This window comes from Sphingopyxis sp. SCN 67-31, from assembly GCF_001725095.1.
Genome location: NZ_MEFH01000065.1, coordinates 1 through 48,328 on the forward strand (window position 1 = coordinate 1; position 48,328 = coordinate 48,328).

At 65.7% G+C, this 48,328-nt stretch carries 52 protein-coding genes, 2 tRNA genes and 2 pseudogenes; 18 read left to right on the forward strand and 38 right to left on the reverse strand.

Annotated elements, in window-relative coordinates:
• The 3 genes from rpoB to ABS88_RS13340 form a co-directional block, all read right to left on the reverse strand.
• Nucleotides 1-2,771: DNA-directed RNA polymerase subunit beta (rpoB, locus tag ABS88_RS13330; protein WP_286749983.1), on the reverse strand; the 2,771-nt coding region annotated here is incomplete at its 3' end.
• 310 nt (nucleotides 2,772-3,081) lie between these two features.
• Complete coding sequence (locus tag ABS88_RS13335; protein ID WP_199775003.1) at nucleotides 3,082-3,615, reverse strand: redoxin domain-containing protein; 534 nt, start codon at nucleotides 3,613-3,615, stop codon at nucleotides 3,082-3,084.
• Nucleotides 3,612-3,848, reverse strand: coding sequence for a hexameric tyrosine-coordinated heme protein (locus tag ABS88_RS13340; RefSeq protein ID WP_076076248.1), 237 nt, complete (start codon nucleotides 3,846-3,848; stop codon nucleotides 3,612-3,614). Before ABS88_RS13340 ends, ABS88_RS13335 begins: the two co-directional genes overlap by 4 nt.
• A gap of 242 nt (nucleotides 3,849-4,090) precedes the next feature.
• Here ABS88_RS13340 and ABS88_RS13345 point away from each other — a divergent pair, with 242 nt between their 5' ends.
• Entirely contained in the window at nucleotides 4,091-4,675 is a 585-nt protein-coding gene (locus ABS88_RS13345; RefSeq protein ID WP_286749984.1) for a hypothetical protein, read from the forward strand.
• An 85-nt stretch (nucleotides 4,676-4,760) separates the two neighbouring features.
• On the opposite strand, the gene ABS88_RS13350 is transcribed toward ABS88_RS13345, so the two are convergent.
• Nucleotides 4,761-5,408, reverse strand: a complete 648-nt coding sequence (locus tag ABS88_RS13350) for a TetR/AcrR family transcriptional regulator (protein ID WP_104959778.1) — start codon at nucleotides 5,406-5,408, stop codon at nucleotides 4,761-4,763.
• A gap of 72 nt (nucleotides 5,409-5,480) precedes the next feature.
• Here ABS88_RS13350 and ABS88_RS13355 point away from each other — a divergent pair, with 72 nt between their 5' ends.
• The gene (locus ABS88_RS13355) at nucleotides 5,481-6,923 is read left to right on the forward strand and encodes an 8'-apo-carotenoid 13,14-cleaving dioxygenase (RefSeq protein ID WP_076076251.1); all 1,443 of its coding nucleotides are present in this window, start codon (nucleotides 5,481-5,483) and stop codon (nucleotides 6,921-6,923) included.
• Nucleotides 6,924-7,206: 283 nt separating this feature from the next.
• Entirely contained in the window at nucleotides 7,207-8,100 is an 894-nt protein-coding gene (locus tag ABS88_RS13360; protein WP_076076253.1) for a hypothetical protein, read from the forward strand.
• An 89-nt stretch (nucleotides 8,101-8,189) separates the two neighbouring features.
• Here ABS88_RS13360 and rplL read toward each other — a convergent pair whose 3' ends face one another.
• Together rplL and rplJ are read right to left on the reverse strand one after the other, a co-directional pair.
• Nucleotides 8,190-8,564 carry a 50S ribosomal protein L7/L12 gene (gene rplL / locus ABS88_RS13365; protein ID WP_067109294.1) on the reverse strand — a complete coding sequence of 125 codons (375 nt, stop codon included), beginning with the start codon at nucleotides 8,562-8,564 and terminating at the stop codon, nucleotides 8,190-8,192.
• 67 nt (nucleotides 8,565-8,631) lie between these two features.
• Entirely contained in the window at nucleotides 8,632-9,147 is a 516-nt protein-coding gene (gene rplJ, locus ABS88_RS13370; RefSeq protein WP_076076256.1) for a 50S ribosomal protein L10, read from the reverse strand.
• A gap of 492 nt (nucleotides 9,148-9,639) precedes the next feature.
• Here rplJ and ABS88_RS13375 point away from each other — a divergent pair, with 492 nt between their 5' ends.
• A complete protein-coding gene (locus ABS88_RS13375) occupies nucleotides 9,640-10,233 on the forward strand; it encodes a PadR family transcriptional regulator (RefSeq protein WP_420894022.1) in 594 nt (197 codons plus the stop codon).
• An 11-nt stretch (nucleotides 10,234-10,244) separates the two neighbouring features.
• Nucleotides 10,245-10,592, forward strand: coding sequence for a DUF2218 domain-containing protein (locus ABS88_RS13380; protein WP_286749985.1), 348 nt, complete (start codon nucleotides 10,245-10,247; stop codon nucleotides 10,590-10,592).
• Here ABS88_RS13380 and ABS88_RS13385 read toward each other — a convergent pair.
• The 4 genes from ABS88_RS13385 to ABS88_RS13400 all read right to left on the reverse strand — a co-directional run bounded on the left by ABS88_RS13385 (nucleotide 10,565) and on the right by ABS88_RS13400 (nucleotide 15,837).
• Nucleotides 10,565-13,363 (reverse strand): DUF3857 domain-containing protein, encoded by a 2,799-nt coding sequence (locus tag ABS88_RS13385; RefSeq protein WP_234002451.1) that lies wholly within the window; start codon nucleotides 13,361-13,363, stop codon nucleotides 10,565-10,567. The genes ABS88_RS13380 and ABS88_RS13385 overlap by 28 nt on opposite strands.
• 69 nt (nucleotides 13,364-13,432) lie before the next feature.
• A complete protein-coding gene (locus ABS88_RS13390; protein ID WP_076076264.1) occupies nucleotides 13,433-14,836 on the reverse strand; it encodes an amino acid permease in 1,404 nt (467 codons plus the stop codon).
• 64 nt (nucleotides 14,837-14,900) lie between these two features.
• On the reverse strand, nucleotides 14,901-15,542 hold the full coding sequence (locus tag ABS88_RS13395) for a YoaK family protein (protein ID WP_076076267.1): 642 nt from the start codon (nucleotides 15,540-15,542) through the stop codon (nucleotides 14,901-14,903).
• Between the two features lie 7 nt (nucleotides 15,543-15,549).
• Nucleotides 15,550-15,837, reverse strand: a complete 288-nt coding sequence (locus ABS88_RS13400) for a 4a-hydroxytetrahydrobiopterin dehydratase (protein ID WP_076076270.1) — start codon at nucleotides 15,835-15,837, stop codon at nucleotides 15,550-15,552.
• Nucleotides 15,838-15,889: 52 nt separating this feature from the next.
• Here ABS88_RS13400 and ABS88_RS13405 point away from each other — a divergent pair, with 52 nt between their 5' ends.
• The 3 genes from ABS88_RS13405 to ABS88_RS13415 all read left to right on the forward strand — a co-directional run bounded on the left by ABS88_RS13405 (nucleotide 15,890) and on the right by ABS88_RS13415 (nucleotide 17,695).
• Complete coding sequence (locus ABS88_RS13405; RefSeq protein ID WP_067109316.1) at nucleotides 15,890-16,318, forward strand: metallopeptidase family protein; 429 nt, start codon at nucleotides 15,890-15,892, stop codon at nucleotides 16,316-16,318.
• The gene (ccmA, locus tag ABS88_RS13410) at nucleotides 16,315-16,902 is read left to right on the forward strand and encodes a heme ABC exporter ATP-binding protein CcmA (protein ID WP_076076272.1); all 588 of its coding nucleotides are present in this window, start codon (nucleotides 16,315-16,317) and stop codon (nucleotides 16,900-16,902) included. The genes ABS88_RS13405 and ccmA overlap by 4 nt, the downstream gene beginning before the upstream one ends.
• A gap of 145 nt (nucleotides 16,903-17,047) precedes the next feature.
• Nucleotides 17,048-17,695, forward strand: coding sequence for a heme exporter protein CcmB (locus ABS88_RS13415; RefSeq protein ID WP_076076275.1), 648 nt, complete (start codon nucleotides 17,048-17,050; stop codon nucleotides 17,693-17,695).
• Between the two features lie 148 nt (nucleotides 17,696-17,843).
• Here ABS88_RS13415 and rplA read toward each other — a convergent pair whose 3' ends face one another.
• The 5 genes from rplA to secE all read right to left on the reverse strand — a co-directional run bounded on the left by rplA (nucleotide 17,844) and on the right by secE (nucleotide 20,931).
• Nucleotides 17,844-18,539, reverse strand: coding sequence for a 50S ribosomal protein L1 (gene rplA / locus ABS88_RS13420; protein WP_067109326.1), 696 nt, complete (start codon nucleotides 18,537-18,539; stop codon nucleotides 17,844-17,846).
• A gap of 4 nt (nucleotides 18,540-18,543) precedes the next feature.
• Nucleotides 18,544-18,975 (reverse strand): 50S ribosomal protein L11, encoded by a 432-nt coding sequence (gene rplK, locus ABS88_RS13425; RefSeq protein ID WP_067109329.1) that lies wholly within the window; start codon nucleotides 18,973-18,975, stop codon nucleotides 18,544-18,546.
• Between the two features lie 160 nt (nucleotides 18,976-19,135).
• Complete coding sequence (locus ABS88_RS13430; RefSeq protein ID WP_104959780.1) at nucleotides 19,136-20,074, reverse strand: acyl-CoA thioesterase; 939 nt, start codon at nucleotides 20,072-20,074, stop codon at nucleotides 19,136-19,138.
• A gap of 84 nt (nucleotides 20,075-20,158) precedes the next feature.
• Nucleotides 20,159-20,695 carry a transcription termination/antitermination protein NusG gene (nusG, locus tag ABS88_RS13435; protein WP_067109332.1) on the reverse strand — a complete coding sequence of 179 codons (537 nt, stop codon included), beginning with the start codon at nucleotides 20,693-20,695 and terminating at the stop codon, nucleotides 20,159-20,161.
• Between the two features lie 38 nt (nucleotides 20,696-20,733).
• Nucleotides 20,734-20,931: a preprotein translocase subunit SecE gene (gene secE / locus ABS88_RS13440; RefSeq protein WP_067109334.1), complete on the reverse strand. Its 198-nt coding sequence runs from the start codon at nucleotides 20,929-20,931 to the stop codon at nucleotides 20,734-20,736.
• Nucleotides 20,932-21,300: 369 nt separating this feature from the next.
• Here secE and ABS88_RS13445 point away from each other — a divergent pair, with 369 nt between their 5' ends.
• Nucleotides 21,301-21,921, forward strand: coding sequence for a PilZ domain-containing protein (locus ABS88_RS13445; RefSeq protein ID WP_076076277.1), 621 nt, complete (start codon nucleotides 21,301-21,303; stop codon nucleotides 21,919-21,921).
• Between the two features lie 64 nt (nucleotides 21,922-21,985).
• On the opposite strand, the gene ABS88_RS13450 is transcribed toward ABS88_RS13445, so the two are convergent.
• Together ABS88_RS13450 and ABS88_RS13455 are read right to left on the reverse strand one after the other, a co-directional pair.
• Nucleotides 21,986-22,306, reverse strand: a complete 321-nt coding sequence (locus ABS88_RS13450) for a DMT family transporter (RefSeq protein ID WP_067109341.1) — start codon at nucleotides 22,304-22,306, stop codon at nucleotides 21,986-21,988.
• Between the two features lie 86 nt (nucleotides 22,307-22,392).
• Nucleotides 22,393-22,468 (reverse strand) — tRNA-Trp (locus ABS88_RS13455).
• Between the two features lie 286 nt (nucleotides 22,469-22,754).
• On the opposite strand from ABS88_RS13455, the gene ABS88_RS13460 reads away from it, so the two are divergent.
• On the forward strand, nucleotides 22,755-23,687 hold the full coding sequence (locus ABS88_RS13460; protein WP_076076280.1) for a DMT family transporter: 933 nt from the start codon (nucleotides 22,755-22,757) through the stop codon (nucleotides 23,685-23,687).
• Nucleotides 23,684-24,301, forward strand: coding sequence for a glutathione S-transferase family protein (locus ABS88_RS13465; protein ID WP_067109348.1), 618 nt, complete (start codon nucleotides 23,684-23,686; stop codon nucleotides 24,299-24,301). The genes ABS88_RS13460 and ABS88_RS13465 overlap by 4 nt, the downstream gene beginning before the upstream one ends.
• A 289-nt stretch (nucleotides 24,302-24,590) precedes the next feature.
• On the opposite strand, the gene ABS88_RS13470 is transcribed toward ABS88_RS13465, so the two are convergent.
• Together ABS88_RS13470 and ABS88_RS13475 are read right to left on the reverse strand one after the other, a co-directional pair.
• Entirely contained in the window at nucleotides 24,591-25,463 is an 873-nt protein-coding gene (locus ABS88_RS13470; RefSeq protein ID WP_067105384.1) for a sigma-70 family RNA polymerase sigma factor, read from the reverse strand.
• Nucleotides 25,463-25,921, reverse strand: a complete 459-nt coding sequence (locus ABS88_RS13475) for a carboxymuconolactone decarboxylase family protein (protein WP_076076282.1) — start codon at nucleotides 25,919-25,921, stop codon at nucleotides 25,463-25,465. Before ABS88_RS13475 ends, ABS88_RS13470 begins: the two co-directional genes overlap by 1 nt.
• A 267-nt stretch (nucleotides 25,922-26,188) precedes the next feature.
• Here ABS88_RS13475 and ABS88_RS13480 point away from each other — a divergent pair, with 267 nt between their 5' ends.
• The gene (locus tag ABS88_RS13480; protein WP_067105386.1) at nucleotides 26,189-26,566 is read left to right on the forward strand and encodes a DoxX family protein; all 378 of its coding nucleotides are present in this window, start codon (nucleotides 26,189-26,191) and stop codon (nucleotides 26,564-26,566) included.
• Between the two features lie 75 nt (nucleotides 26,567-26,641).
• On the opposite strand, the gene ABS88_RS13485 is transcribed toward ABS88_RS13480, so the two are convergent.
• The 12 genes from ABS88_RS13485 to ABS88_RS13535 all read right to left on the reverse strand — a co-directional run bounded on the left by ABS88_RS13485 (nucleotide 26,642) and on the right by ABS88_RS13535 (nucleotide 37,063).
• A complete protein-coding gene (locus ABS88_RS13485) occupies nucleotides 26,642-27,616 on the reverse strand; it encodes a DUF6607 family protein (RefSeq protein ID WP_076076285.1) in 975 nt (324 codons plus the stop codon).
• A 26-nt stretch (nucleotides 27,617-27,642) separates the two neighbouring features.
• Nucleotides 27,643-28,824, reverse strand: coding sequence for a TonB-dependent receptor domain-containing protein (locus tag ABS88_RS25045; protein ID WP_502686151.1), 1,182 nt, complete (start codon nucleotides 28,822-28,824; stop codon nucleotides 27,643-27,645).
• Nucleotides 28,825-28,908: 84 nt separating this feature from the next.
• Nucleotides 28,909-29,913 (reverse strand): TonB-dependent receptor plug domain-containing protein, encoded by a 1,005-nt coding sequence (locus tag ABS88_RS25050; RefSeq protein ID WP_353745083.1) that lies wholly within the window; start codon nucleotides 29,911-29,913, stop codon nucleotides 28,909-28,911.
• A gap of 477 nt (nucleotides 29,914-30,390) precedes the next feature.
• Nucleotides 30,391-31,398: a PhoH family protein gene (locus ABS88_RS13495; RefSeq protein ID WP_067105388.1), complete on the reverse strand. Its 1,008-nt coding sequence runs from the start codon at nucleotides 31,396-31,398 to the stop codon at nucleotides 30,391-30,393.
• A gap of 132 nt (nucleotides 31,399-31,530) precedes the next feature.
• Nucleotides 31,531-32,895, reverse strand: a complete 1,365-nt coding sequence (miaB, locus tag ABS88_RS13500; protein WP_286749986.1) for a tRNA (N6-isopentenyl adenosine(37)-C2)-methylthiotransferase MiaB — start codon at nucleotides 32,893-32,895, stop codon at nucleotides 31,531-31,533.
• Nucleotides 32,896-32,902: 7 nt separating this feature from the next.
• Entirely contained in the window at nucleotides 32,903-33,697 is a 795-nt protein-coding gene (locus tag ABS88_RS13505) for a lysophospholipid acyltransferase family protein (protein ID WP_076076294.1), read from the reverse strand.
• Nucleotides 33,666-34,091, reverse strand: coding sequence for a Fur family transcriptional regulator (locus tag ABS88_RS13510; protein ID WP_067105391.1), 426 nt, complete (start codon nucleotides 34,089-34,091; stop codon nucleotides 33,666-33,668). Before ABS88_RS13510 ends, ABS88_RS13505 begins: the two co-directional genes overlap by 32 nt.
• Nucleotides 34,092-34,217: 126 nt before the next feature.
• Entirely contained in the window at nucleotides 34,218-34,649 is a 432-nt protein-coding gene (locus ABS88_RS13515; RefSeq protein ID WP_067105392.1) for a Ros/MucR family transcriptional regulator, read from the reverse strand.
• A 110-nt stretch (nucleotides 34,650-34,759) separates the two neighbouring features.
• The gene (locus ABS88_RS13520) at nucleotides 34,760-35,236 is read right to left on the reverse strand and encodes a GNAT family N-acetyltransferase (protein WP_076076297.1); all 477 of its coding nucleotides are present in this window, start codon (nucleotides 35,234-35,236) and stop codon (nucleotides 34,760-34,762) included.
• Nucleotides 35,233-35,850 carry a tRNA (adenosine(37)-N6)-threonylcarbamoyltransferase complex dimerization subunit type 1 TsaB gene (tsaB, locus tag ABS88_RS13525; protein WP_076076300.1) on the reverse strand — a complete coding sequence of 206 codons (618 nt, stop codon included), beginning with the start codon at nucleotides 35,848-35,850 and terminating at the stop codon, nucleotides 35,233-35,235. Before tsaB ends, ABS88_RS13520 begins: the two co-directional genes overlap by 4 nt.
• A 15-nt stretch (nucleotides 35,851-35,865) precedes the next feature.
• The gene (locus ABS88_RS13530) at nucleotides 35,866-36,459 is read right to left on the reverse strand and encodes a malonic semialdehyde reductase (protein ID WP_076076303.1); all 594 of its coding nucleotides are present in this window, start codon (nucleotides 36,457-36,459) and stop codon (nucleotides 35,866-35,868) included.
• A gap of 22 nt (nucleotides 36,460-36,481) precedes the next feature.
• On the reverse strand, nucleotides 36,482-37,063 hold the full coding sequence (locus ABS88_RS13535) for a NifU family protein (protein WP_067105461.1): 582 nt from the start codon (nucleotides 37,061-37,063) through the stop codon (nucleotides 36,482-36,484).
• Nucleotides 37,064-37,124: 61 nt separating this feature from the next.
• Between ABS88_RS13535 and ABS88_RS13540 the strand changes: the two genes are divergently transcribed.
• Nucleotides 37,125-37,997 (forward strand): hypothetical protein, encoded by an 873-nt coding sequence (locus ABS88_RS13540; protein WP_286749987.1) that lies wholly within the window; start codon nucleotides 37,125-37,127, stop codon nucleotides 37,995-37,997.
• Between the two features lie 22 nt (nucleotides 37,998-38,019).
• Nucleotides 38,020-38,095: transfer RNA gene (locus tag ABS88_RS13545), tRNA-Thr, on the forward strand.
• Between the two features lie 801 nt (nucleotides 38,096-38,896).
• On the opposite strand, the gene ABS88_RS13550 is transcribed toward ABS88_RS13545, so the two are convergent.
• From ABS88_RS13550 to ABS88_RS13560, 3 genes are read right to left on the reverse strand one after another with little or no spacing between them, the layout of a single operon-like run.
• Nucleotides 38,897-40,525, reverse strand: a complete 1,629-nt coding sequence (locus tag ABS88_RS13550) for a recombinase family protein (protein WP_286749988.1) — start codon at nucleotides 40,523-40,525, stop codon at nucleotides 38,897-38,899.
• Nucleotides 40,518-40,988, reverse strand: a complete 471-nt coding sequence (locus ABS88_RS13555; RefSeq protein WP_286749989.1) for a DUF2924 domain-containing protein — start codon at nucleotides 40,986-40,988, stop codon at nucleotides 40,518-40,520. The genes ABS88_RS13550 and ABS88_RS13555 overlap by 8 nt, the downstream gene beginning before the upstream one ends.
• A gap of 2 nt (nucleotides 40,989-40,990) precedes the next feature.
• The gene (locus ABS88_RS13560) at nucleotides 40,991-41,266 is read right to left on the reverse strand and encodes a DUF3489 domain-containing protein (RefSeq protein ID WP_286749990.1); all 276 of its coding nucleotides are present in this window, start codon (nucleotides 41,264-41,266) and stop codon (nucleotides 40,991-40,993) included.
• 626 nt (nucleotides 41,267-41,892) lie between these two features.
• On the opposite strand from ABS88_RS13560, the pseudogene ABS88_RS13565 reads away from it, so the two are divergent.
• Nucleotides 41,893-42,057: pseudogene (locus ABS88_RS13565) on the forward strand (transposase zinc-binding domain-containing protein); the annotation flags it as partial.
• Nucleotides 42,058-42,135: 78 nt separating this feature from the next.
• Here ABS88_RS13565 and ABS88_RS13570 read toward each other — a convergent pair.
• Both ABS88_RS13570 and ABS88_RS13575 read right to left on the reverse strand, forming a co-directional pair.
• Nucleotides 42,136-43,110 (reverse strand): NAD(P)H-dependent flavin oxidoreductase, encoded by a 975-nt coding sequence (locus tag ABS88_RS13570; RefSeq protein ID WP_286749991.1) that lies wholly within the window; start codon nucleotides 43,108-43,110, stop codon nucleotides 42,136-42,138.
• The gene (locus ABS88_RS13575; RefSeq protein WP_286749992.1) at nucleotides 43,107-44,420 is read right to left on the reverse strand and encodes an MFS transporter; all 1,314 of its coding nucleotides are present in this window, start codon (nucleotides 44,418-44,420) and stop codon (nucleotides 43,107-43,109) included. Before ABS88_RS13575 ends, ABS88_RS13570 begins: the two co-directional genes overlap by 4 nt.
• A 130-nt stretch (nucleotides 44,421-44,550) precedes the next feature.
• Between ABS88_RS13575 and ABS88_RS13580 the strand changes: the two genes are divergently transcribed.
• From ABS88_RS13580 to ABS88_RS13590, 3 genes are all read left to right on the forward strand, one after another.
• Nucleotides 44,551-45,204, forward strand: a complete 654-nt coding sequence (locus tag ABS88_RS13580) for a TetR/AcrR family transcriptional regulator (protein ID WP_286749993.1) — start codon at nucleotides 44,551-44,553, stop codon at nucleotides 45,202-45,204.
• An 82-nt stretch (nucleotides 45,205-45,286) separates the two neighbouring features.
• Nucleotides 45,287-46,057 carry an enoyl-CoA hydratase/isomerase family protein gene (locus ABS88_RS13585; protein WP_286749994.1) on the forward strand — a complete coding sequence of 257 codons (771 nt, stop codon included), beginning with the start codon at nucleotides 45,287-45,289 and terminating at the stop codon, nucleotides 46,055-46,057.
• Between the two features lie 41 nt (nucleotides 46,058-46,098).
• Nucleotides 46,099-46,872 carry an SDR family oxidoreductase gene (locus tag ABS88_RS13590; protein WP_286749995.1) on the forward strand — a complete coding sequence of 258 codons (774 nt, stop codon included), beginning with the start codon at nucleotides 46,099-46,101 and terminating at the stop codon, nucleotides 46,870-46,872.
• Nucleotides 46,873-46,884: 12 nt separating this feature from the next.
• Here ABS88_RS13590 and ABS88_RS13595 read toward each other — a convergent pair.
• Together ABS88_RS13595 and ABS88_RS13600 are read right to left on the reverse strand one after the other, a co-directional pair.
• Nucleotides 46,885-47,597, reverse strand: a protein-coding gene (locus tag ABS88_RS13595; RefSeq protein ID WP_286749997.1) for an IS5 family transposase whose coding sequence is annotated in 2 segments (ribosomal slippage) — nucleotides 46,885-47,306 and nucleotides 47,306-47,597 — 714 coding nt in all. Because the reading frame shifts where the segments join, the coding sequence is not laid out codon by codon here.
• Nucleotides 47,598-48,119: 522 nt separating this feature from the next.
• Nucleotides 48,120-48,227, reverse strand: a pseudogene (locus ABS88_RS13600) (ATP-binding protein); the annotation flags it as partial.
• Nucleotides 48,228-48,328: the final 101 nt, after the last annotated feature.

The following is a 48,328-nucleotide window of genomic DNA, read 5'->3' on the forward strand; positions in this document are numbered from 1 at the left end:
GCCTTTTCGCCGAAGATGGCGCGCAGCAGCTTTTCTTCCGGCGTCATCGGGCTTTCGCCCTTCGGCGTGATCTTGCCGACCAGGATGTCGCCCGGGCCGACCTCGGCGCCGATATAGACGATGCCCGCCTCGTCGAGGTTGCGCAGCGCTTCCTCGCCGACGTTCGGAATGTCGCGGGTGATGTCTTCCGGCCCAAGGCGCGTGTCGCGCGCGGTGACCTCGAACTCCTCGATATGGATCGAGGTGAAGACGTCGTCCTTCACGATGCGCTCGGAAATGAGGATCGAGTCCTCATAATTATAGCCGTTCCACGGCATGAAGGCGACGAGCACATTCTTGCCGAGCGCCAGTTCGCCCAGTTCGGTCGACGGACCGTCGGCGATGATGTCGCCGGTGCGGATCACCTCACCCACCTTCACCAGCGGGCGCTGGTTGATGCAGGTGTTCTGGTTCGAGCGCTGGAACTTCTGCAGGCGATAGATGTCGACGCCCGACTTGCCCGGTTCGACCATGTCGGTCGCGCGGATGACGATGCGGGTCGCGTCGACCTGGTCAACGATGCCGCCGCGGCGCGCCGCGATAGCCGCGCCCGAATCGCGCGCGACGGTGCCTTCCATGCCGGTGCCGACCACGGGCGCCTCGGCCCGCAGCAGCGGCACCGCCTGACGCTGCATGTTCGATCCCATCAGCGCGCGGTTGGCGTCGTCGTTCTCGAGGAAGGGGATCAGCGACGCCGCGACCGAAACGAGCTGCTTCGGCGACACGTCCATCAGCGTGATCTGGCCCTTCGGCGCCATCAGGAATTCGCCCGCCTCGCGCGCCGAAATCAGTTCCTCGGCGAAGCTGCCGTCGGGGTTGAGATCGGCGTTCGCCTGCGCGACGGTGTGCTTCGATTCCTCCATCGCCGACAGATAGACGACCTCGTTGGTCACCTTGCCGTCGACGATGCGGCGATACGGCGTCTCGATGAAGCCGTATTTATTGACGCGCGCAAAGGTCGCGAGGCTGTTGATCAGACCGATGTTCGGACCTTCCGGCGTTTCGATCGGACAGATGCGGCCATAGTGGGTCGGGTGAACGTCGCGGACCTCGAAGCCCGCGCGCTCACGCGTCAGACCGCCCGGCCCGAGCGCCGACACGCGGCGCTTGTGCGTCACTTCGGACAGCGGGTTGGTCTGGTCCATGAACTGCGAGAGCTGCGACGAGCCGAAGAATTCGCGCACCGCGGCGACCGCGGGCTTCGCGTTGATCAGGTCGTTCGGCATGACGGTCGACACGTCGACCGACGACATGCGCTCCTTCACCGCGCGCTCCATGCGCAGCAAGCCGACGCGATACTGATTTTCCAGCAGTTCTCCGACCGAACGGACGCGGCGGTTGCCGAGATTGTCGATATCGTCGATCTCGCCCTTGCCGTCCTTCAGGTTCACCAATTCCTTAACCACGGCGAGGATGTCCTCGCTGCGCAGCGTCGTCACCGTGTCCTCGGCATCGAGGCCGAGGCGCATGTTGAGCTTGACGCGGCCGACCGCCGACAGGTCGTAACGCTCGGGGTCGAAGAAGAGGCCGCCGAACAGCGCTTCCGCCGTCTCGCGCGTCGGCGGTTCGCCGGGGCGCATGACGCGATAGATGTCGCTCAGCGCCTGGTCGCGGTCCTCGGCCTTATCGGCCTTCAGCGTATTGCGGATCCACGGGCCGGTGTTGTTGTGGTCGATGTCGAGCAGCACCAGCTTGTCGATGCCCGCCGCGTCCATCTTTTCGAGATTCTCGGCCGTCACTTCGTCGCCGGCCTCGATATAGATTTCGCCGGTCGCGTCGTTGATCAGGTCATACGCCGAATAACGGCCGAAGATTTCCTCGGTCGGGATCAGCAGCGTGTCGAGCCCGTCCTTGGCCGCCTTGTTGGCGAGACGCGGGCTGATCTTGTGGCCCGCCGCAAAGACGACTTCGCCCGTCTTGGCGTCGACGACGTCGAACGCGGGCTTGGCACCGCGCCAGTTCTCGACGACGAAGGGCACCTTCCAGCCATTCTCGGCGCGTTCGAAGACGAGGCGGTCGTAGAAGAAATTGAGGATGTCCTCGCCCGACATGCCCAGCGCATAAAGCAGAGTCGTGACCGGCAGCTTGCGCTTGCGGTCGATGCGGACGTTGACGATGTCCTTGGCGTCGAACTCGAAATCGAGCCACGAGCCGCGATAGGGAATGACGCGCGCGGCAAACAGATATTTGCCCGACGAGTGCGTCTTGCCGCGGTCGTGGTCGAAGAGCACGCCCGGCGAGCGGTGCATCTGCGACACGATGACGCGCTCGGTGCCGTTGATGAAGAAGGTGCCGTTCTCGGTCATGAGCGGCATGTCGCCCATGTAGACGTCCTGCTCCTTGATATCGAGGACCGAGCGGGTGTCCGTTTCGCTGTCGACCTCGAACACGATCAGGCGCAGCGTGACCTTCATCGGCGCCGCATAGGTGATGCCGCGCTGACGGCATTCCTCGACGTCGTATTTCGGATCTTCGAGTTCGTAGTGGACGAAGTCGAGTTCGGCGGTGCCGGCGAAATCGCGGATCGGGAAAACGCTGCGCAGCGTCTTTTCGAGGCCCGAGACATAACCGACCGAGGGGTCGGACCGCAGAAACTGTTCATAGGATTCGCGCTGCACCTCGATGAGGTTGGGCATCTCCACCGCTTCGTGGATGTTGCCGAACAGCTTGCGGATTCGCTTGCTTGCGGTTGCTTCGAGGGCCTTGCCCACCGACGTCGCCTTGGTCGCCATATGTGATTGTCTCGCCTGCAAAAAATCAAGTCGCGAGCGCGATAGTGACGCAAAAAGGCCGCAGGCAACCGTTGCCGGTTTACCGCAGCTTCTCAACGCATCCCGAAATCCCCGACGCCCTATTCCTGTGGCCCGCTGCGCAAGGTCGGACCCGTCCCGGACGTAAGGAGGTGTGGGCGCGATATAGGATCGGAGGCGCGCGCTGTCAACGTGGGGAGGTTGCCACGATGCCCCGCGCACTCACCCCCATGTCATGCTGAACTTGTTTCAGCATGACGAAGCATGTTGAAGCGGGCTCGGACCCGCACCCTCAGCCGCAATCGCCTCCGACGGCGCAGACGTCGCCCTCCTGCCCGACCGGCGGAATCGCGCCCTCCCCCTCGTCGAGCAGTTGTTGGATCGCGGCGCCGACGGCAAGGTCGGGGACATGGCCGAAGCGATGCAGGCGAAGGCGGCCCTGCCGGTCTATCAGCAGCAGGCTCGGCGTGCCGCGCAGGCCATAGCGCGCCATGGTGACCGGCATGCCCGCCGGATCGTCGTGGCGATCGACCGCCACCGGAAAGGCAATGCGATATTCGTGGAGAAAGGGCTCGAGCGACACCGGGGTCATCGCGGCATGATGTTCGAACACGCTGTGCAGGCCGATGACGGCGACCGCTTCCTTCGGGAACAGCTCATATATCCGCTGGAGCTGCGGCAGGCCGTTGGCGACGCAGCCGGGGCACAGCATCTGGAAGGCGCCGATCGCCACGACGCGGCCGCGCAGCGCCGCGAGCGACAGCGGCGCGCTGTTGAACCAGCGCGCAATGTCGAGTTCGGGGGCCGCGCCCACTCCGGCCGTCACCGGCCCTTCCAGTAATCGTTCGCCGCGGCAACGGTCGCGAAATGGGTCGCGACGACCTGCGACGCGGCGATCAGCGAATCGGCGTTGCCGCCATAGGCCACCCGCCCCGCATCACGGACCGCGGCGTCGGGCTGCGTCAGCTTGACCGCGACACGCGCCATCTTGACCGCGAGCAAGAAGCCCTCTTCGGGCGTTTCGGTCGTCAGGCTCGGCAGCCAGCTTGCGTCACTCATCCTTTTTCTCCTTTGCGGGCCCCCGGACTCGGACAGCCGCGGCGAGCCTAGGCCTTTGCGGCCGAAAATGCACATCGGCGCCGAGCGCCGTCGCCGCCCCGTCGCGGCCGATTACACGACTCGTCCCGCCGAACGCACGGTTCGGCAGCATCGCGTTGGCCATATCGCGCGCTGGCGGGTTCAGCGTGCATGTCTGTTGATCACCAAGGAGAATGAACGCGATGCGAAAGATCGCCTGTTTGATGACGTCTCTTTCCCTCGGCATGGCCCTCGCCGCTGCTGCCCCGGCGGCAGCGCAGGAGGCGGCCCAGGCCGCGGCCGGCCCCAATCTTGCGCCCGGAACGGTCGTCTATGATTCCGAAGGCGCCGAAATCGGTCCGGTTTCCAGCGAGGTCGGCGACAATATCGTCGTGATGCTGGGCGACAAGCCGGTCACCCTGCCCAAGAATGCATTCGGCCAGTCCGACAAGGGCCCCGCGATCACCATCACCCGCGCGCAGTTGACCGCCGCGGTCGATCAGGCGGCCGCCCAGACCGCCGCCGCACTCGACGCCGCGATCCAGCCGGGTGCCGACATCCTTGGCGCGAATGGCAGCGCCGTGGTTGGCAAGGTCAAGCTGGTCGAAGCCGACGGCATCGTCGTCGCGACGTCGAGCGGCGACGTCAAGCTGCCGCGCCATGCCTTCTTCCTCTCGCCCAAGGGCCTCGCCACCAGCTTCACCGCCGAGCAGTTCGCCGCGGCGGTCGCCGAAGCGACCGCTCCCGCTGCCGCGAGCGAAGCGGTTGCCGATGCCGATACCGAGACGCCGGATCGCTCTGCGAACTGACGCGTCGAAGATCGCAAACAGGAAGGGCGCGGAACCATCGCGGTTCCGCGCCCTTCTTCGTATGGTGCATCCGGAAGGAGGGTTCCTATTCGGCGACGCCGAAGGTCAGGCCGACGACCTTCTCTACCATCGTCTCGTCCCATTCGACCCGGTGATCGAGGATCAGCATGGCGAGGCCATGGACCACTGCCCAGGCGTGGAGTGACGCGGGTTCGGGATCGTCGAGATGGGGCAGCGCCTGCGCCACCCCGGCGCGCAGCAGATGATAGGCGGTCTCTCCCCCGTCGGCGCCGCCGTCGCGATAACGCTCCGGCATCTGCCGCGTGAAGCTCAACCGGAAGATCGCGGGCTCGTCATGCGCGAAGCGGACATAGGCGATGCCGGTCGCAAGGAAGCCCGCCTTGCCGCCCCCCGCCTTCAGCCACGCCTGCGCCTGAAGCGCGCCCAGTCGCCGCAGCCCTTCGTCGGCAAGCGCGTCGAGCAAGGCCTCTTTGTCGGGGAAATGGCGATAAAGGGCGGTGGCGCTCACCCCCACGTCGCGCGCCAATGCGCGCAGGCCCAGGTCGCCCCCGTCGCCCTCCGCCAGCCGCTTCATCCCCGCCGCGATCACCGCCGCGCGCAGGTCGCCATGGTGATAGGAGCCGCCCCGCGGCGCGGCTCCCTCCCCGTGCGGCGCCGGCGCTGGCGCGGCCAGGCCGCTTTCCAAGTTGACACTGTTATCATCGTCTGTCATGTTGCCACCGTAAACATAGCGACTCGATCGCGCAAGCGCAGAGTCCGGACCGAGGAGCGGAGGAGCACTGCCATGGCCAGCAACGTCGAAAATCTGATCCGCAGCGCGGTGACCAAGAGTATCACCAAGGTGGCGGACTATAATCGCAGGCGCCTGCCCCGTCCGACCGACGCGCACCCCTATCTGACCGGCATCCACACGCCGATGACCGAGGAACTGACGCTGGAGGCGCTGCGCGTCGAGGGCGATATTCCCGCCGCGCTATCCGGCCGCTACCTGCGCAACGGCCCCAATCCGGCTCTCCCCCCCGATCCCGCGAGCTACCACTGGTTCACGGGCGCCGGAATGGTCCATGGCATCCGCATCGCGGACGGCCGGGCGCACTGGTACCGCAACCGCTGGGTGCGCGGGGCCGAGGCGTGCGAGGCGCTCGGCGAACCGTTGCCGCCCGGACCGCGCGGCGACCGCAACGATGCGCCGAACACCAATGTCGTCGGGCTGGCGGGGCGGACCTTTGCGATCGTCGAGGCGGGCGGCAAGCCGGTCGAACTGTCCGACACGCTGGACAGCATCGCGCACAATCCGTTCGACGGCACGCTCGCCGGTCCCTACAGCGCGCACCCGCACCACGACTCCTTCGCCAACGAGACGCATGCGGTCACCTATGCCGGGGGCGAGCCGAACCGCGTGTGGCACGTCGTCCTCGACGCCGACGCGCATGTGATCCGCGAAGAACCGGTCGCGGTCAGCGACGGGCCGTCGATCCACGACTGCGCGATCACCGAACATTATGCGCTGGTCTTCGACCTGCCCGTCACCTTCTCGATGAAATCGCTGCTCGCCGGACACAGCTTTCCCTATGCGTGGAACGAGCGTCATCCAGCGCGGATCGGCCTGCTGCCCCGCACCGGGCGCGGCGACGACATCGTCTGGGTGCCGGTCGATCCCTGCTATGTTTTTCACCCTGCCAATGCGTTCGAGACGGCGGACGGCAAGGTGATCGTCGATGTCGTCGCGCACGATACGATGTTCGCGCGCTCGAAACGCGGCCCCGACAGCGAGCGGTCGCGCCTCGAACGCTGGACGATCGATCCCGCGGCGCGGACGACGCTGCGCACGGTCATCGACGACCAGCCGCAGGAATTCCCGCGTTACGACGAGCGGCTGACGACGCGCCCCTATCGCTATATCTACAGCGTCGCGCTGCCCGAAAGCGCCGGCGCAGAGATGGCGATCGCCGAGACACGGCTGCTGCGCCACGATCTGGAGAAAGGCACGACCGAAGCGCGCGACTTCGGCCCCGGACGCCATCCCGGCGAATTCGTCTTCGTGCCGCGCGCGGCGGCGGGCGCAGAGGACGACGGCTGGCTGATCGGGCTGGTCGTCGACATGAACGACCAGACGACCGAACTGACGATCCTGAACGCCGACGACTTCAGCGGACCGCCGCAAGCCGTCGTGCATCTGCCGCACCGGGTGCCGCCGGGATTCCACGGCAACTGGGTCGCCGACTGACGCCTTCGGGCGGACGCAGCAGCGCCTCGGTCACGCGCAGCGAGCGCTTGCCGCAGCGCCCAATCTTCGCCCAGCCGCCTCAGGACAACGGCTCATCGTGGAAATCGGCTATTTTGGGCAGCGCTTTGCGCGCGCCATCCGTTCGATTGTCACGATGACAAGACATATTGCCCTCTCCCGCCCCGCCACGAGCGCGATTGCCGCGCTCTTGGTCCTGTCCGCCCCTGCCGCTTTCGCGCAGGAAGCGCCGACGGCGCCTCCCACAATATCCCCCACGATGCCGATGAGCCCGCCGGTCGCCGCACCGACCGTTCCGGCACCCGGCCCGGCCGCTTCCACGGCCCCCGTCGCCACGCCGCCCGCGCCGCAGCCGGTGATCCGCGTTCCCCTCGATATCGCGCCGCCCGACGAGGCGGACACGCCCAAGGCCGAACCGAAGGCGGCAGCCGCAGCGGCCCCGACACAGGCGCAGCGTGCCCCGGCACGGCCGCGCGCGGCAGAGTCCGCTCGGGCCGCCGCCGCGCCGGCGCCCGTCGAAACAGCCCCCGCCGAAACAGCCGAAGCGGCGCCAGCCACCGAGATGACGGCGGCCGCTCCGCTTGCCGCAGCCCCCGCGACCGTTGCGCCGCCGGCCGAGACCATGGCCGAACCAGTTGCGCAGCGCGCGACGGGCAATGACTCCTTTCCCTGGGAGATCGTCGGCGGCGCCGCGGCCTTGCTGGTGATCGGCGGCGCCGGCCTCGCCTTCGCACGCCGCCGCCGCACGGCGGATGAGGAAGAAGCGTTCGACACCGTCTTCATCGACGATGCCCGTGCAGCCGATCCGGTCCCGGCGGTTCCCGCACCCTCGCCGACGCCGCCGAGCGCGCCCGCCTTTGCCGCAACCCCTGCTGCAGGCATGGGTCGTCACGAAGCGATGGCGATGGCCGGCCCTACCCCGGACAACCCCTTCGTCACGCTCCGCAAGCGCCTCGTGCGCGCACGCTTCCTCGATCGACAGGACCGCGCCCGGTACGACGCCATGCTCGCGGGCCAGAAGGACCTGCGCCGCAAGCCGGTGAGCGCGTGGGAAGTTTCGCAGCGCCCCGCCCCGGCCCCGGCGGCCGAGCAGGAGGTACGCCGGCCGGCGCCGGGTCGTCTGGGCGAGACGCGCCGTCCCGGCCTGACCCGCGGCTGACCAACAGAAAAAGGGCGGCGCCATACGGCACCGCCCTTTTTCTTTTAGCGGAAGCGGCGGGACAGGCCCGCCGCGGCCCGCACGACCGATTACTTGAGTTCGACGGTCGCGCCGGCAGCTTCCAGCTTCTTCTTGATTTCTTCGGCTTCCGCCTTGTTGGCGCCTTCCTTGACGGCCTTCGGCGCGCCTTCGACAAGCGCCTTGGCTTCGCCCAGGCCCAGGCCGGTGATCGCGCGAACTTCCTTGATGACGTTGATCTTCTGACCACCGTCGCCCGTCAGGATGACGTCGAATTCGGTCTGCTCTTCGGCAGCCGGAGCGGCGCCACCAGCGGCGGGAGCGGCAACCGCAACCGCGGCGGCGGCCGAAACGCCCCACTTTTCTTCGAGCAGCTTCGAAAGCTCGGCGGCTTCCAGAACGGTCAGCGCCGACAGGTCTTCAACGATCTTGGCAAGATCAGCCATGTTCATTCTCCATATGGGACCGGGAAAACCCGGTGAATTGTTGCAGATAGATAATCAGATAAAAGACTTATGCCGCTTCCTTGGCACCATAGGCGCCAAACACCCGCGCAAGCTGACCCGCCGGGGCTGCCGCGATCTGGGCAACCTTGGTGGCCGGGGCCTGAACCAGGCCGACCAGCGTGGCGCGCAGTTGGTCGAGCGATGGCAGCGCCGCCAGCGCCTTCACGCCTTCCACGTCGAGGATCACGTCCCCCATGCCGCCGCCAACGATCTCGAGCTTGTCGTTGGTCTTGGCAAATTCCACCGCGACCTTCGCAGCAGCCACCGGGTCGGCGGATGAAGCAATGGCCGTGGGGCCGGTCAGCAGATCGCCGATACCGGTATAGGGCGTGCCGTCGAGCGCGATACGGGCGAGGCGGTTCTTCGAGACCTTGAAGCTCGCGCCGGCGTCACGCATCTGCTGGCGAAGCACCGTCGACTGGGCGACGGTGAGGCCCAGGTTGCGAACAATCACAACCGAGGCTGCATTCGACAGCGTGGCGTTCAGCGCGGATACGGCTTCGGCCTTTTGAGCACGATCCATGCCTTGTTTCTCCACTCATGCCCGAAAGCCCGCGCACCGGAATGCGCGCGCCGCCGGGCGGCTGACACACGCACGGACAGACACGGGACGCATCCCGCCGATCCGCGCGCAACGATGTCCGATGGGGTCGGTCAAGCCGCGAACGCCGGGCGGGGCCAGGCGGGCGACCGATAAAGACTGTTCCCCGTCTAGGCTGGAAATTAAGCGGGGCAAATCCCCCGCACCAACGGTCTCGGACGGAATTGCCGGGGCCAGGGCCCTGACAACACGGGGGCGCTCATAGCGGCGCGACGCGCAAAGTCAAGGCGTGGGGGGGCATTAGGATGTCGTGCGCCTACCTGATCTCCCCTCCCCGCCTGCGGGAGGGGAGTCAGATCTCAGCGGCCGCATTCAAAATGACCCGGCGCCACATGAAACTCATCATTCGCCCTTGCCAAAATCTATTTAAGATATATCTTAGAAACATCTTGAAACACATAAAGGAAAGATATCATGCATTTTCATCGACATAAGGACGGCTGCGGCAAACGGCACGGCATGCATCGCGGCGGACGCGGCTTCGGCCATGGGTTCGGTCCGGGCTTCGGCGGCCGGCGCGGCCATGACGACGGCGCGCGCGGTCCGCGTCGCCGCATGTTCGACAGCGGCGAACTGCGGCTCGTGCTGTTGAAGCTGATCGCCGACGAACCGCGCCACGGTTACGACTTGATCCGCCGGATCGAGGAACTGACCGGCGGCACCTATGCGCCGAGCCCGGGCGTCGTCTATCCCACCCTTACCCTGCTCGACGACATGGGGCAGATCGAGGCGCAGCAGAGCGAAGGCGCGAAGAAGCTGTTCGCGATCACCGCCGCCGGCGAAGAGGAACTGGCGGCGAACCGCGAGCTCGTCGAAGCGCTGATCGCGCGCCTTGCCGCGATCGGCGAGGAGCAGCAGCGCACCGACAGCGCGTCGGTCCGCCGCGCGATGGGCAACCTGCGCGCGGTGCTCGTCAACCGGCTGCGTTCGCGCGACCTCGACGAGGCGACGGTGCACCAGGTCGTCGCGCTGATCGACGAGGCGGCGCAGAAGATCGAGCGGCTGTGACGGAGGAAGCGATGAGCGCCGCCACCGCCACGGTGCCGACCGGCCACGCCAGCCGATACCTCCAGCAGTTATGCAAGCATTGGCAGCATAATCTGGCGGTCGAGTTCACCCCCGATCGCGGAACGGTCGTGTTCCCGCGCGATGTGCGCGGGGCCGACTGGCCCGGCGACGCGCGCGTCACCTTCGACGCCACCGCCGCCGCGCTGACCGTCCGCATCGACGCCAGCAGCGCCGAGCATCTCGAAGCGCTGAAAGAGGTGGTCGCCCGCCACCTCGACCGCTTCGCCTTTCGCGAGGCGCCGCTGGCCTTCGACTGGCGCGCGCCCGAAGATCAGGGTTTCAGGCCGAACCGCGCGTAATCGCGTTCGAGCGCGGGGGACAGCTGGCGGGCAACCGCCAGGTCGGCCGCCGCTCGCTCGCCATGGCCCAGCCGCTTGTTGACGATCGCACGCAGCAGGCGGCTGGAGGCGAGCGCCGGAATTTGCGACAGCGCCGCATCGAGGTCGCGCAGCGCATCCTCGTCGCGGCCGAGCCGCATCCACACGAGCGCGCGGCTGTCGAGGATGTTCGCCGTGCTCTCGCTCAGCTCGATCGCCGAGGTGCAGTCCTTGAGCGCAGTGTCGATCGCGACGTTGCGCGTCGCCTTCACCCAGCAGCGCGCGTTGAGCAGCGCCGGCGAGCCCGGCTTCTCCCCGATCAGCGCGTCGAACGCGTCGATGGCGGCCTGCGCTTCACCGAACTCGCCGACCATCGCCGCCTTGGCGAAGCGGAAATCGTCGCGCGCCTTGCCGCCCAGCGCGATACGCTCGTCGAGCAGCCGCGCCGCCCGGTCGACATCGCCCTGCGCGGCGACCAGCCACGCCAGCGACGATATCGCGGACGCCGACGATGGGTCGAGCTTGCGCGCCTCCTCAGCGTCGGCGATCGCGCCCGTGCTGTTGCCCAGCTCCTTGCGGACCGCCGACCGCTCCAGATAGGCATCGACCGAAGGAAGCAGCGCGATCTGCCGCGTGAGCATCGCCTCGGCCGCCTTGAAATCGCCGATGCCGCGCTGGAACGACGTGGCGCTGGTCAGCGCGGTGATATTCTCCTCGTCCGCCTTGGCGGCATTGGCCGCATAGATCGCCTTGATCGCGTCGAGCTGCGACGTCGAAGCCGCCCCGGCGAGGTTCCAGCGACGGCGCGCGTCCTCGGGCGCGATCATCCGCGGCGCCTGCCCCAGCATCGTCGCGACCCGGTCGCGCTCTCCCGCGACCTGCGCCGCCGGAATCTCGATGCCGGAGGTCGCCAGCGTCTCGTCGACGGTGACGATGCCGTCGGCCAGCGTCACCGATCGCTGCACCTCATATCCGCCATAGCGGCCGTCGAGCGCCCCTTCGCCTTCGATCCGATACCCGCGCCCACCGTCGGGCAGACGGATGCGAAGGCGGTAACGGGCGCGATCGGGACCCGGCGTCGCCACGGGAATCTCGGCCCAGGCGGCGCGCGCGCGGTCGGGCGCGAACGCCACGATATCGGGAATGCGCGCCAGCCAGCGCTCGGTGCGCTTGTCGACGCGATCCCAGGCGCTGCCGAACACGCCGCGGGCGCGGATCGAGACGCTGCCGTCCTCGACCGCCGGCGTTACGGTCACATCTTCGAACTGGGCTTCGCCGACATATTCCTGCAGCAGGCGCTGGGTCAGGTCGCGGCTCTCCTTCGCGCCGAGTTGCGACGAGGCCAGCGTGAGCAGGCTCGCAAGCTGGCCGCGCAGCGTCATGTCGACCGTCATCACCGACGGCAGGTCAACGCTGGTACTTTCGTCGGCGTCGAGGGCGAGATCGACGATCGGCCGCGCCGGCGGGCGCGCGTCGATCCGCTCCAGTTCCGCGCCGGCCGCCCGCACCGGCAGCACATGACCGAAAGGCGGCGGGTCGCCGAGGTCGGGCAGCCTGGTGCCGAGCGCCGTGCCGTCCAGCCACAGCGCCCTACCCCCGACATGCGCCCGCACGAGGATATGGTTGAACGCGAGCACGCTCGGAATCCGCGAAGGGATCGCGTCGCCGAGCTGGGCATGCGCCATCACCGGCTCCGCGTCGATCTCCATCGCGTGCAGCATGGCGAGCAACAGCAGGGTCTTGGCCTTGCAGTCGCCATAGCGCGCATCCCACGTTTTCGCGGGGGTCTGCGGTACATAATTGCCACCGTCCATGCCGACCGCCAGATAGCGGACCTTGTCCTGCACCAGTTGCAGCGCCATCGCCGTCCGGCGCAGCGGATCGTCGGTCGCCGCCATGATCCGTTCCACCTCGGCCGCGATCGGGCTGCCGTCGGCGATCGTCCCCTCGGTCGCATAGAGCGGCGCCATCACCTTCGACACATCGTCCCAGCCGGTAAAGGTCGAGGCCTCGACCATCGGCGGCCGGCGATAGCGGATCGGCGCATCGTCGGGCATCTCGGGCTGCTTCGCCAGCGGCAGCGCGATCGGCAACTCCATGAAATCGCCGTTGCGCCGCGGCGCGGCGTCGACGCCGCCGGTCAGCGCCTGCCACTTGAGCGGCTCGTCCTTGCGCCACGACAGGCGATAGGACGCCGACGCGACGCGAACCGGTTCGGCGAGCAGCGGGACGGCGAGCTGGCTGCGCCCGCCGAGCGCCGCATCCTTGCTCGTCGTCGACATGCGCAGCCGCAGCGTGTCGCCGACGCGCAGCCCCTCGACCGCCAGCGCCGCCGACAGGATGCCGGTCAGTTCGCGCTGCTCGAGCGCCTGTTCGCGGCGCAGCACGGTGAATTTCTGCCCGTTGGCGAGCGCGTCGATCTCTGTCCCGTCGCGGAGGATGACGAGCTGGTGGATGATCAGGTCGCCCTTGTCGGGCGACCAGGGCAGCACGATGTTGCTGCTTTGCGACAGTTCCTCGGGCGTGCCGATCTTCACCGCCGTGTCGCTGAATGCCCAGACGGTGGGCCCGTCGACGCGCTGCTGGATGTCGAGGACAAGCAACCCGTTCGGCGCGCTCGCCATATCGGGCAGCTTGACGGGCGTCACCCACTCGGGCGCCGGCCGGTAAAGCGGTTCCTCGCCCGCCGATGCCGCGCCCGCCGGCAGCGCCGCCGCCGCCACGACCAGCATCCGCCCCCAACACCGCATCATTACCTCCCCCCGTGTGGATACCATGCCCTCGACCGCATGGGCGCCCCGCCCGATGCGGCCGGACCGACCTCAGCCTGCTGTCGCCGCCAGCGCGCGCTTGCGCGCATAGAGGAAATAGACGGCGAGACCCGCCGCATTCCACACGCAGAACCAGATCTGCGTATTCACCGGCAGGCTGAAGAAGAGATAGACGCAGCCGAGCATCGCGACGATGCCGACCACCCACGGCATCGGCGCGCGGAAGGTGCGCGGCGCATCGGGCGCGCGGCGGCGCATGATGAGCATGCACAGCGAGACGGCGGTGAAAGCGGCGAGCGTCCCCGCGTTGGCGAGCGCGGCCAGTTCGCCGAGCGGGATGAAGCCCGCCAGCACCGCGACGACGAGCGCAGTGAAGATGGTGATGCGCACCGGCGTCCCGCGTCCCGACAGCTTCGCCAGCCCTTCGGGAAGCAGGCCGTCGCGCGCCATGGTGAAGAAGATGCGGCTCTGGCCATAGAAAAAGGCCAGGATCACCGTCGGCAGCGCGATCACCGCCGAAATAGCGAGATAATGCGCGGCGAGCGGCTGCCCGAGCTCGCGCAGGATCAGCGCCAGCGGTTCGGGGCTGTTCGCGAAGCGGCCATAGGCGACCGCACCCACCGCGGCGACGGCCACGGCGATATAGATGGCGACGCAGGCGATCATCGACCCGACGATCCCGATCTTCAGGTCGCGGTCGGGGTTCTTGGTCTCCTCGGCCGCCGTCGCGATGGCGTCGAAGCCGTAGAAGGCGAAGAAGATGATCGCCGCGGCCGCCATCACCCCGCGCTCGACGCCGTCGGGGCCCATGTGCTTGGCGAAGCCATAGGGGCTGAACGGCTCCAGGTTCGCGGCATCGAAGGCAGGCAGCGCGACCGCGACGAACACGGCGAGCGCCGCGATCTTGACGAGCACGAGGATCGCGTTGACCGTTGCGCTTTCGCGCGTGCCGTACAGCAGCATCCCGGCGACGAGGGCGATGATCGCGATCGCCGGCAGGTTGACGATGCCGCCCAGTTCGGGGCCCTGCATCAACGCCATCGGCATGCCCGCCCAGGATTGCAGCAGCGGCGCGGCATAGCCCGACCAGCCGACCGCGACCGCGCTGACCACCAGCGAATATTCGAGGATCAGGCTCCACCCGACGATCCAGGCGATCAATTCGCCGATCACGACATAGCTGTAGGTATAGGCGCTTCCCGATGCCGGGATCATCGTCGCCATCTCGGCATAGGCGAGCGCGGCGCAGGCGCAGATGATGCCCGCGACAGCAAAGGACAGGATCACCGCCGGTCCGGCCTTGTCGGCGCCGACCCCGATCAGCGTCAATATGCCCGTGCCGACGATCGCCCCGACGCCCAGCGCCACCAGGTGCGGCCAGCTCAGCGTGCGCACCAGTTGATCGCCCCGCCCCTCCGTCTCGATTACTTTGCGGCGCAGCAGGCTGTCGGACATGCGTTGTTCCCCTCTCTGGTTTGCGGTCTTGTGGAGCGGCGGCGCGGCGAAGGCAAGCGCCGCTTCACCGCGCCTGGCGATCGATCGCCGCGGCGCGCAGCGTCAGCGCGGCGGCAAGTCCGATCGCGGCGCCATAGGCGAGCACGCCCCACTGGATGACCGCGACCGCGCCCAGGATCGCGCCGCCGGTCAGCCCGGCCCACAGCGCCAGATGCGGCCACCAGCGCGCGTCGCCTTCGCCGCGCAGCCGGTTGGCGAGCTTGTAGCCGGTCTGGACGAGCGTGCCGGTCATATAGGTGACGCCGACCACCGCGCCGTCGCGCCCGCGGAACGCCGCGTTGACCACTCCCATGGCGAGCGTCAGGCACAGGACCGCGGGCCAGACCGCATCGACCGCGCGCAGCCCCGCGGCGGCGCACAGCAGCAGCGTCGCGCACGACAGCACCGCGGGCGTCCGAACGCGGCGATACTGTTCGGCGACGAGCGAACCGGCGACGACGCCGGCCACGAAGGTCGCGATCAGGCCGCCGGCGATCGCCGCGCCGCGCGTCCCCTCCGCGACCCCGACCGCGAAGCGCGTCGAGTTGCCCGTCATGAAGGAGACGAAGAAGCCGGCGGTCTCGACGAAGCCGATGGCGTCGACGAAGCCCGCCAGCGCCGCCACCCCGATTGCCAGTGTCTGATAAGCGCGGTCGAAGCGGATCATCGGCGCGTCAAAGCAAGGCCTCGATCGCCTCGGCCAGCCGGGCGTCGCGCTCCGACAGGCCGTTCGCGTCGTGCGTCGTCAGCAATATGTCGACGCGGTTGTAGACGTTCGACCATTCGGGATGATGATCCATCTTCTCCGCGACGATCGCGACGCTGGTCATGAAGCCGAATGCCTGCGCGAAATCGACGAACAGGAACCGCCGCACGATCGCATCGCGGTCGGGTTCATGCCGCCAGTCGGGAAAGCGGGCGAGCAGCGCGGCGCGCGCCGCATCGTCGAGTTTCTGGACCACCTGTTCTTCTCCCGCTGGTCAAGGCCGCGCGCCCGCCATAAGGAAGGGCGCGATGACCGACAAGACCGTCCTTTCCGACCTGCCCGCTGGCTGGACCGGCGGCGCGCCCGACGCCGACGCCTTTCATGCGATGGCGCAGGCGGCGCTGGCGACGCTGCCCGACGTTTTTCTGCAGCACATCCGCGACGTGGTGATCGCGATCGAGGAATTCGCCGACGATGCGACGCTCGCCTCGCTCGACATCGAGCATCCCTATGATCTGACCGGCCTGTACGAAGGCCGCCCGCTCACCGAACGCAGCATCGACCACAGCGGCGGCATGCCCGACCGCGTGACGCTCTATCGTATCCCGATCCTCGTCGAATGGATCGAGGGGGGCGAACGGCTCGACTGGCTGGTGCGCCATGTGCTGATCCACGAGATCGGCCATCATTTCGGCTTTTCAGACGACGATATGCACGCGCTGGAAGACATGGCGTGACAGACGCGCTGCTGCGCCTCGACGGCGTCGCCTGCATCCGCGGCGACCGGCTGCTGTTCGAGGGGCTGTCGCTGACGCTGGCACGCGGCGAGGCGCTGTGGCTGCGCGGTCCGAACGGCGCGGGCAAGTCCAGCCTGATCCGCCTCGCCGCCGGGCTGCTGCGCCCCGCCGCCGGAACCGTGGAGCGCCATGAACGCATCGCGCTGATCGATGAGGCGACGGCGCTCGACGCCGAACTGCCGCTGCGCCGCACGCTCGACGTCTGGGCGCGGATCGACGGCATCGACGGACCGATGGTGGCGCGCGCGATGGAGGCGATGGCGCTCGCCCCGCTCGCCGAAGTGCCGGTGGCGATGCTGTCGACCGGCCAGCGCAAGCGCGCCGCGATGGCGCGCGTGATCATGAGCGCGGCGCCGGTCTGGCTGCTCGACGAACCTGCGAACGGCATGGACGACACGGCGCGGGCGCGGCTCGTCGCGGCCATCGCCGCGCACCGCGCGAACGGCGGCGCGGTGCTGCTGGCGTCGCATTTCGCGCTTGGGATCGAAGGCATGGCGGAACTCGACTTGGGAGCGCTGGCATGATCCCCGATCAACCCCACCCCCGTTCCGTTCGCCCTGAGCTTGTCGAAGGGCCGTTCTTTCCTTTACCCTCGAAAGAAGGAAGAACGGTGCTTCGACAAGCTCAGCACAAGCGGATTTGGGGCGGCAATGCCACGGGAAAGGACCGATGACCGCCCTCCTCACCCTGTTCTGGCGCGACCTGCGCCGCGCGTGGGGCAGCGGCGCGCTGTGGCTGCCGGTGATCTTCTTCCTGCTCGTCGCGACCGCCTTTCCCTTCGCGGTCGGTCCCGATGCGCCGCTGCTCGCGCGCACCGGCGGCGGCATGGTCTGGGTCGCGGCGCTGCTCGCCGCGCTGCTCCCCATCGACCGCCTCGTCCGTCCCGACCGCGAGGCGGGCGTGCTCGACCAGCTTGCGGTGCGCGGCTTCGCCGACGAGATCATCGCTGCGATCAAGATCGCCGCCCACGCCATCGGCTTCGGCCTGCCGCTGCTGATCGCGCTGCTCCCCGCGGCGGCGCTGCTGGCGCAGGACGGCGCGCGCGTCGAGACACTGGCGACCGGCCTCGCCATCGCTATCCCCGCCCTCGCCTCGCTCGCGGTACTGAGCGCGGCGCTCACGGCGGGGCTGAAAGGCGGCAATGCGATCGGCGGCCTGCTGGTGCTGCCGCTGGCGGTGCCGCTGCTGATCTTCGGCGCCGGGATGCTCGACCCCGCCGGGCGCGGCGCCGTGAAACTGCTCGCCGCGTCGAGCTTGCTGCTGACGGTGATCGGCCCGTTTGCGGCAGGGGCGGCGCTGAGGGGGCTCCGGGAATAAGGGGAGGTCCAGAAGCGGGACCGGGCCTATCCTTCATCGTCATCCCGGATCAAATCCGGGATGACGAGAGGAAGATCGACATACGCATTTCCCAAAAGAAAAGGGCCGGAGTTTCCCCCGGCCCTTCCCCAAATCTTGGTGGTGCGGATCAGGCGCCGATTTCGGCGACGTCGATCTTCACGCCCGGACCCATCGACGACGACAGCGCGATCTTACGGACATATTTGCCCTTCGCGCCGGCCGGCTTCGCCTTGACGATCGCATCGACGAAGGCGTCGAAGTTCTGGCGCAGCTTGTCCTCGCCGAACGACAGCTTGCCGAGGCCGGCGTGGATGATCCCCGCCTTTTCGACGCGGAACTCGATCTGACCGCCCTTGGCCGCCTTCACGGCTTCGGCGACGTTCGGGGTGACGGTGCCCAGCTTCGGATTCGGCATCAGGCCCTTCGGACCCAGCGTCTTGCCGAGACGGCCGACGATGCCCATCATGTCCGGCGTCGCGATGACGCGGCCATAGTCGAGGTTACCCGCGAGCATGTCTTCCATCAGGTCCTCTGCCCCGACCTTGTCGGCGCCGGCGGCGAGCGCCTTTTCGGCATTGTCGCCGCGCGCGAAGACCGCGACCTTGACGTCCTTGCCGGTACCGGCGGGCAGCGTGACGACGCCGCGCACCATCTGGTCGGCGTGACGCGGGTCGACGCCCAGGTTCATCGCGATCTCGAGCGTTTCGTCGAACTTCGCCGAGGCGAGCTCGCGCACCGTCTTCAGCGCGTCATCGACGCTGTGCAGCTTCGTCGCGTCGACCTTGCCCTCGAGCGCCTTCTGCTTCTTGGTCAGCTTTGCCATCGGTTCAGCCCTCCGTCACTTCGAGGCCCATCGAGCGGGCGCTGCCTTCGATGATCTTCGTCGCCTGTTCAATGTCGTTGGCGTTCAGATCCTTCATCTTCAGCTCGGCGATCTCGGCGAGCTTCGAGCGGGCGATCTTGCCGGCGACGAGCTTGCCGGGTTCCTTCGAGCCCGACTTGAGGTTCGCGGCCTTCTTGATGAGGTAGGTCGCCGGGGGCGTCTTGGTGACGAAGGTGAAGCTCTTGTCGGCGAAGACGGTGATGATCGTCGGGGTCGGCTGACCCTTTTCGAGCCCGTCGGTCGCGGCGTTGAACGCCTTGCAGAACTCCATGATGTTGACGCCGCGCTGACCCAGCGCCGGCCCGAGCGGCGGCGAGGGGTTCGCGGTCCCCGCCGGAACCTGCAGCTTGATATAGCCGCTGATCTTCTTGGCCATGATGGCCTCCTTTCTTTCTGTCGGCGCGCCGCGGACGGCGAACCTCAAAATAAGCGGTCGAACGGAAGGGCATCACCCCTCCTCCCGCGCGGATTCGCGCCCGTATCTGACACGAAGCGGCGCGCTTAGGCGCAAATGCCGCCGAAAACAAGCCCGATCGTCACCCCTGCGGGCGGTAGCGAACCAGTCCTTCCTGCGCCGCGTGCGCGATCAGCGTGCCGTCCTGACGATAGATCGCCCCGCGGCACAGCCCACGGTCACCGCCCGTCCACGGACTGTCCATCACGAAGACGAACCATTCGTCGACCCGGATGTCGCCGTGGAACCACATCGCGTGGTCGAGGCTGGTCGACACCATCCCCGGCGTCCAGAAGCTCACGCCGTGCGGCAGCATCGCGGTGGACAACAGCCCCATGTCGGAGGCGAAAGCGAGGAAGCCGCGATGGACGAGCGGATCGTCACCGATCGGCGCGGCAACGCGAAACCACTGATAATGCTGCGTCGCCTGCGCCGAGGCAGGCGGACGATAGCTGCGGATCTCGAACGGCCGGCGCCGCGACATGTGGGCGAGGTGGCGTTCCGAGATGTCGGGATCGGCGGCGACGAAATCGGTGAAGTCCCAGCACTGCTCGGGCGGCAGCAGATCGGGCATCGGCACCTGGTGCGCCAGCCCCTCGGCGGGGAACTGGAAGGAGGCGGTCAGGTTGAAGATGACCCTGCCGTCCTGCCGCACGACGACGCGGCGGTTCGAGAAGCTGCGCCCGTCGAAATCGCGGTGGATGCGGAAATGCAGCGGCTTCGTCTCATCGCCGCCGCGCAGGAAATAGGCGTGGAGCGAATGGATCTGCTTGCCCGTTTCGACCGTGCGCGCCGCCGCGACCATCGCCTGCGCGATCACCTGCCCGCCGAAGATGCGGTCGCGCGCGGTGGTGGGCAGTGCCGGAAAGGTGAACTCGTCCTCGACCCCAGGAACGGGATCGAGGTCGAACAGGCGCATGACGGCACCGACGACCGTCTCGGCCGAAACGCCGGCGTTGATCTCGCGCGCGCGGGCGATGCGCGCCTGAAGCTCGGAAGGAGAGAGGGATGTCACGGTCATGCCCCTTTTCGTCATCCCGGCGAAAGCCGGGATCGCTTGCGTTGCCGCAATCGCCAACGGCCCCGGCCTCGGCCGGGACGACGCTTACTTCATCCGTTCGACCTGCTCGAAATCGAGCTCGACCGGGGTCGCGCGGCCAAAGATCGACACGCTGACCTTGACCCGCGCCTTGTCGAAATCGAGCTCCTCGACGACGCCGTTGAAGCTCGCGAACGGGCCTTCGAGCACCTTGACCTGATCGCCGATCTCGTAATCGACGCGCACCTCGGTCTTGGGCCGCGCCGCGGCTTCTTCCTTGCTGTTCAGGATGCGCGCCGCCTCGGCCTCGCTGATCGGCTGCGGCTTGCCCGACGAGCCGAGGAAGCCGGTGACCTTCGGCGTGTTCTTGACGAGGTGATAGACGTCGTCGGTCATCGTCAGCTTGGCGAGCACATAGCCGGGAAAGAATTTGCGCTCGGCCTGCACCTTCTTGCCGCGTTTCACCTCGGTGACGGTCTCGACGGGCACCTCGACCGCCTCGACGAAATCGCCGAGCCCCATGCGCTCGGCTTCCGCGAGCACCGAATCGCGGACCTTGTTCTCAAAGCCCGAATAGGCGTGAATGATGTACCAGCGCGCCATGATGCGTGTCCTGTCCCCGAAATCCGAAAAAGCGCGGCTCAGCGCGCGAGCGACGTCAGCCAGCTAACGATGAACTGAAAAACTGAATCGATGCCCAGAAAGAAGAAGCACAGGATCACCGTCATGATCAGCACCATGATCGTCGTCCGCACCGTCTCGCTGCCGGTCGGCCACACGATCTTGCGGGCTTCGGCGCGCACCTGATTGAGGAATTCGGCCGGGCTGTTCTTGGCCATGTCGATCGTCCTGTCCTTCAAATTCCGTGGTCCGGGTCAGATGGGTTGCCGCCCGCTACGCGTCAAGCGCGCTTTCGGGCACCACTCCGCCCACCCTCCCCGACAGGTCGGCGAAAGGCGGATGGAAAACGGCGCATCTGTCCGAATGGGCGGCCTTTACCCGCGCGCCCCGTCCTTGGCAAGTGTGCCCGTGACCGCCGAAGATTACGGCCGGCCCGTCGGACAAAATACACAATCCCTAATAATATATTAATAAATATTTTTCAGGAACAATATATATCGACTGAACTGCCTTAATATTCTATGGTTTCTCCGTAAACGCATAGGTCCCCAAGCGCTCTTTCGGGTCGCCATGAAGAGGAAAAGCCTATGACCATGTCTCGCGCTCCCACGCCGCGGCCTGCGGATGCGAGTGCCCCCATCGAGGACCGCCGCGGCGGAAATCGTCATTGTACCGTGTTCCGCATCGCGAAGATCGCGCGCGAAGGCGACGCGGGCTTGTGGCGCGTGCGCAATATCTCCGACAGCGGCATGATGCTGGCGACCGGCGTCGCCGTGGAAACTGGCGAGCGGCTGGAAATCGCGCTATCCGAAGAGGTGGTGCTGACCGGCGAGGTCGTCTGGGCGCGCGAGGGGCGCTGCGGCGTCGCCTTCGACGCGCCCGTCAATGCGCTCGACATCCTGCGCCAGCTGGCCGCAGAGCGGCAGTCGGGCGAATATCGCCCGCCGCGCCTGCCCGTCCAGGGCCGCGCGCTCGCGGTGACCGACGATGGCGAGTTTCCGGTCGAGATCGAGAATCTGTCACAGAACGGCGCCGGCATCATCCACGACGGCCGGCTCGAAGCCGGCACCGAACTGACGCTGGCGCTGGGCGAGGACGTCCGCCGGCGCGGCATCGTCCGCTGGTCGCGCAAGAATCGCGCCGGCATCTGGTTCGCCTCGCCGCTCGGCGGCGCCGACCTCGAAAGCATCCGCCGCTTCGAATCCTGAAGCGCCTACCGCCTGGCCGGACCATAGGGGCCAGGCGCCTTCGCTTTCCACGTCACCAACGCCTTCAGACGGGGGACGCCAGCTTCATCAGCAGCAGGCCGCAGACGATCAGCACCGCGGCCGCAATCCGCATCGCGCTCATCGCCTCGCCGAGCACGACAACGCCAACCACGAACGCGCCGACGGCACCGATTCCCGTCCAGATCATATAGGCGGTTCCCAGCGGCAGCGCCTTCATCGACAACGACAGCAGGCCGAAACTGGCCGTCATCGCGACCAGCGTGACGAGCGACGGACCCAATCGGGTGAAACCGTCGGATTGCTTCATCGAAAAAGCCCAGACGATTTCGAGTATGCCGGCAATCGCAAGATAGACCCAGGCCATGGGGCAGCCTCCTTCAACAGGCTGCCGGGCCGTCCCGGACATGAAACCCGCACGGGGCGGGCGAGGACGTGGCCTCTTTGGCGGCCTGGCAGGGGCAGCAGGATTCGAACCCGCGACCCTCGGTTTTGGAGACCGATGCTCTACCAGCTGAGCTATACCCCTAGGCCGGACAGCGCCCTTAGCCGCAACGGGCAGGAGTGCGCAAGGGGATTGCGAGTGCAGGTTGCGCATCCCATTTGAAACGGCTGCCCCTCCCGCAGGTGGGCGGGCAATGAGGCTTACTGATTAGCCGCAGCGAGATGCGCAAAAGCGCAACGCCGCCGGCCCACCCCCGGCCCTTCCTGCCTGCGGGATGGGGAAAATGATAATCGCGTGCAATTGCCCGAGGGCGCGGCCATGCCGATGCATAGCTTGCAAAGCACCCCCGGGCTGATATGCGCGGACCCGCATGACCGCCGCCCACCCCTTCGACGTTCCGCAGCATTATCTCGGCGGCATCGCGCTCCGCCTTCTCGCCATGCTCAGCCTGTCGCTGATGTTCGTGCTGGTGAAGCTGATCGACGCGGCGGGCATCCATATCGTCGAAAGCCTGTTCTGGCGGCAGGCGATCGTCCTGCCGATGCTCGTCGCCTGGGCGATGACGCACGGCGGGCTGTCGCTCTATCGCACCAGCCGGCTGGGCACCCACGCCCGCCGCGCGATGATGGGGCTGACGGGGATGGCGCTCAATTTCGGGGGCATGATCTTCCTGCCGATGGCGGAGGCGACGACGATCAACCTGTCGGTGCCGATCTTCGCGGTGATCTTTGCCGCGATCTTCCTGGGCGAACGCACCGGCTGGCAGCGGGGAAGCGCGGTGATCATCGGCTTCCTCGGCGTCCTCGTCGTGCTCAACCCGACCACCGTCGTGTCGAGCGGCTTTGCCGGCGAGCATGGCATGGGCACGCTGATCGCGCTGGCGGGCGCGATCATGACCGCGCTCATCACGATCCAGGTCCGCGACCTAGCGCGCACCGAAAGCCCGATGGCGATCGTCTTCTGGTTCAGCCTGATCTCGCTGGTGCCGCTGGGGCTCGCCCTGCCCTTCGTGATGACCGCGCACAGCCCCGCCGAATGGGCGCTGCTCGCGGGGCTCGGCGTGCTCGGCGCGGTGGTGCAGATGGCGCTGACCGGCGCGTTGCGGCTCGCCCCCGTCGCGGTGGTGATGCCGATGGATTATTCGAGCCTGCTCTGGTCGATCGCCTGCGGCTGGTATTTCTTCGGTACGCTGCCCGCCGACACGACCTGGGTCGGCGCACCGCTGATCATCGCGAGCGGCCTGTTCATCGCCTGGCGCGAGCATCGCCTCCATATCGAGCGGCAGAAGGATATCACCGCATGACGCGACCGATCCTCTATCACTGCGCCGACGCGCGGTCACTGCGCTGCCTGTGGGCGGCCGAGGAAGCGGGGATGGCCATCGATCTTCGCCTGCTGCCCTTCCCGCCGCGCGCCTTCGCGCCCGACTATCGCGCGGTGAACCCGCTGATGACGGTGCCGGGCTGGGTCGAGGACGGGCGGCTGATGACCGAATCGGCCGCGATCTGCGAGCGCATCGCCGAAGGCACGCCGCTGGAGGTGCGCCGCGAAGAGGGGGATTACTGGGCGTGGCGCAACTGGCTGCACCGCAGCGACGCGACGCTGACCTTTCCGCTTGCGATTATGATCCGCTACACGCGCGTCGAGCCGCCCGAGCGGCGGCTGGCGCAGGCAGTCGCCGACTACAAGGCCTTCTTCGGAGGGCGCGCGCGGAGCATCGAGGCGGCGCTGTCCGACGGCCGCGACTGGCTGGTCGCCGGACGTTTCACCATCGCCGACATCGCGATCGGCTATGCCGCCTTCCTCGCCACCACGCTGGGCGCCGACGACGTGCTGGGCGAAGCGACGACCGCCTGGCTCGCACGCTGCACGGCGCGCGACGGGTTCCGGCGCGCACGCGAACGCCAGAAGGGGTAAGCGCGTCCGTCGCGGGGGGCGATCGGGCGTCATCCTGCGCTTATCCAATTCGTCATTGCGAGCGGAGCGAAGCAATCCAGAGCGGTTTGCGCACACTCTGGATTGCCGCGTCGCTTCGCTCCTCGCGGGTGACGATTTCAACTCATGTTATCATGCTCTAAATCTGAACCGTTTGCCCTGAGCTTGTCGAAGGGCCGTTCTTTCTTTCCATCCATGCAGAGAAGGACGGTGCTTCGACAAGCTCAGCACGAACGGATGAAAGAGCGGTTCAGATTTAACGCCCGCTGCCCTAATGCATATGCTTCAGCTTGTCGGGGTTGCGCATCACATAGATGGCAACGACCTTCCCCGCCTCGACCTCCAGCGCCGTGGTCTGATATTCGCCGTCGGCTTCGCGGGTGACGAAGCCGGGCAATCCGTTGATCGTCCCGACATGGACCAGCGTCGAGGCATGTTTGGCGAACAGCACGGCGAGGCTGCGATGCACCCGCATCACATGCGCGAAGCCGAGCACCGGCACCATCGCCGCGGGACGCTTGCCGCCGCCGTCGGACCACAGCCCGACATCCGCCGCAAGCAGCGTGCCCAACGCCTCCATGTCGCCGCCGCGCGACGCGGCGAAGAAGGCGTTGGCGATCGCGAGCCCCTGCTCGCTTTCGAGCCTGTAGCGCGGGCGCGCCTCGCGGACGTGCCTGCGCGCCCGCGCGGCGAGCTGGCGCGTCGCGGCGGCGTCGCGGCCGATCGTCGCCGCGACCTCGTCGAAGCCGACGCCAAAGACGTCGTGCAGCAGGAAGGCCGCGCGTTCGAGGGGGGAGAGCCGTTCGAGCGCGAGCATCAGCGGCAGCGTGACATCGTCGTCGGCCGCTTCCTCGACGAGCGGATCGGGCAGCCACGGTCCGATATAGGTCTCGCGCTGGCGCCGCGCCGACTTAAGCTGGTCGAGGCACAGCCGCGTCACGGTGCGGCGCAGCCACGCCGCCGGCGCCTCGACCGCCGCGCGGTCGGTGCCGAGCCAGCGGAGGAAGGCATCCTGCACCACATCCTCGGCATCGGCGACCGAACCGAGCATGCGATAGGCGACGCGGGTCAGCAGCGGCCGCAGCGGGTCGAAACTTGCTGCCGCATCCGCCGCCGCCACACCGGAGATGCCCGCGTCCGGCATCAGGCGGCCTTTACGGCCTTGCCGCCTTCGTACCACAGGCCGAAACCGACGACGAGGCGGTTCCAGCCGTTGATGACGTTGATCATCAGGGTCAGCTTCACCTGTTCCTCGGGCGTGAAATGCGCCTCCAGCGCCTCCCGCGCGGGTTCGTGCGCATGGTCCTGCGACAGGCGGGTCAGGGCATCGGTCCACGCGAGCGCGGCGCGTTCACGGTCGGTGTAGACCGGCGCCTCCCGCCATGCCGCGAGCAGATAGAGGCGCTGCTCGCTTTCGCCCTTCTCGCGCGCTTCCGCCGTATGCATGTTGATGCAGCTCGCGCAGCCATTGACGATCGACGAGCGGATCTTCACCAGTTCGATCAGGCTCGGCTCGAGGCTGTCCTGCGTCGCAAGCGACAGGCTCATCCATTGCTTCATCAGGGCCGGGGCGGCGGCAAAGGGGTCGGTCACAGAGGTCATCGCATGTCTCCTTGGCTTGAACATACGAACATGACGAGCGACGCGCGGGCATTGTGACATGCCGGCGGAAAATAATCGCATTCGCACCGTCATGGTCCCCCTCCCGGTAAAGCCGCTCCCCGGCGAAAGCCCGGGTCCATGTTCGGTCGCGCTGCGCCACGTGGCCTGGCAAGCTCAAGGTCGTCTTCGAGGCTGCGCGCGCGGCGCTATGCAACGGGCCGCGCTTGACCTAACACATGCCATCGACAGCGAAGGAGGGATTTGGTCATGAAATTTCTCGATGGTTACGCCGAACAGGCCTATGCGCTGCTGCGCATCGTCGCGGGGCTGATGTTCCTCGCGCACGGGGTGCAGAAATTCTTCAATTTTCCGACGGCCTTCCCGATGCCACTCAACCCGATGCTGAGCGCGGCGGGAGCGATCGAACTGGTCGCGGGCGGGCTGATCGTCATCGGCCTGTTCACGCGCCCCGCCGCCTTCGTCGCCAGCGGCATGGCGGCGGTCGGATACTGGATGGTCCACGGCAGCAAGGATATCTTCCCGATCGTCAACGGCGGCGAGACGATCGCGCTCTATTGCTTCCTCTTCCTGTTCGTCGCGACCCGCGGCGCGGGCATCTGGAGCGTCGACGCGGCGCGCGGATAACCGAGCCGGCAAAGATCGGGGGCAGCCCTTGCGGGCCGCCCCCAGTTGCGGGCTTCACATGCGTGAAGGGAGAGATCAAAGCGTCTTCGTGTTGGTCTCGATCAGCTTCTTCGCCTCGGCGATCGCCTTGGCGGTGGTCAGCTTCCTTTCCTGAACCTCGTCGGCGATCTCGAGCAGGCGGCCGCTGACGACGGTGCCGGTATCGGCCTGTTCCTTGATGGCGATGCCGCCTTTCTCACGCGCGACCCGGTCCCATTCGGCGCGCACGGCGGCCCAGTAATCCCTGGTCGCGGCCCAATAATCGTCGGCCGCCTTCACATCGTAATCGTCATATTTGATATAGGTGTTGAGGACATATTCCTGGACGATCGGGACGAGCTTGCCGCCCTTGATCCCCATCTTCGTATTATCCTGCCAGTGGATCCAGCCATCAGGCGACAGTTGGTGGCGGTTGATCGAGTAATAGCGGTCATAGGCGGGATTGCGGACCGCGTCGCGGCGCGCGAGCGGGCGCCACGTCCAGTTGGAGCGCCAGCGGCGGATGCCGGCCTGCGTCTCCAACTGGCCCCAGCCGCCATAGCGCGGGCTGTCGTCGACCTGCCACACCGTCTGCGACCAGCGGCCGGTGCGCATCTTCTCGGGAACATCCTCCCATTGCCAGCGGTTGCAGTCGGCATAGACGAGCACCCGCGCCGGTTCATATTCCCAATCCTGCCGCCAATGCTTGATGACGAAGGTCTTGTCGTTGTCGTCGGTGATGACGAGCATGTGCTGGAGCACGATCCGGCGCCCCGTGTCCTCGATCACCCGGACGACCTCGTTGCCCCCCGACCGCTTCGGTTCCAGCACCTCGTAGGTGGGGTCCCAGCGCGTCGATTCCTGCATGTTGAAGCCGACGTGATAATTGCCCGCCATCGCCAGGATGTCGGCCCGGTCGCGCTCGAAATTCGCGGCGGCTTCCTCGGCCGCGATCGGCGGATGCGCCGAAGCGGCGACGGGCAGCACGGCGGCGAGGATCAGCGCGGCGGCGAACGGGCGAAATCGGGTCATGGTGCAGTCTTCTTCCGGTTTGACGATCAGAAACGATAGCTCAGCGACACGCTCGCGTTGCGGCCGGGCTGGGTATAGGCATCGGCGCTGGCGGGCGCGACGAAGGTCGGCGGCGTCCCCGGCGGCGATCCCGCCGGCGGCGGAACCGCGGTCATCGCCAGGCTGCGCACATCGCTCCACCAGCTGTATTTCCTGTCGAGGATGTTGAAGATGCCGCCGCGCAGCGTCAGCCCGTCGGTGATCCGCACGAAGGCGGTCGCGTCAAGGATGGTGAAATCGTCGGGGCGGAAACATTCGGTGGAACAGACACCCGCGGCGCGCGATGCTTCCTTGCGGGCGCTGTGCGTCATGATGATCTGGCCGCCGAAGCGCCCCTGCCCCGGCTCGCGCCAGCCGACGCCGGCGACGAGCTTGAGCGGATCGACGCTCGACAGCGGCGAGCGGGCGCCAGACGGGTCGATCACGTCGCCCTTGGCATAGGATAGGGCGAGCGTCGTATATAGGCCGGACGACGCCCGCCCCTCGAACCGCGCCTCGGCCCCCTTGACCCTGACGCGATCGAGATTGACGAACTGGAATATGGTCGGGTCGGCCGCGGTGCCGCTGCCCCCCACATCTTCCTGACTGATGAAATCCTTGTAGCGCGCCGAAAAGGCGGTGACGTCGAGGCTGACATGGTCGCTTGAGAAACGCACGCCGCCTTCGAAGCTCTCGCTGCGCTCGGGTCCCAGGTCGGGGTTCGGCGCCGAGGTGTAGCCGAAAGCCAGATTCTCGAAGAACTGGTTCACTTCGCCCGGCTCCGGTGCCTTGAAGCCGGTCGCATAGTTGGCGAACAGCCGCACCTCGTCGGTGATCTTCCACACCGCCCCGAACTTGGGCGACAGGCGCGATCCGTCCTGCCCGGCGCCGGTGAAGCCCGGAAGCAACGGGTCGTTGCGCGGCGACAGGTCGTACCAGTCGAAGCGCAACGCCGGATAGAGTATCAGCCGTCCGTCGGCGATCGAAATCTCGTCGCCGACGAACAGGCCCGCGCGCGTGAAGTCGGTGGTCGGAAAGGCACGGGTCGGAAAGACCTCGCCCATCGGCGGGACGGTCCCGTCGCGCACGCCGCGCTGACGCGTCTTGCTGATGTCGCCGCCGAACACCAGCCGGTGCGTGATCGCACCGGTGGCAAAGTCGGCGCGGGCGTCGGCCGATGCGCCGAACACGCGGTTTTCGAAGGTGTTCAGGCGTTCGCGGTCGACCGCCGGGGTGCGATCCTCGTCGGTGAACTGCCGATCCTCGCCGTCCTGCTAATAGAGGGCGACCCGCGCGAAATCGATCGCACCCTCGCCCTGCCAGCTCCAGTCGAGCGACACGCGCTTGCGCTGCCCCGTGTCGCGCGCCTCGAGCAGCTCGACCGTCGGGCTGAGCCCGGTCAGCCCCTCGGTGAACAGGCGCGTGTCGAGATATTCGCCGGTCAGCCGCAGCTTGTGGCCGTTCGCGGGATCATAGACGATGCGGCCGAGCAGCGCGTCGGAGCGGCCGTCCTGCGGATTGGGTTCGGTGCGCGCCGTGCCGGTGCCGCCGACCGTCCCCTTGTTGTCGAGTTCCTTGTAGTCGCGCCGCGTATAGGCCGCCATCGCCGACCAGTCGCCGCTACGCCCGGCGAGGATCAGCGTTTCGCTGAACTCCTCGTCGGCGCTGCTGTAGGCGGCGCGAGCGAGGCCGCCGACGCTCTTGCCACCATCCAGGAAATCGGCCGGATCGGCGGTGATGAAGCTGACCGCGCCGGCGAGGCCGTCGCTGCCGTAGAGCGCCGACGAGGGCCCGCGCAATATCTCGACCGACTTGACGAGGCCCAGGTCGACATAGTCGCCGCGCCCCGCCGCCTGCGCGCCGAAACTGAAGCCGTCGGGAACGCGGACGCCGTCGACCTGGATCAGGACGCGGTTGCCGCCGATGCCGCGGATGTTGAAGCTGTCGTTGCCCGAGCGCCCCGTAGCGCTGAGCGCCGCGTTGAACCGCGCGGGCTGGCGCTGGACGCTGACGCCGGGTTCGAAGCGGACGAGGTCGCGGATGTCGGTGACGAGTTCGTCGGCCATCTGCTCGTCGGTCTTGACGGTGACGGTGGCCGGAACATCCTCCGCCTTCGTCGCGATGCGCGTTGCAGTGACGACGATATGATTCTTGCGCGCGAGCCAATAGGCGCCGTCATTGTCCTGCGCGACCGCGGGCGCCGCCGTGACGGCGAGCGCGAGACCGAGCGCCGCGCCGGCGGCGAGACGGGCAGCGGATGACGGGCGGTGGCTGATCAATTCTCTTCCCCTGAATGATTGCGATTGATTCGCAATAGTGTTGCCCTAGAGGCGGCCGATCACAGGGTCAAGAATGATATTGAGAATCGTTTGCGTAATATTGTGGGGAGCAGGCGGAAAGACCCGCGGCCGTCTCCGCGGTTCGGGGCGATCTGAAAGGACTTTCCTAAAATATCGCGGCGTGCCAGCCTTCGCATGGCTCTTTCGCTTTTCGGATATGCGCGGCTTTCGTTGAAAGCCATGCGGCAGGCCGCGCCGCCATGCCGAGAAAGGGAGCAAGCTCGCCAAGGCAGCGAGGACGAATTCCGCAATCATTGAAAAGACGAATCGCCTTTGCGTGAAAATCCACGTGCTCCCGCGAAGGAGGGAGCCCAGAGCGGCGAAACGGCTGCGCCGGTGTCAGAATGCCCCCCCGCCTGCGCGGGGACACCCAGCCGCGAGCACCGGAAGACCGTCAGAGCGGAATGCTGATCGGCCCTAAGCCCCCGGTCCCTCATAGGCCTCGACGATCCGCCCGACGATCGGGTGGCGGACGACGTCGGCGGCGGTGAAGCGGCTGACGTTGATCCCCTCGATCCCTTCGAGCCGCGCGACCGCGTCGGCCAGCCCGGACGTCGCGGGTGCGGGCAGGTCGACCTGCTTGGGGTCGCCGCAAATCACCATGCGGCTGTTCATGCCGAAGCGCGTCAGGAACATCTTCATCTGCGGGATGGTGGTGTTCTGCGCCTCGTCGAGGATGATGAAGGCGTCGGCGAGCGTGCGGCCGCGCATGAAGGCGAGCGGCGCGATCTCGATCTCGCCGCTCGCGATCCGGCGCTCGACCTGCTCGGCGGGCAGGCAGTCGTGGAGCGCGTCGTAGAGCGGGCGCAGATAGGGATCGACCTTTTCCTTCATGTCGCCGGGCAGGAAGCCGAGCTTCTCGCCCGCCTCGACCGCGGGGCGCGACAGGATCAGGCGCTGGACGCTGCCGGTGATGAGCTGCGCGACCGCCTGCGCGACCGCGAGATAGGTCTTGCCGGTGCCCGCCGGACCAAGCGCGAAGATCACGTCGTCGCGCGCCAGCGCCTGCATATAGGGGACCTGCGACGGCGCGCGCGGGACGATCGTCTTCTTGCGCGTGCGGATCATCACCGCCGGCGCCTCCGCCGCTTCGTGGCGGATGATGCCGTCGAGCGTCGGCTGCGCGGTCATCGCGATCACCGCGTCGACCAGCCCGACGTCGATCTCCTCGCCACGCTCGATCCGGCCATAGAGTTCAGTGAGCACGTCGCGCGCCCGCGCCGCGGCCTCGGCCTCCCCCTCGATCTGCACCCGGTTGCCGCGCGCCGAGATATAGACGCCGAGCCGGTTCTCGATCGCGACGAGATTGCGGTCGAACTCGCCGAAGAGGATGCCCAACAATTGTGTCCGCTCGAACTCCGCCGTCAATCGGACGCGGTCGCCGGGTTCGGCGGGCGTTGCGGCGGTCAGCGGGCGTTTGGACACGTGGGCAGGACTCCTTGGTTTAATGCGACTTGTGTCCCCGCGAAGGCGGGGACCCGGCGAAGAAACGCGCAAGGCCGCTCTGGGTCCCCGCCTTCGCGGGGACCCATACAGAAAACGGCCACAGCGCCGCCACTAGGCGACGGCTTCCATCAAAGGTTCGGCCCCCAGGCTGTTGGGACCGGCGGACGTGATCCGCACCTCGACCATGTCGCCGATCGCGAGCCCCGGCGCGGTGACGTGCACCGACTGGAGCCAGGGCGACTTGCCGATGAGCTGGCCGTCATGCTTGCCGCGACGTTCGAGGAGCAGGCGCGTCGCCCGCCCCACCGTCCGCTCGTTGAACGCCTGCTGCTGTTCGTTGAGCAGCGCCTGAAGCCGCTGGAGCCGGTCGTTCATCACCCCCTCTTCGACCTGTCCGTCCATCGTCGCGGCGGGGGTGCCGGGACGGCGCGAATATTTGAAGCTGTAGGCCATCGCATATTGCGTGGAGCGGACGATGGCGAGTGTCGCCTCGAAATCCGCTTCGCTCTCGCCCGGAAAGCCGACGATGAAGTCGCCGGAGATCGCGATGTCGGGCCGCGCGGCGCGGACGCGCTCGATGACCCGCAAATAGGATTCGACGCTATGGCTGCGGTTCATCGCCGCGAGGATGCGATCGCTGCCCGCCTGCACCGGCAGGTGGAGAAAGGGCATCAGCTTGTCGACCTCGCCATGCGCGGCGATCAGCCCGTCGGTCATGTCGTTCGGATGGCTGGTCGTATAGCGGATGCGTTCGAGCCCGTCCTCCTTCGCCAGTTCGCGGATCAGCCCGTCGAGCCCGATCGCGCGCCCCCGCTCGTCCTCGCCGTCCCACGCGTTGACATTCTGGCCAAGCAGCGTGATCTCCCGCACCCCGCCCGCGACCAGCGCGCGCGCTTCGGCGATCAGGTCCGCGAAGGGCCGGCTCGTCTCGGCGCCGCGCGTGTAGGGCACGACGCAATAGGTGCAGAATTTGTCGCAACCCTCCTGCACGGTCAGGAAAGCGGTCGGGCGCTGGCCGCCGGCGCGCTTCGGCAGCGCGCCGAACTTGCTGTCGAGCGGCATGTCGAGGTCGATCGCCTTCTCGCCCCGTTGGGCGCGGGCGATCAGGTCGGGCAGGCGGTGATAGGCTTGCGGACCGACGACGACATCGACGCTCGGCGCGCGGCGCGCGGTCTCCGCCCCTTCGGCCTGCGCGACGCAGCCCGCGACCGCGATCGTCGGACGGCTGCCGTCCTCGCGCTTCAGCCGGCCGATGTCCGAATAAACCTTCTCGGCCGCCTTTTCGCGGATGTGGCAGGTGTTGAGGACGACGAGGTCGGCGTCGGCACCCTCGGCGGCGGCGGCATAGCCCCCGGCCTCCAGCATCTCGGCCATGCGTTCGCCGTCATAGACGTTCATCTGGCAACCGAAGGATTTGACGCGAAAGGTCTTGCCGGGACCCGGGACAGGCTTGCGGGCGGGAGAGTCGAATGTCATCGGCGCGCTATAGGCGATGCCGTGCCGTCGCGGAAGGGCGCGCCGTTTCCATGCACGCGACGATCGCGCTGCGCGCCGCCTCGGCCAGCAGCTTGCGGTCGCTCTCCATCTCGTCGGGCAGCGGATCGAGATAGTGGATGGTCAGCGCAACCTGGCGCCGCCGCGCGAGCATCCGCTTGAAATTGTCGAGCCCCGATTCGGGGTCCAGCCACGCGATGTCGGGCGCTTCCTCGCCATAATCGAGGAACACCGGCTGGACCTGAAGCCGCGGCGGCGTCGGGATGACGGCCTGGAGCAGCGAGGGACGGAAGGGCAGCAGGCCATCGCCCGGCCCCGTCGTCCCCTCGGGAAACAGCGTCACCGGCCTTCCCTGCGCCAATGCGCTGCGCAGCGCGTTCGTCTGGTTGTGGATCTCGCGCTTCGCCTCGCGCTGGATATAGACGGTGTGATTCTGGTCGGCGAGCCAGCCGACCAGCGGCGTCGTCTCCACCTCCGCCTTCGACACGAAGGCCGACCGCGCGGCGCCGCCCAGCGCCAATATGTCGAGCCAGCTCACATGGTTCGACACGAACAGCACGTCGCGGCGCAGGCGGGTGCCGGTGGTGCGGATGCGCAGCCCCGCGATCCAGCCCGCGGTGTTCAGGAAGGCCATGACCATCGGCGACGGCCGCCCCACCGCGCGATAGCAAAGATGCGGAACGATCAGGAACAGCAGCACTACCACCATCAGCGCCAGCCGGCAGACCGTGCGCCAGGTGACCGGAGCGCGATCAGTCGCGCTTGCGATCGATGGCGACGCCATAAAGCTCCATCCGGTGATCGACGAGGCGATAGCCGAGCCGCTCGGCGATCACCTTCTGCAACGCCTCCAGCTCGGGATCGACGAACTCGATGACCCGGCCGGTCTCGACATCGATCAGATGGTCGTGATGCGCCTCGGGCGCCGCCTCGTAGCGCGACCGGCCGTCGCCGAAATCGTGGCGGTCGAGAATCCCGGCCTCCTCGAACAGGCGGACGGTGCGATAGACGGTGGCGATCGAGATGCCGCTGTCGATCTTCGACGCGCGCTCGTACAGCGTTTCGACGTCGGGATGATCCTCCGAATCCGAAATCACGCGGGCGATGATCCGGCGCTGCTCGGTGATGCGCAGACCCTTTTCGTGGCACAGGGCCTCAAGATCGATCGTACCGGACATGGGAGCCTTTCCTGCAAGAAGCAGCCGTGCCTGTTCTTATGCCGACTGTATAGGGTCGCCCGGCCGATAGGACAAGGGCGGCGGCCTTGCGGTCGTCGCCCCCTTCCTTTCCGCCGGCGCTAAAATTCAGGCTTTCTTGCGCTTGCGACCGCCGCCGCGCCCCTTGGTGCCGAGGCCGATCTCCTTCGCGAGCGCGCGCCGCTTCTCGGCATAGCTGGGGGCGACCATCGGATAGTCGGCGGGCAGGCCCCACTTGGCGCGATAATCGTCGGGGGTCATGCCGTAATGCGTCATCAGGTGGCGGCGCAGCATCTTCAGCTTCCGGCCGTCCTCCAGGCAGACGATATGGTCGGGCTTCACCGACGCGCGGATCGACACCGCCGGGACCGGCTTTTCCTCGGGCTCCGGTTGGGTGCCGAGCCCCGACAACGCGGCGTGGACATTATTGATCAGCATCGCAAGGTCCGAAATCGCGACGCTGTTGTTGCTGACATGTGCCGCGACGATGTCGGCGGTCAGCGTCACGAGCATTTCATTGGTATCGGCCTGATCCGACATGAGCTTGTTCCTTATCGTATGAACCGGAGGCAGGAATGCCTCATAGTATATCTCTGCGTCCCGATGCCTATAGTGGCATCGGGATCGTTCCGTCGCAAGACGAATCGTATCTATTCTTCGGCTATGTCCGATCGCCGCATGGTAATCGCATCGCGGACCAATCCATCGCCGCCTCTATAATAGGCATTTCGCCTGCCACATTCAGAAAAGCCGGCGCGGGTGTAAAGATGAACAGCGTCATTGTCGGCACGCATTTCGAGGAAATAGTCGGACACGCCCTGATCCGACGCCCATTGCCGCCAGTCGTCGATCAGGCGTGCGCCGATTCCGCGCCCGCGCCGGTCGGGCACGACGGCGAGCAGCAGCAATTCGCTTTCGGGGCCCGCGACGCGCGCGGCATAGAAGCCGCAGGGCACCTCCCCGTCCCAGGCGAGCGCGACGCGCGCCGACGGCAGCGCGAACAGCGTGAGCATCTGCGCGCTGCTCCATGCTTCGCCATAGGCCGGATCGAACGCCGCCTCCATCACACGCATCACCGCGCCGATGTCGGCGATTTTAGCCGGCGCGAGGCGCAGACCCCCCATCATCGCGTCACCATCGGTTTCGCATCGGGGTCGCGGCCATAGATCGGGCTGGGATCGGCGAAAAAGGCGGCGGGGGGTAACGCGGCGGCATGGCGGGCGTCGGGCAGCATCGGCAGCGCCCGGCCCGACCCGCGCCGCGCGACAAAGGCTTCGGCGCGGTTACCGACCGCCAGCGCCGCATCGAACGTGGCCGCCTCGTCGGGCAGCAGCGAGCGCACCGGAGCGCGGGGCGTGAGATCGGCGCCGAAGGGCTGCACGAACCATTGGCCGTGCCCGCCTTCCATCACCACCAGCGCGCCGTCCGCCACCGCGACCGCTTCCGCCGCCCCTGCCGCGACCAGCGCCAATGTCGAAAAGCCCTGCACCGGGATGCGCCAGCCGAGCGCCAGCGCGCGCGCCGCGGCGACGCCGATGCGCACGCCCGCGAAGCTGCCCGGGCCGCAGCCGACCGCGATCGCGTCGGCGCGGCCGCCGTCCGTCAGTTCGGCGATCAGCGGCACCAGCCGTTCGGCATGGCCACGCCGGATGATTTCATGCCGGAAATCGACGACCCGCTCCCCGTCCAGCAGCGCCGCCGAGCAGGCTTCGCTCGCCGAATCGATGACCAGGCGCCGCATCGATGCCGCGCGCGGTCAGGCGATGCGATTGAAGCGGCCGAAATCGGGCCGCGGGCTGCGCTCGAAGATGCTCGCCGGATCGCCATAGCCCAGCGTCGCAATGAAATTGCTCTTCACGTTCGGCGTATCGGCAAAGAAGGCCGCGTCGACCCCCGCATTATCGAAGCCCGACATCGGGCCGGTATCGAGCCCGAGCGCGCGGGCCGCCATGATGAAATAGGCACCCTGCAGGCTTGCGTTGCGGAACGCCGTCGTCTGCGCCAGCGCCGCATTGCCGACGAACCAGCTCCGCGCGTCGGTGTGCGGGAACAGTTCGGGCAGATGCTCGTAGAATTCATGGTCCATCGCGATGATCGCGGTGACCGGCGCCTTCAATATCTTCTCGGCATTGGCCGGCATGGCGAGCGCCGCCAGCTTCTGCTTCGCCGCGTCCGACACGCACCAGACGATCCGCGCCGGCAGGCTGTTCGCGCTCGTCGGGCCATATTTCATCAGGTCCCAGATGGCGCGCAGCTGATCCTCCGACACCGGCCGGTCGAGATAAAAGTTATAGGTGCGCGCGGCACGAAAAAGCTGGTCGAGGGCGCTGTCGGCAAGCGGCTCGCTCATCGGGATACTCCTGTGGCTGGATTCAGATGGCGTGAACCGCCGTCACTTCGGGAACATAATGCTTTAGCAGCGTCTCGATCCCGTTCTTGAGCGTCGCGGTCGAAGACGGACAGCCCGAACAGGCACCCTGCATCTTCAGATAGACATTCCCCTTGTCGAACCCGCGATAGATGATGTCGCCGCCGTCGTTGGCGACCGCGGGGCGGACGCGGGTCTCGATCAACTCCCTGATCTGCGCGACGATGTCGGCATCGGCTGGGTCGTCGGCGAACCCGCCTTCCTCTTCCTCCGCCGGAACCGCGATGCCCGTGGCGCTCGGGGGATGGAACAGGGGCATGTCGGCCAGGAAATGATCGACCATGATGCCCAGCACGTCGGGCTTCACATCGCCCCATGCGGCACCGGGCGCGATCGTCACCGAAATGAAGTCGCGGCCGAAGAAGACACCGGTCACGTCGCCGAGCGCGAACAACGCGGTGGCGAGCGGCGACGCTTCGGCTTCCTCGGGACTGGCGAAGTCGCGGGTTCCCATGTCCATCACCGGCCGGCCGGGCAGGAATTTGAGCGTCGCGGGGTTGGGCGTCGATTCGGTTTCGATCAGCATGGCGTGCATGTGGGACGCCCGCGCGCTTTGTGCAAGGAATGAGATAATTCTATGAAGGCGCATGCGCCGCTTTTCCCATTTCGCCGCCATCGACTGGTCGGGCGCCCGCGGCGCGCGGCACAAGGGGATCGCGCTGGCGGTAGCGAGCGGCGCGGCGGCGCCGCGGCTGGTCCGTCCCGGTCATGTCTGGTCGCGGGGCGAAGTGCTCGCATGGCTCGAATCGCTGCTGGCCGCGGACGCGGACATGCTGATCGGTTTCGATTTCTCGGCCGCCTTCGCCTTCGCCGACCGCGACGCCTATTTTCCCGGCTGGCGCGACAGCCCGGACCGGATTCGCGACCTTTGGGCGCTCGTCGAGCGGCTGGCGGCGGGCGATCCACATCACGAAGCGGGCGGCTTCCTGGCTCACCCAGAGGCGCGGCGTCATTTCCGACACCCGGGGGGCGAGGTCGGCGATCTGTTCGAGCCCGGCGCCGGCCGGCTGCGCATCGTCGAGCATCACCAGCGCGCGACGCGCCAGGCGGCGAGCGTCAGCAACTTCAACCTCGTCGGCGCGGCACAGGTCGGCAAGGCGAGCCTCAGCGGCATGCGCCTGCTCCATCGTCTCGCCGGCCGCCTGCCGCTGTGGCCGGTCGATCCGGTGCCCGCGCACGGTCCGCTGCTCGTCGAAATCTATACCAGCCTCGCCGCGCGCGCGGCGGGCATCGCGCCGGGACGCAGCAAGATTCGCGACGGCACCACACTCGATGCCGCGCTCGCGGCGCTGGGGTCGCCGCCCGCGGGCTTCGTCGGCCCGATCAGCGACCATACGAGCGACGCGCTGCTCACCGCCGCCTGGCTGCGCGCGATCGCGCCGGACGCCGCCCCCTGGTCCCCCACCCCGCTGACCGATGCCGTCGCACGCACCGAAGGCTGGACCTTCGGCATCATTTGAAGCAAAGGGCGAAACGCCGCGTGCCGGCTTAGCTCAGTTGGTAGAGCAACCGCCTTGTAAGCGGTAGGTCGTCGGTTCGAGTCCGACAGCCGGCACCACGCAGTTTTCCCTTTATTATCAATAACTTAGCATCACAACCTTCGCCCGAAATTGTGGCCACCTTTCGGGGGCTTGCGGCGACTGTCGTCCCTATGCCGCTGCCAAGAGACGCTTTTAGGGCACTGAAATCACTCGAAATAGCCCCTTCGTCTCACCCCCCGAAATTTGCGGATCCCCGATGCAATGGAGCTATAATCGTCAGAGATACTCATCGAGTCTGAGACGGAATCGCTTTCGCGTAAACTCGCGCGGCAACTTCTAAAATAGAATCATGCCTTTCTGATCCGGATAGGTCGAGCACGGCGTATATAACCGATCACAGATCGAGGCGTCGCTCAGCCTGAACCTACGGGACGTCGAAGCTATCGCGGGGCTGGACAAAGGCTACCTCGATCAGCGGGCCGTTCCAATCCGGCTGAATTCCGCCCTTCATCTCGACCAAGAATAGCCGCCATCTAGCGAGTTGAAATTTGTTGGTCGTCAGTTCGAAGACCTGTATGAGCACCACGCAGTCTCTGATTTTTCTGCAGGACGCCGTTTCCGGACGGCTTCAACCGGATTGCGGCCCTTTTTCGCGGCTTTTCGGCAGATCTCATTTTACTCAAAGCGGCAAGAGACGCCCGCCGGATGCGGGAATCTGTCGCTCTGAGGCTTTCGTCTCAGAGCGCCGAATTCGTGGATCCCCGATGCATGGACGTATAAATGGGAAGGCGGCTTTCGGGGACGGGCGAGACATCTCGAACGGCGCACTTCGGGTGCGAGCCGGGCATATCGTCAGGCGGCTGGAAAAGCCTTTTCGATCAGCAGAAACCCAACAGTTTTCTTTGCGCATCCCATTCGAACGGAATCCCGTTCGTCCGAAGCAGCTTCCGGGCGTTCAGGTGCCCCGGATGCCGCCCCTCGACAATCGCCGCGGTGATGTCGGGCGCGAGCCAGCTCAAGTGCAACAGCCGGTACAGATGCCGCTTACTGAACCCGGATACCGTGGGCTCATCGTTCCCGCTCATCAGCATGCGCTGCGCCGCATAGGCATGCGCGATCAACTTCAGCAACGTCGGGTCCGCTTGGCCGACCGTGGTCGCAACCACTGGAATAATCGCCTTGTCGTGCCCGGGCTTACCGAGGCTATGCGGCACCTCGATTGTCGTCCGCGTCCCGGGCTCGGTCGCACCGACCTCGTCGATCGAGATCAATAGCGTGGTGCTCTCAACGACGATCTTGGCATGGATCGCTATCAGCGCCTCGCGTTTGTCGAGCGAGAGCGCCTCGGCAAGCACAGTCGCGAGCCTTTTGCGCTCCGCCTCCACCTCCCAGAGCCGTGATACGAAATGTCCCGCCGCGATCTGTTCCGACATTGGTGCGGCGAGATCTTGGGCAATCGCATCGCAGACGATACGTTCGATCTCGCCGGCTGCGACCGTGAGCCGACCCTTGCGAGATTCGCCGGGCACGATGACGCTCCTGTAATAGCGATAGCGCCGACCGGATTTCCCCGTGTGTGATGGCGATACTGGCCCGCCCTCCTCGTCGAACAGCATTCCGGCGAGCAGGCTCGGGTCCTTCCTCCCGGTGCCAAGCTTCTTCTTCCGCCGGTTCGCGGTGATGATAGCCTGCGCCCGATCCCAGAGTTCGACTGGCACGATCCCGTCGTGCTCGCCCTCGTAGATATTGTCCTTGTGCTTCAGCCTGCCCACGAGAATCGGGTTGTTGAGCATATGGCTGAGGGCGCCCTTGCCGAACGGGATGCCGCCGATCACCCGTCCCGTCCGAAACCTCCGTTCCTTCGTCCGGTATCCGTCATGCGCGAGTTCGTCAGCAAGGTCGGCGACCGACTGCAGCGCGCAATATCGCTCGAAGATATGCCGGACGATCTTCGCCTCGTCCTCTGCGACATGGAGCTTGCGGTCTGCGACCCGGTATCCGAGCGGCACGGTGCCGCCCATCCATATACCCTTCTTCTTCGACGCTGCGACCTTGTCGCGGATGCGCTCGGCGGTGACCTCGCGTTCGAACTGCGCGAACGACAGAAGGACGTTGAGCGTCAGTCTTCCCATCGAGTCTGTCGTGTTGAATGCCTGCGTCACGCTGACGAAGGTGACCTGGTGCTGATCGAACCGCTCGACGATCGTCGCGAAGTCGGCGAGGCTGCGGGTCAGGCGGTCGACCTTGTAGACGACGACCGTGTCGATCTTTGCGGCAGCGATATCGGCAAGCAACTGCTTCAGCGCCGGGCGGTCCATGTTGCCGCCCGACCAGCCACCATCGTCATAATGCTCGCCGATCGCCTCCCATCCTTCGTGAGTCTGGCTCAATATATAGGCGGCGCAGGCATCACGCTGGGCATCGAGGCTGTTGAACCCTTGTTCGAGTCCCTCCTCGGTGGACTTACGCGTATAGATAGCGCAGCGCCGCCGCTTCCGATCAAGCATGTGCTGCCATCCCGGGCTGTTCCGGCCGCCTCAGGCTTTCTAGGCGGCGCGAGCGAAGACCGAAAAAACGCGGCCCTGACCAATGTGCGCCGGTGATTGCCTCAGCAATCTGCGACAGGCTATCGAACTGGCGTCCGTCATATTCGAAGGCATCGTCACCGACGAGGACATGGTGAGCTCTACCGCCCCACTCGCGGACGAGCTGGGTGCCGGGCTTGAGCGACACCGCCGGTGCTGCCCCCTCCCCTTTCTCCAACCGGTCAATCGTGCGTTCAAGTTCGCGGCGGACCGAGGTCACAAGCCCGCCGTGGACACGCTGCTGGAGTTTCCAGGCGATGGCCCGGCGCATCAGGTCCGCGCCGATGTCGGGCGCCGGCTGGCGCCACACGTCGCGCCAGCGTTGGCGAAGAGCTGGCGGCGACATCGCCGCCAGCTCCACGATCTGTTGTTCGAGCTGGCTCATGGTCAGGAGGCCGATTCGCTCGCCGGAGCCTCAGGCACGGTCGTCGCCGAAGGCGTGGGAACCGCAGTATTCGTGATGCAGTAAGCGGCGGCGCCTTCGGTCCGGGCTTCGCGAACGATGACATACCCCTTCTTCCGCAGGCCCGTCATGAAGGCGCGGCAGCTGTGCGGCTGCCAGTTCATCGCGCTCGTAAGCTCGGGCATCGTTGCGCCCTTGGCGCGGGAGAGAAGTTTGACGACCTGCGACGATTTGCTGGTCTTGGTGGGATTGTTCGACATATCGGGCCTCTTGGTGACGCCGACACCATGCGGCGCTTCCACTGACCCGAGCCGCCGGTCGCTATGACTAGGCGGCGGCGGCCATCCGGCCGCGTGTTCGTTGCGACCACCAATGCTCGAACACATGCGAAAGTCCAGTCACAAAAGCCCTAACCAGTTGAAAAGATGCTGGTCGACTTCCCGCTGCGGGTATGGCTTCCGTGTCGTCGGAGGAACGTCGTGGACCAAGACAAGCGAGATCTCGTCAATCAGCTCTGCACGCAGACAGGGATGATCATGGAGGACTGCTCTACAGTCGCTCTCACGATAGTGGGCGCTAGCAACGAGGAAATCGGCGATCGGATAAGTCGACTGCAGAGTGATGCCGAGCGCCTCGGCATGCTAATCAAAGCCGCCCATTCTCTGGCCGTCTCGACTTAAATTCCATTTTTGGCCGAAGCACGAACCACTACGTGGATTGGCGCTAGCCTTGATGTACAGCGGCCAGGCGAGCGCCGTGCCTGATTGAACGTCCGCGGACAGAGGCGGACCCTTTCGACTCCTTAACCGAGGAGTCGAACGATGAACGAGCTTATTCAGATTGGCCCGATCAGCCCGCTGCGCCAGCGCCTGATCGACGATACGACCATCTGAGCCTGCACCAGCTCAAGAGCATGTCGGCGATCGAACATTGCCGCACCGCCGCGCTCGGCGGCCACATCGAAGCCTGCACCGACTGTGGGCACTGGCGGATCGCCTATAACAGCTGCCGCAACCGGCATTGCCCCAGGTGCCAAGGCGCCGCCGCACGGAACTGAGATCTGCCCCAAGAAGGTCGAGTACTCCGCACGCACTGCGAGAGGATTCTCGGGCTCGACCAGTCAGCCACTCTAGCCGAGAATATTAAAGAGCCGTGACCGAACCAATTCCTTGGCCTGTCCCATGACACGGTCGATCAGCGCTTTCACAGTCGGAACGTCATCAATCAGGCCGGCAACCATCCCACAACTCCATGCACCTGAATCAACCAAGCCATCGCCCATTACACGCGGATAGACACCGCCAACTTCCGCGCGGATATCGTCAATCGTCAACGCGGCAGCCTTTTCGCGTTCGATCGCTACCACTCGGTCGACCGCCTCGTTGCGCAATACCCGCTCCGTGTTGCGTAGCGCCCGCATGATGAGCCGGGTATCAAGTTCAGATGCAGCGACAATCGCATCCTTCACATTCTGGTGCACAGGAGCTTCCTGCGTCGCCAGAAAGCGTGTGCCCATGTTCATTCCGTCTGCGCCCAGCGCCAGTGCGGCAACCAGGCTGCGGCCGTCCGCCATGCCTCCAGAGGCGACGAATGGAATTTTCAGTTCGTCGGCTGCTCGCGGAAGCAAGATCATGTTTGGAACGTCGTCTTCGCCGGGATGGCCGCCGCATTCGAAGCCGTCGACGCTGACCGCATCGCAACCAATGCTCTCCGCTTTCAGCGCATGCCGAACGGAGGTGCACTTATGAATGACAGCGATTCCGGCGGCCTTTAGTGTCGGCATGTATTTCTCGGGACTTCTGCCGGCGGTCTCGATAATCCGGACACCGCCTTCGCGGATCGCGGCTATATATTCTTCATAAGGAGTATCGACGAACGACGGCAGGAAAGTGAGATTGACGCCAAACGGCTTGTCGGTCATCCCCCGGCAACGCGCGATTTCATTCGCAAGCTTCTCAGGTGTACGCTGGGTCAGCCCAGTGATAATGCCCAGACCACCCGCGTTCGATACGGCGCTTGCCAATTCCGCCAATCCAACATGATGCATGCCGCCTTGAATGATCGGATACTCGATGGCGAACAGTTCTGTAATGCGTGTCTTCACTTCATTTTCTCCGTTGCAGGTTTCGGCAGCGTGCTCCCAGAAACCGTGCCGATTACAAGAATGCACAGGCAGCTCACCGCGCCAGCCGCCACCAGATATGAAGACCCCGCCGCCGGATCGGCGGTCAGCGCCGCGATAGCACAGATGATCATCGGCGACGTGCCGCCAAAGATTGCGGCCGACATCGCGTAGGTCAGCTGTACACGCGGAGATCGATCCGGCAGCCGCTCGGCCAGAAACGCCTGGATCGCGCCGCCGAGCACCCCCATTAGCACGATGCCCGCGATAATCACCGTCAAGGGCGGCCTGCCGGCAGCCAAGGCCGAGAACACCGGATAAGCCGCCAGCGCCACCGCCACGGCCCCAAAGCCAAGCAGTCGCGATGCTCCCCATCTGTCAACCAGAAGACCAAATAATGGGAAGGTCAGCGGGCCAATGCCGAACAGCAACGCAAGCCTGAGATTGTCGGCAAGACTCCAGTCCGCGCCGAGCGGTACCAACCAAGGCACACCGACCTGAAAGGCGCCAGTTGTGGCGTTGTAGACCAGTACGCCGCCCAGCGTGAGCAACACGGGTCGCCAGTGCGCGATCTCCGCAGCTGGCGCCACCGGAACTGCCGGTCGACGCACCGCGACCTCCGTCAGGACAAGCGACTGATCGACACCGAATCGCAGCAGGCCAATCAGAATGGCGAGCGGGAACGCAACGAAAAAACCTAACCGCCAGCTGCCATCATAGACAGCGGCCTCGCCGTACTCGGTAACGAGGAAAAGCGCGACACCAGCACTGAGCGTGTAGCCACTCAGGTTTAACACCATCGGCCAGCAAGCCAGCAGTCCGCGCTGACCATTCGGTGCCATCGCCGCCATTCGCCCGACCGGACCGGTCATTTCGGCCCCGGCGGCGATGCCTTGCGTAAGTCGAAGCGCCACGAGCATTACGATGCCCGCATATCCACCCGAGGTAAAGTCGGGCAGCAGCCCAATGAGGACTGATGACACGCTCATTAAGAGGATGGCGGCCGCTTGCGCGAACTTGCCTCCATGTTGCGCCGCGAATTTCTGGCTGAGCGCCCCCCCAATGGGCCGGGTAAAGAACCCTAAGGCGAAAATGGCGAGTATAACCAATGTAGCGATCGTGTCGTCGAACGTCGGCAGCAGCGCTCGGCCGACAAATCCCGCCACGAGGCCAAGGAAGCCGAATTGGTACCAGGTCGCTAGACTCGCCAGACCGTCGGCTACGAGCGCCCCTGCTGATGTGCGCTTATCGACGACAGTGACAATGATCGGGCCGTCGGCAGCATGGGCCATGCTCATTCCCCTCGCAAATAGATTCTGTTTTAGGTAGGGCACGATGTCAGCGAGCATCGAATCTGTCAACATAGATGTTGACAGATTCGATGCTCGCTGACCGGAGGAAGAGCAGAGGATAAAGAGGTTGGTGGAAAGTGGTCATAGCCGGATGGCGACCCGTAGGACGGTAGCGCGGCGAGAAAAAGGCTCGGACTATCTTGCCAAGCGCGAGCAAATTCTCGTCGCAGGTGCCAAGCTTTTTCGCGAAAAAGGATATGCCGCGACGCGGTTGAACGATGTCGCCGAACATATCGGCATAGATCGAGCCACATTATATTATTATTTCAGCAGCAAGGAGGATCTGTTCCATGAGGTCATCCGTGACGTCATCGACACAAACCTGAATGCGTGCGAAGCAATCCTTGCCCTTCGGCTTCCACCGGGAGACAAACTGGCACAGCTGGTTTTGGTAATCCTGGAATCCTATGAGCGGCACTACCCTCACGTGTATGTGTATATCCAAGAGGACATGAGTCGCATTTCGCAGAAGGATGAGCCTTGGGCAGTCGATGTAGCGGTTAAAACTGCGCGGATCGAGCAGATCTTCCTCGCTGTAATCAAGGAAGGGATGATCGATGGCTCGTTCCATAGCGACCTTTCGGCCACACTTTGCGTCAACGCGGTGTTCGGCATGATCTCTTGGACCCATCGTTGGCATACCCCCGGCAAGCGCTTCACCGCAGAACAACTCGCAGATACTTTCACCCGTATCTTTCTCGACGGTGTCAGCACTCTGCGGTGATATTTATAGTCAACGCACTAGTTGACTGAAAAACTCCGACGCCATATGCTGTATCGGCAAATGGTGTTGGGAGCAGTGATCTGTGATCGGATATGCAATCGAGCGTAGCGATGGAGTCGCGACCTTCTGGATCGATCGTCCGGAGAAAAAGAATTCACTCACGCTGGAGATACTTGACGGTCTCGACGGCCTCATAGCCTCTGTTCAGACGGACGATTCCTGCAACATCATCGTAGTGCGTGGGCGTGGCGGCATTTTTTCCTCGGGTTTCGACCTCTCCACGCTTTCCGGCGGCCCCCAGCATACATCGGTCGCCGCAACGCGCGCGGCGGAGGTGTTCGACCGGCTTGCCCATGCTCCTATCCCATCGATCGCAGTAATTGAGGGCATGGCAACGGGGGCCGGGTTCGAGCTCATGCTTGCGACCGACTTCGCAATCGCCGAAACCACCGCCCGGATCGGCGAGTTCAGCATTCGGCTAGCCATGTTCGGTGGTGCGGGGCCGACATATCGGCTACCCAGCCTGATCGGCATTCGTCGCACCAAGGATCTCATCCTGGGCGGCAAGCTGATCTCGGCCGGCACTGCATATGAGTGGGGCCTGGTGAATGAAATGGCGGACGCCGAAGCGCTGGATGACACTGTGGCTGGCTTTACGGGCCAACTGCTCGACAAGAGCGCATATCAACTCGGGCTGACCAAATCGATGATTGCCGCAGGGTATGACGCCGCCAGCCAACCACTGAAGCTTCTCGAACGCTTCGCCTTCGACCTCAGCTGTTCCAGCAGGGACGCGCAAGAGGGAATCGCTTCGTTTCTCGAGAAACGCAAGCCGGAATGGCGAGGCCGCTGACGGAATTTTCCAACAGATTTTAATATAGGGGACTAGGCAAAGTGACAGGAAGACTAGACGGCAAGGTTGCGCTGATCACTGGGGGATCACGTGGCATCGGGCTGGAGATCGCCAAGACGTTTCGCGCGGAGGGCGCTCATCTGGCGCTCGTCGCGCGGAAACTAGAAGGGCTGACGGCGGCGCGCGAGGAACTGTTGCAATGCCCCGGTGACGGCGAGGTGGTCATCCATGCCGCGAATGCGGGTGAGCCGGATCAAGCGACCAGCGTCGTGGCAAACGTTGTTGAGCGGCTTGGCCCGATCGACATTCTGGTCAACAACGCCGGCACGAACCCGTATTTCGGTCCGCTGATCAATATCGACCTGGCACGCGCGGAAAAGACTCACCGAGTAAACCAGTTTGGCATGCTTGCTTGGCTGCGCGCGGCCTCTGATGCCGGCATGGGCGAGCGGGGCGGCGTGGTGCTCAACATCGCTTCAGTCGGCGGCCTGACTACCGAGCCGGGTATCGGCTATTACAATGGCACGAAGGCGGCAATGATTCACATGACACGCCAGCTCGGTTTCGAGCTAGGACCCAAGATCAGGATCAACACGATCGCGCCCGGCGTCATCAAGACCGAGATGGCGCGAGCGGTGTGGGAAGTACGCGAGCAGACCCTTGCCGCCGAGTTGCCCATGCGTCGCATGGGACTGACGACGGACATCGCTCCGGCTGCGTTGTTCTTCTGCAGCGATGATTCGTCCTGGATTACGGGCCAATCGCTCGTCATTGATGGCGGCGGCATTTGCGCACCCAACGTATTTGAGGCCTAGGGTCCGGACTCACTACAGCCACCAGATGACGGCGGCGGCGAGGCTGATGGCGGCCATGAAGTTTTTGAGGTTTCGGTCGAAGCGTGTGGCGATGCGGCGCCAGTCCTTGAAGCGGCAGAACATGCGCTCGATGACATTGCGCTGTTTGTAGATTGCGCGGTCATAATCGTACTGGATCTTGCGGTTCTTGCGCGGTGGGATGACAGCTTGGGTGCCGCGCTCATCGAGCCATTCGCGCAGGGCCTGGCTATCATAGCCTTTGTCGGCGACGAGTTCGGCTGAGGGCGGCATGGCCTCGATGCAAAGTCGCGCGACCTTGCAATCATGGACGTTTCCGGGCGTCAGGAGCAGGACGCAAGGGCGGCCTTTCTCATCGCAGACCGCGTGGAGCTTGGTGTTGCGTCCACCTTTCGTGCGGCCGATACCATGAGCCAAGGCCCCCCTTTTCCACCACCGGCGCAGCGGTGGACCTTGATGCAACTGCTGTCGATGAACAGTCGATCCGGGGTGTCGCCGGCTCCCGCAAGCGCACTGAAAATGCCTTCCCAGATGCCGCGCTCGGACCAGCGGACGAACCGATTGTAGAGCGTCTTCTTCGGACCATAGACGTCCGCACAGTCTGCCCAGCGCCCGCCGCAGCGAAGCGCGTGGACGATCCCGCTCAACACACGGCGATCATCGACACGGGGCTTGCCGCGAACATCCGTCGGCAAAAGCGGCTCGATCCGAGCCCACTAAGCATCGGAAAACCAAGAGAAATCAGACATCCCAACGCCTCCTCGCCGAGACACTGAATCACAATCTGATCGCCGGAGGAACCCAGTTATTGGGTCCGGACCCTAGTACCACTTCTAACTGGAAAGACGGGGCCGAACCTCGTGTGGAGCACATGTCGGCGGTCCAACGTCCGCGTGTTCCAATTGGGCCGCCAAGAGGCGCCATCCCTTTCTTCTCTTCCACGAAGAGTTCCAGGCTCTCTTAATGTCGATATAGCTGGAGGGCCGCGACCCGCACGATTCCTCGGTCGAACCTGTCACAGCCGTGCAGAGGTCGCACGATTGTGGCTGTTCGCTGTCAATCTGCGCGCAAAAGGGACCCCCGATCGGCGTCGAAGAGGGACCCCCTTATCGGATATGATGCTGGTTTGTTGAGGATGGCCTTGCGCTGCGTGCGGCGGAGGGCGGGCGTAGCCCGACCGGAGGCGCGCGCAGCGCAAGATAGATTTTTGAAGACGCCGAAGGTGGCGGTCAGCTGCGGTTTTTGAAGCGCCAGCTGTCGTTGCCCGTCTCGATGATATCGCAGTGGTGGGTGACGCGGTCGAGCAGCGCCGTAGTCATCTTGGGATCACCGAAGACGGTATGCGCCACCTTCACCCGCATCGGCTTGCCGGCGATCTCCACATCCTCGTGGCTCCAGTCGAACTGGTAGGCCTCACCCGGCTGGAAGGTCATCGGGA

Coding starts and splice junctions, on each gene's coding strand:
- ABS88_RS13340 (WP_076076248.1), bottom strand. CDS start 3,848: ATGAGTGACGCAAGCTGGCTGCCGAGCCTGACGACCGAAACGCCCGAA.
- ABS88_RS13345 (WP_286749984.1), top strand. CDS start 4,091: ATGACGTCTCTTTCCCTCGGCATGGCCCTCGCCGCTGCTGCCCCGGCG.
- ABS88_RS13350 (WP_104959778.1), bottom strand. CDS start 5,408: ATGACAGACGATGATAACAGTGTCAACTTGGAAAGCGGCCTGGCCGCG.
- ABS88_RS13355 (WP_076076251.1), top strand. CDS start 5,481: ATGGCCAGCAACGTCGAAAATCTGATCCGCAGCGCGGTGACCAAGAGT.
- ABS88_RS13360 (WP_076076253.1), top strand. CDS start 7,207: ATGAGCCCGCCGGTCGCCGCACCGACCGTTCCGGCACCCGGCCCGGCC.
- rplL (WP_067109294.1), bottom strand. CDS start 8,564: ATGGCTGATCTTGCCAAGATCGTTGAAGACCTGTCGGCGCTGACCGTT.
- rplJ (WP_076076256.1), bottom strand. CDS start 9,147: ATGGATCGTGCTCAAAAGGCCGAAGCCGTATCCGCGCTGAACGCCACG.
- ABS88_RS13375 (WP_420894022.1), top strand. CDS start 9,640: ATGCATTTTCATCGACATAAGGACGGCTGCGGCAAACGGCACGGCATG.
- ABS88_RS13380 (WP_286749985.1), top strand. CDS start 10,245: ATGAGCGCCGCCACCGCCACGGTGCCGACCGGCCACGCCAGCCGATAC.
- ABS88_RS13385 (WP_234002451.1), bottom strand. CDS start 13,363: ATGATGCGGTGTTGGGGGCGGATGCTGGTCGTGGCGGCGGCGGCGCTG.
- ABS88_RS13390 (WP_076076264.1), bottom strand. CDS start 14,836: ATGTCCGACAGCCTGCTGCGCCGCAAAGTAATCGAGACGGAGGGGCGG.
- ABS88_RS13395 (WP_076076267.1), bottom strand. CDS start 15,542: ATGATCCGCTTCGACCGCGCTTATCAGACACTGGCAATCGGGGTGGCG.
- ABS88_RS13405 (WP_067109316.1), top strand. CDS start 15,890: ATGACCGACAAGACCGTCCTTTCCGACCTGCCCGCTGGCTGGACCGGC.
- ABS88_RS13415 (WP_076076275.1), top strand. CDS start 17,048: ATGACCGCCCTCCTCACCCTGTTCTGGCGCGACCTGCGCCGCGCGTGG.
- rplA (WP_067109326.1), bottom strand. CDS start 18,539: ATGGCAAAGCTGACCAAGAAGCAGAAGGCGCTCGAGGGCAAGGTCGAC.
- rplK (WP_067109329.1), bottom strand. CDS start 18,975: ATGGCCAAGAAGATCAGCGGCTATATCAAGCTGCAGGTTCCGGCGGGG.
- ABS88_RS13430 (WP_104959780.1), bottom strand. CDS start 20,074: ATGACCGTGACATCCCTCTCTCCTTCCGAGCTTCAGGCGCGCATCGCC.
- nusG (WP_067109332.1), bottom strand. CDS start 20,695: ATGGCGCGCTGGTACATCATTCACGCCTATTCGGGCTTTGAGAACAAG.
- secE (WP_067109334.1), bottom strand. CDS start 20,931: ATGGCCAAGAACAGCCCGGCCGAATTCCTCAATCAGGTGCGCGCCGAA.
- ABS88_RS13445 (WP_076076277.1), top strand. CDS start 21,301: ATGACCATGTCTCGCGCTCCCACGCCGCGGCCTGCGGATGCGAGTGCC.
- ABS88_RS13450 (WP_067109341.1), bottom strand. CDS start 22,306: ATGGCCTGGGTCTATCTTGCGATTGCCGGCATACTCGAAATCGTCTGG.
- ABS88_RS13460 (WP_076076280.1), top strand. CDS start 22,755: ATGACCGCCGCCCACCCCTTCGACGTTCCGCAGCATTATCTCGGCGGC.
- ABS88_RS13465 (WP_067109348.1), top strand. CDS start 23,684: ATGACGCGACCGATCCTCTATCACTGCGCCGACGCGCGGTCACTGCGC.
- ABS88_RS13470 (WP_067105384.1), bottom strand. CDS start 25,463: ATGCCGGACGCGGGCATCTCCGGTGTGGCGGCGGCGGATGCGGCAGCA.
- ABS88_RS13475 (WP_076076282.1), bottom strand. CDS start 25,921: ATGACCTCTGTGACCGACCCCTTTGCCGCCGCCCCGGCCCTGATGAAG.
- ABS88_RS13480 (WP_067105386.1), top strand. CDS start 26,189: ATGAAATTTCTCGATGGTTACGCCGAACAGGCCTATGCGCTGCTGCGC.
- ABS88_RS13485 (WP_076076285.1), bottom strand. CDS start 27,616: ATGACCCGATTTCGCCCGTTCGCCGCCGCGCTGATCCTCGCCGCCGTG.
- miaB (WP_286749986.1), bottom strand. CDS start 32,895: ATGACATTCGACTCTCCCGCCCGCAAGCCTGTCCCGGGTCCCGGCAAG.
- ABS88_RS13505 (WP_076076294.1), bottom strand. CDS start 33,697: ATGGCGTCGCCATCGATCGCAAGCGCGACTGATCGCGCTCCGGTCACC.
- ABS88_RS13510 (WP_067105391.1), bottom strand. CDS start 34,091: ATGTCCGGTACGATCGATCTTGAGGCCCTGTGCCACGAAAAGGGTCTG.
- ABS88_RS13515 (WP_067105392.1), bottom strand. CDS start 34,649: ATGTCGGATCAGGCCGATACCAATGAAATGCTCGTGACGCTGACCGCC.
- ABS88_RS13520 (WP_076076297.1), bottom strand. CDS start 35,236: ATGATGGGGGGTCTGCGCCTCGCGCCGGCTAAAATCGCCGACATCGGC.
- tsaB (WP_076076300.1), bottom strand. CDS start 35,850: ATGCGGCGCCTGGTCATCGATTCGGCGAGCGAAGCCTGCTCGGCGGCG.
- ABS88_RS13530 (WP_076076303.1), bottom strand. CDS start 36,459: ATGAGCGAGCCGCTTGCCGACAGCGCCCTCGACCAGCTTTTTCGTGCC.
- ABS88_RS13535 (WP_067105461.1), bottom strand. CDS start 37,063: ATGCTGATCGAAACCGAATCGACGCCCAACCCCGCGACGCTCAAATTC.
- ABS88_RS13540 (WP_286749987.1), top strand. CDS start 37,125: ATGCGCCGCTTTTCCCATTTCGCCGCCATCGACTGGTCGGGCGCCCGC.
- ABS88_RS13550 (WP_286749988.1), bottom strand. CDS start 40,525: ATGCTTGATCGGAAGCGGCGGCGCTGCGCTATCTATACGCGTAAGTCC.
- ABS88_RS13555 (WP_286749989.1), bottom strand. CDS start 40,988: ATGAGCCAGCTCGAACAACAGATCGTGGAGCTGGCGGCGATGTCGCCG.
- ABS88_RS13560 (WP_286749990.1), bottom strand. CDS start 41,266: ATGTCGAACAATCCCACCAAGACCAGCAAATCGTCGCAGGTCGTCAAA.
- ABS88_RS13575 (WP_286749992.1), bottom strand. CDS start 44,420: ATGGCCCATGCTGCCGACGGCCCGATCATTGTCACTGTCGTCGATAAG.